The organism is Amycolatopsis sp. NPDC051758 (assembly GCF_044453095.1).
Classification (GTDB): domain Bacteria; phylum Actinomycetota; class Actinomycetes; order Mycobacteriales; family Pseudonocardiaceae; genus Amycolatopsis.
Map to the genome: position 1 here is coordinate 283,407 of NZ_JBITCJ010000011.1, position 56,792 is coordinate 340,198.

General features: G+C 71.4%; 49 protein-coding genes and 1 pseudogene (1 of these 50 only partly in view). 27 read left to right on the top strand and 23 right to left on the bottom strand.

Annotation, left to right across the window (positions count from 1 at the left end; genetic code table 11):
- The 3 genes from ACIA5G_RS41315 to ACIA5G_RS41325 form a co-directional block, all read left to right on the top strand.
- Positions 1–224, top strand: partial view of an AraC family transcriptional regulator gene (locus ACIA5G_RS41315; protein WP_395933556.1) — the final stretch only. The gene continues 664 nt to the left of window position 1, outside the view; 224 of the gene's 888 nt are visible here — the last part of the coding sequence; its start codon lies beyond the left edge, outside the window; its stop codon occupies positions 222–224.
- A gap of 78 nt (positions 225–302) precedes the next feature.
- The gene (locus ACIA5G_RS41320; protein WP_395933560.1) at positions 303–1,142 is read left to right on the top strand and encodes a carbohydrate-binding protein; all 840 of its coding nucleotides are present in this window, start codon (positions 303–305) and stop codon (positions 1,140–1,142) included.
- A 104-nt stretch (positions 1,143–1,246) separates the two neighbouring features.
- Positions 1,247–2,002 (top strand): thioesterase II family protein, encoded by a 756-nt coding sequence (locus tag ACIA5G_RS41325; protein ID WP_395933562.1) that lies wholly within the window; start codon positions 1,247–1,249, stop codon positions 2,000–2,002.
- A gap of 51 nt (positions 2,003–2,053) precedes the next feature.
- On the opposite strand, the gene ACIA5G_RS41330 is transcribed toward ACIA5G_RS41325, so the two are convergent.
- The 3 genes from ACIA5G_RS41330 to ACIA5G_RS41340 all read right to left on the bottom strand — a co-directional run bounded on the left by ACIA5G_RS41330 (position 2,054) and on the right by ACIA5G_RS41340 (position 4,165).
- Positions 2,054–3,073 (bottom strand): chitinase, encoded by a 1,020-nt coding sequence (locus ACIA5G_RS41330; RefSeq protein ID WP_395933813.1) that lies wholly within the window; start codon positions 3,071–3,073, stop codon positions 2,054–2,056.
- 229 nt (positions 3,074–3,302) lie between these two features.
- Positions 3,303–3,944, bottom strand: a complete 642-nt coding sequence (locus ACIA5G_RS41335) for a methyltransferase domain-containing protein (RefSeq protein ID WP_395933564.1) — start codon at positions 3,942–3,944, stop codon at positions 3,303–3,305.
- Positions 3,945–3,988: 44 nt separating this feature from the next.
- The gene (locus tag ACIA5G_RS41340) at positions 3,989–4,165 is read right to left on the bottom strand and encodes a zf-HC2 domain-containing protein (RefSeq protein WP_395933566.1); all 177 of its coding nucleotides are present in this window, start codon (positions 4,163–4,165) and stop codon (positions 3,989–3,991) included.
- Positions 4,166–4,480: 315 nt separating this feature from the next.
- Between ACIA5G_RS41340 and ACIA5G_RS41345 the strand changes: the two genes are divergently transcribed.
- Positions 4,481–4,726 (top strand): hypothetical protein, encoded by a 246-nt coding sequence (locus ACIA5G_RS41345; protein ID WP_395933568.1) that lies wholly within the window; start codon positions 4,481–4,483, stop codon positions 4,724–4,726.
- A gap of 4 nt (positions 4,727–4,730) precedes the next feature.
- On the opposite strand, the gene ACIA5G_RS41350 is transcribed toward ACIA5G_RS41345, so the two are convergent.
- Positions 4,731–5,678 carry an Lrp/AsnC family transcriptional regulator gene (locus tag ACIA5G_RS41350; protein ID WP_395933570.1) on the bottom strand — a complete coding sequence of 316 codons (948 nt, stop codon included), beginning with the start codon at positions 5,676–5,678 and terminating at the stop codon, positions 4,731–4,733.
- A gap of 109 nt (positions 5,679–5,787) precedes the next feature.
- On the opposite strand from ACIA5G_RS41350, the gene ACIA5G_RS41355 reads away from it, so the two are divergent.
- The gene (locus ACIA5G_RS41355; RefSeq protein ID WP_395933572.1) at positions 5,788–7,113 is read left to right on the top strand and encodes an MFS transporter; all 1,326 of its coding nucleotides are present in this window, start codon (positions 5,788–5,790) and stop codon (positions 7,111–7,113) included.
- Here ACIA5G_RS41355 and ACIA5G_RS41360 read toward each other — a convergent pair.
- Genes ACIA5G_RS41360 through ACIA5G_RS41370 form a run of 3 tightly spaced genes read right to left on the bottom strand, consistent with a single transcriptional unit; the run spans position 7,091 to position 9,643 of the window.
- Positions 7,091–7,498: a hypothetical protein gene (locus ACIA5G_RS41360; RefSeq protein WP_395933574.1), complete on the bottom strand. Its 408-nt coding sequence runs from the start codon at positions 7,496–7,498 to the stop codon at positions 7,091–7,093. The two genes, ACIA5G_RS41355 and ACIA5G_RS41360, sit on opposite strands and share 23 nt — an antisense overlap.
- A 44-nt stretch (positions 7,499–7,542) precedes the next feature.
- Positions 7,543–8,412, bottom strand: coding sequence for an oxidoreductase (locus tag ACIA5G_RS41365; RefSeq protein WP_395933576.1), 870 nt, complete (start codon positions 8,410–8,412; stop codon positions 7,543–7,545).
- Positions 8,413–8,458: 46 nt separating this feature from the next.
- Positions 8,459–9,643, bottom strand: a complete 1,185-nt coding sequence (locus ACIA5G_RS41370) for a glycoside hydrolase family 3 N-terminal domain-containing protein (RefSeq protein ID WP_395933578.1) — start codon at positions 9,641–9,643, stop codon at positions 8,459–8,461.
- Positions 9,644–9,792: 149 nt separating this feature from the next.
- Here ACIA5G_RS41370 and ACIA5G_RS41375 point away from each other — a divergent pair, with 149 nt between their 5' ends.
- The 5 genes from ACIA5G_RS41375 to ACIA5G_RS41395 are packed head-to-tail and all read left to right on the top strand — an operon-like array spanning position 9,793 to position 14,743.
- On the top strand, positions 9,793–10,371 hold the full coding sequence (locus ACIA5G_RS41375) for a response regulator transcription factor (RefSeq protein ID WP_395933580.1): 579 nt from the start codon (positions 9,793–9,795) through the stop codon (positions 10,369–10,371).
- Between the two features lie 15 nt (positions 10,372–10,386).
- A complete protein-coding gene (locus ACIA5G_RS41380; protein ID WP_395933582.1) occupies positions 10,387–11,643 on the top strand; it encodes an extracellular solute-binding protein in 1,257 nt (418 codons plus the stop codon).
- Positions 11,644–11,649: 6 nt separating this feature from the next.
- Positions 11,650–12,555 (top strand): carbohydrate ABC transporter permease, encoded by a 906-nt coding sequence (locus ACIA5G_RS41385; protein ID WP_395933584.1) that lies wholly within the window; start codon positions 11,650–11,652, stop codon positions 12,553–12,555.
- The gene (locus ACIA5G_RS41390) at positions 12,552–13,376 is read left to right on the top strand and encodes a carbohydrate ABC transporter permease (RefSeq protein WP_395933587.1); all 825 of its coding nucleotides are present in this window, start codon (positions 12,552–12,554) and stop codon (positions 13,374–13,376) included. Before ACIA5G_RS41385 ends, ACIA5G_RS41390 begins: the two co-directional genes overlap by 4 nt.
- The gene (locus ACIA5G_RS41395) at positions 13,373–14,743 is read left to right on the top strand and encodes a GH1 family beta-glucosidase (protein WP_395933589.1); all 1,371 of its coding nucleotides are present in this window, start codon (positions 13,373–13,375) and stop codon (positions 14,741–14,743) included. Before ACIA5G_RS41390 ends, ACIA5G_RS41395 begins: the two co-directional genes overlap by 4 nt.
- A gap of 162 nt (positions 14,744–14,905) precedes the next feature.
- On the opposite strand, the gene ACIA5G_RS41400 is transcribed toward ACIA5G_RS41395, so the two are convergent.
- Positions 14,906–18,535 carry a BTAD domain-containing putative transcriptional regulator gene (locus ACIA5G_RS41400; RefSeq protein ID WP_395933591.1) on the bottom strand — a complete coding sequence of 1,210 codons (3,630 nt, stop codon included), beginning with the start codon at positions 18,533–18,535 and terminating at the stop codon, positions 14,906–14,908.
- Positions 18,536–18,735: 200 nt separating this feature from the next.
- Entirely contained in the window at positions 18,736–22,008 is a 3,273-nt protein-coding gene (locus ACIA5G_RS41405) for a BTAD domain-containing putative transcriptional regulator (RefSeq protein ID WP_395933593.1), read from the bottom strand.
- A 179-nt stretch (positions 22,009–22,187) separates the two neighbouring features.
- Here ACIA5G_RS41405 and ACIA5G_RS41410 point away from each other — a divergent pair, with 179 nt between their 5' ends.
- The 4 genes from ACIA5G_RS41410 to ACIA5G_RS41425 all read left to right on the top strand — a co-directional run bounded on the left by ACIA5G_RS41410 (position 22,188) and on the right by ACIA5G_RS41425 (position 24,750).
- Complete coding sequence (locus ACIA5G_RS41410; protein ID WP_395933595.1) at positions 22,188–22,445, top strand: WXG100 family type VII secretion target; 258 nt, start codon at positions 22,188–22,190, stop codon at positions 22,443–22,445.
- On the top strand, positions 22,394–22,720 hold the full coding sequence (locus ACIA5G_RS41415; protein ID WP_395933597.1) for a hypothetical protein: 327 nt from the start codon (positions 22,394–22,396) through the stop codon (positions 22,718–22,720). Before ACIA5G_RS41410 ends, ACIA5G_RS41415 begins: the two co-directional genes overlap by 52 nt.
- 63 nt (positions 22,721–22,783) lie before the next feature.
- Positions 22,784–23,386 carry a LuxR C-terminal-related transcriptional regulator gene (locus ACIA5G_RS41420; RefSeq protein WP_395933599.1) on the top strand — a complete coding sequence of 201 codons (603 nt, stop codon included), beginning with the start codon at positions 22,784–22,786 and terminating at the stop codon, positions 23,384–23,386.
- A gap of 38 nt (positions 23,387–23,424) precedes the next feature.
- A complete protein-coding gene (locus ACIA5G_RS41425) occupies positions 23,425–24,750 on the top strand; it encodes an amidase family protein (RefSeq protein ID WP_395933601.1) in 1,326 nt (441 codons plus the stop codon).
- Positions 24,751–24,947: 197 nt separating this feature from the next.
- Here the strand turns inward: ACIA5G_RS41425 and ACIA5G_RS41430 are convergent, their stop codons facing one another.
- From ACIA5G_RS41430 to ACIA5G_RS41445, 4 genes are all read right to left on the bottom strand, one after another.
- A complete protein-coding gene (locus tag ACIA5G_RS41430; protein ID WP_395933603.1) occupies positions 24,948–26,111 on the bottom strand; it encodes a cell division protein DivIVA in 1,164 nt (387 codons plus the stop codon).
- Positions 26,112–26,227: 116 nt separating this feature from the next.
- Positions 26,228–28,222: an SDR family oxidoreductase gene (locus ACIA5G_RS41435; protein WP_395933605.1), complete on the bottom strand. Its 1,995-nt coding sequence runs from the start codon at positions 28,220–28,222 to the stop codon at positions 26,228–26,230.
- Between the two features lie 101 nt (positions 28,223–28,323).
- Positions 28,324–28,998 carry a class F sortase gene (locus tag ACIA5G_RS41440; RefSeq protein ID WP_395933815.1) on the bottom strand — a complete coding sequence of 225 codons (675 nt, stop codon included), beginning with the start codon at positions 28,996–28,998 and terminating at the stop codon, positions 28,324–28,326.
- A 288-nt stretch (positions 28,999–29,286) separates the two neighbouring features.
- A complete protein-coding gene (locus ACIA5G_RS41445; protein WP_395933607.1) occupies positions 29,287–30,738 on the bottom strand; it encodes a collagen binding domain-containing protein in 1,452 nt (483 codons plus the stop codon).
- Positions 30,739–31,057: 319 nt separating this feature from the next.
- Here ACIA5G_RS41445 and ACIA5G_RS41450 point away from each other — a divergent pair, with 319 nt between their 5' ends.
- From ACIA5G_RS41450 to ACIA5G_RS41470, 5 genes and pseudogenes are all read left to right on the top strand, one after another.
- Positions 31,058–31,891, top strand: a complete 834-nt coding sequence (locus tag ACIA5G_RS41450; protein WP_395933609.1) for a Bax inhibitor-1/YccA family protein — start codon at positions 31,058–31,060, stop codon at positions 31,889–31,891.
- 204 nt (positions 31,892–32,095) lie between these two features.
- The gene (locus ACIA5G_RS41455; protein ID WP_395933817.1) at positions 32,096–32,779 is read left to right on the top strand and encodes a hypothetical protein; all 684 of its coding nucleotides are present in this window, start codon (positions 32,096–32,098) and stop codon (positions 32,777–32,779) included.
- Positions 32,780–32,946: 167 nt separating this feature from the next.
- Positions 32,947–34,215: a YeeE/YedE family protein gene (locus ACIA5G_RS41460; protein WP_395933611.1), complete on the top strand. Its 1,269-nt coding sequence runs from the start codon at positions 32,947–32,949 to the stop codon at positions 34,213–34,215.
- 78 nt (positions 34,216–34,293) lie between these two features.
- The gene (locus ACIA5G_RS41465) at positions 34,294–35,826 is read left to right on the top strand and encodes a DHA2 family efflux MFS transporter permease subunit (RefSeq protein ID WP_395933613.1); all 1,533 of its coding nucleotides are present in this window, start codon (positions 34,294–34,296) and stop codon (positions 35,824–35,826) included.
- A 478-nt stretch (positions 35,827–36,304) separates the two neighbouring features.
- Positions 36,305–36,868 (top strand): annotated as a pseudogene (locus tag ACIA5G_RS41470) (transposase family protein).
- 101 nt (positions 36,869–36,969) lie between these two features.
- Here ACIA5G_RS41470 and ACIA5G_RS41475 read toward each other — a convergent pair.
- Entirely contained in the window at positions 36,970–38,190 is a 1,221-nt protein-coding gene (locus ACIA5G_RS41475) for an acetyl-CoA C-acetyltransferase (RefSeq protein ID WP_395933615.1), read from the bottom strand.
- Positions 38,191–38,307: 117 nt separating this feature from the next.
- Here ACIA5G_RS41475 and ACIA5G_RS41480 point away from each other — a divergent pair, with 117 nt between their 5' ends.
- The 6 genes from ACIA5G_RS41480 to ACIA5G_RS41505 all read left to right on the top strand — a co-directional run bounded on the left by ACIA5G_RS41480 (position 38,308) and on the right by ACIA5G_RS41505 (position 45,124).
- Entirely contained in the window at positions 38,308–39,255 is a 948-nt protein-coding gene (locus tag ACIA5G_RS41480) for a pentapeptide repeat-containing protein (protein ID WP_395933617.1), read from the top strand.
- A gap of 342 nt (positions 39,256–39,597) precedes the next feature.
- Positions 39,598–40,968: a cystathionine beta-synthase gene (locus ACIA5G_RS41485; protein ID WP_395933619.1), complete on the top strand. Its 1,371-nt coding sequence runs from the start codon at positions 39,598–39,600 to the stop codon at positions 40,966–40,968.
- Positions 40,969–41,096: 128 nt separating this feature from the next.
- Positions 41,097–42,656: a hypothetical protein gene (locus ACIA5G_RS41490; protein ID WP_395933621.1), complete on the top strand. Its 1,560-nt coding sequence runs from the start codon at positions 41,097–41,099 to the stop codon at positions 42,654–42,656.
- A 406-nt stretch (positions 42,657–43,062) separates the two neighbouring features.
- Entirely contained in the window at positions 43,063–43,455 is a 393-nt protein-coding gene (locus ACIA5G_RS41495; protein WP_395933623.1) for a hypothetical protein, read from the top strand.
- A gap of 21 nt (positions 43,456–43,476) precedes the next feature.
- Complete coding sequence (locus ACIA5G_RS41500; protein WP_395933625.1) at positions 43,477–43,932, top strand: hypothetical protein; 456 nt, start codon at positions 43,477–43,479, stop codon at positions 43,930–43,932.
- Between the two features lie 34 nt (positions 43,933–43,966).
- On the top strand, positions 43,967–45,124 hold the full coding sequence (locus tag ACIA5G_RS41505; RefSeq protein ID WP_395933627.1) for a cystathionine gamma-synthase: 1,158 nt from the start codon (positions 43,967–43,969) through the stop codon (positions 45,122–45,124).
- A 59-nt stretch (positions 45,125–45,183) separates the two neighbouring features.
- On the opposite strand, the gene ACIA5G_RS41510 is transcribed toward ACIA5G_RS41505, so the two are convergent.
- Positions 45,184–45,456, bottom strand: coding sequence for a hypothetical protein (locus ACIA5G_RS41510; RefSeq protein ID WP_395933629.1), 273 nt, complete (start codon positions 45,454–45,456; stop codon positions 45,184–45,186).
- Between the two features lie 95 nt (positions 45,457–45,551).
- Here ACIA5G_RS41510 and ilvA point away from each other — a divergent pair, with 95 nt between their 5' ends.
- Positions 45,552–46,754, top strand: coding sequence for a threonine ammonia-lyase (gene ilvA / locus ACIA5G_RS41515; protein ID WP_395933631.1), 1,203 nt, complete (start codon positions 45,552–45,554; stop codon positions 46,752–46,754).
- Here ilvA and ACIA5G_RS41520 read toward each other — a convergent pair.
- The 6 genes from ACIA5G_RS41520 to hppD all read right to left on the bottom strand — a co-directional run bounded on the left by ACIA5G_RS41520 (position 46,739) and on the right by hppD (position 54,743).
- A complete protein-coding gene (locus ACIA5G_RS41520; protein ID WP_395933633.1) occupies positions 46,739–47,584 on the bottom strand; it encodes a ferredoxin in 846 nt (281 codons plus the stop codon). The genes ilvA and ACIA5G_RS41520 overlap by 16 nt on opposite strands.
- A 13-nt stretch (positions 47,585–47,597) precedes the next feature.
- A complete protein-coding gene (locus ACIA5G_RS41525) occupies positions 47,598–48,458 on the bottom strand; it encodes an immunity 49 family protein (protein WP_395933635.1) in 861 nt (286 codons plus the stop codon).
- Between the two features lie 6 nt (positions 48,459–48,464).
- Positions 48,465–52,544 carry a hypothetical protein gene (locus ACIA5G_RS41530; RefSeq protein ID WP_395933637.1) on the bottom strand — a complete coding sequence of 1,360 codons (4,080 nt, stop codon included), beginning with the start codon at positions 52,542–52,544 and terminating at the stop codon, positions 48,465–48,467.
- Entirely contained in the window at positions 52,544–52,852 is a 309-nt protein-coding gene (locus ACIA5G_RS41535) for a type VII secretion target (RefSeq protein ID WP_395933639.1), read from the bottom strand. The genes ACIA5G_RS41530 and ACIA5G_RS41535 overlap by 1 nt, the downstream gene beginning before the upstream one ends.
- Before the next feature lie 11 nt (positions 52,853–52,863).
- Positions 52,864–53,421: a YbaB/EbfC family nucleoid-associated protein gene (locus ACIA5G_RS41540; protein WP_395933642.1), complete on the bottom strand. Its 558-nt coding sequence runs from the start codon at positions 53,419–53,421 to the stop codon at positions 52,864–52,866.
- Positions 53,422–53,543: 122 nt separating this feature from the next.
- Positions 53,544–54,743 (bottom strand): 4-hydroxyphenylpyruvate dioxygenase, encoded by a 1,200-nt coding sequence (hppD, locus tag ACIA5G_RS41545; RefSeq protein WP_395933644.1) that lies wholly within the window; start codon positions 54,741–54,743, stop codon positions 53,544–53,546.
- Between the two features lie 122 nt (positions 54,744–54,865).
- Between hppD and ACIA5G_RS41550 the strand changes: the two genes are divergently transcribed.
- Complete coding sequence (locus ACIA5G_RS41550; protein WP_395933646.1) at positions 54,866–55,342, top strand: Lrp/AsnC family transcriptional regulator; 477 nt, start codon at positions 54,866–54,868, stop codon at positions 55,340–55,342.
- Position 55,343: 1 nt separating this feature from the next.
- Here ACIA5G_RS41550 and ACIA5G_RS41555 read toward each other — a convergent pair whose 3' ends face one another.
- Positions 55,344–56,156 (bottom strand): MBL fold metallo-hydrolase, encoded by an 813-nt coding sequence (locus ACIA5G_RS41555; RefSeq protein WP_395933648.1) that lies wholly within the window; start codon positions 56,154–56,156, stop codon positions 55,344–55,346.
- A gap of 49 nt (positions 56,157–56,205) precedes the next feature.
- Positions 56,206–56,709 carry a transcription elongation factor GreA gene (gene greA, locus ACIA5G_RS41560; protein WP_395933650.1) on the bottom strand — a complete coding sequence of 168 codons (504 nt, stop codon included), beginning with the start codon at positions 56,707–56,709 and terminating at the stop codon, positions 56,206–56,208.
- Positions 56,710–56,792 lie beyond the last annotated feature (83 nt).

Below are 56,792 nucleotides of genomic sequence, written 5' to 3' on the forward strand. Positions count from 1 at the left end.
CCGAGGCGGTCAAGGCCGCGACCGGCCGCACCGCCGCGCAGCTGCTGCGCGAGGCGCGGACGCGGGAAGCGCAGCGGTTCCTGCTCCGGACGGACCTCACGGTGCGGCAGGTCGCGAGCCGCGTCGGGTTCGCGGACCCGGCCTACTTCTGCCGCTTCTTCCGCCGGGAAACCGGGCTGAGCCCCGGCGACTTCCGGCGCGGCGGGGAGAAGCACCACGACTGACCGGTCCAGTCCATCGTCGCCCGCCCGGTCCGCTGCCTACGTTCGAGGGGATTCCCGACGCCCCCACGAGGAGCAGGCATGGACGAAGAGAGCAAGCTCAGCCGCAAGACGGTGCTGAAGGCCGCGCTCGCCGCGGGCGTCGCCGCGCCGGTCGCGCTGATCGGCGGCCCGGCGCTCGCCCGCACCACCGTCGCCGGCGGCCAGGTCCCGGAACTGACCCCGGCGTGCCAGGACGACGACGATCCGACACCGGCGCAGACCGAGGGCCCGTACTTCAAGCCCAACTCGCCGGAACGGACCAACCTCGTCACACCCGGCACGCAGGGCACCCGGCTGACCGTGACCGGGTACGTCTTCGGGCTCGCCTGCCTGCCGGTGAACCGCGCGCTGCTGGACTTCTGGCAGGCGGACGTCAACGGCGCGTACGACAACGCCGGGTACACCTTCCGCGGCCACCAGTACACCAACGCCCAGGGCGCGTTCACGCTGTCCACGATCGTGCCGGGGCTCTACCCGGGCCGCACCCGGCACATCCACGTCAAGGTGCAGGCGCCCGGCCGGCCGATCCTGACCACGCAGCTCTACTTCCCCAACGAGCCGCGCAACAACACCGACACGATCTTCGACGCGCGGCTGCTGATGACCGTGCGGGACAACGGCTCCGCCAAGGAAGCCGCCTTCGACTTCGTGCTGAACGTGCCGCAGACGCCCACGTCGGCACCGCCGACGTCCACGACCGCCCCCACCACCTCCACTACCTCCACGCCGCCGGGCGGCACCTCGTGGGCGGTAGGCACCGCTTACGCGGCCGGCGCCCGGGTCACCTACGGCGGCCAGGGTTACGTGTGCCTGCAGGGGCACACCGCCCAGCCGGGCTGGGAACCCCCGGCCGTCCCCGCGTTGTGGCGGGCCGGGTGACCGCCTGAACGGGCGGGTCCCGGTCTGCACGCCGGGGCCCGCCCACCCGGGTTTCCGGGCGATAGGGGTCGACGTGCGCGCCGCGGCCTGCCAGATTCGGCTCCATGACTGTTTCCCTCGAAGCCTCGGCGTGGATCCGGCGCTTCCACCCGGCGCCGTCGGCGACGGCCCGGCTCGTGTGCTTCCCGCACGCCGGGGGATCGGCGAGCTACTTCCACCCCGTTTCGGCGGCGCTGTCACCTTCGGTGGCGGTACTGGCGGTGCAGTACCCGGGCCGCCAGGACCGGTACACCGAACCGCCGGTGGACGACCTGTTCGTGCTCGCGGACCAGCTGGTGGCGGTGCTCGCCGCGGAGACCGCCGAGACCTCGGGGCCGGTCGGGTTCTTCGGCCACAGCATGGGCGCCAGCCTGGCCTTCGAAGTCGCGCGACGGCTCGAGGCGCGGGGCACCCGGTTGGCACACCTGTTCGTCTCCGGCCGGCGCGCGCCGTCGACGTCCCGCGACGAGCGGATCCACGAGCTGGACGACGCCGGGCTGCTCGCCGAGGTCGGCAAGCAGGGCGGCACCGCCGCGCAGGTGCTGGCGGACGACGAGCTGGTCCGCCTGGTGCTGCCCGCGCTGCGCAGCGACTACAAGGCGGCCGAGCTCTACCACTACCGCCCGGGCCCCGACGTCAGCTGCCCGGTCGTCGCGCTGCTCGGCGACAGCGACCCGAAGGTCACCGAAGCCGAAGCGCGCCAGTGGGCAAGCCACACGTCCGGCGGCTTCGAACTCAAGACGTACCCGGGCGGGCACTTCTACCTCAACGACCACCACGCGGCGGTGAACCGGCTGATCGGCGAACGGCTCGCCCGCTGAGCAAGCGGGTGGGGTGCGCCGCGATCCGGCGCACCCCACCCGCGTCAGGAATCAGCAGTAGAGGTTCGCGCCGGGGTCGACGCCGAGGACCGAGCTGATCTGGCGGTACTTCGCGACGCGGCTCTCGACCTGCGCCGGGTTGCCGCCGTTGCACTCGATCGAGCCGTTGATGCTGCGGATCGTCTCGCCGAAGCCGCGGCTGTTGACCATCGCGTTGTGCGGGGTCATCGTGCCGGGGCCGCTCTGGGTGTTCCAGTACCAGAGGCCGGTCTTCCACGCGACGGCCGAGTTCTGCTCGACCTGCCACGGGTTGCCGAGCAGGTCGATGCCGAGCGCGTCACCCGCGGCCTTGTAGTTGAAGTTCCAGCTCAGCTGGATCGGGCCGCGGCCGTAGTAGGCGGACTGGCCGGCCGGGCAGCCGTAGGACTGGCCCCAGTCGCAGTAGTGCGGGTAGTTGGCCGTGTTCTGCTCGACGATGTAGACCAGCCCGCCGGTCTCGTGGTTGACGTTCGCGAGGAACGCCGCGGCTTCCTGCTTCTTCACCGTGTCGCTGCCGGTGTTCGCGAAGCCGGGGTACGCCGAGAGCGCCGCGGTCAGGCCGCTGTAGGAGTAGAAGGAGTTGCGGCCCGGGAAGATCTGGTTGAACTGGGCTTCGCTGACCACGAACGAGCCGGGGTTGCCGGGGTTCGTGCCGCCGCCGCAGTCGTAGGGCTCCCAGTACCAGGTGCTGATGATCGGGTCGTAACCCGGATTCGCGTTCTTGGCGCGGTAGTAACCACCGTTGGTGTACTTGACGACCGCGCCGACGTCGTACCACTGCCCGGCGACCCAGTTCGGCGCGTTGCACGTGGTGCCGCCGCCCCCGCCGTCACAGCTGTAGGGCTCCCAGTACCAGGTGCTGATGATCGGGTCGTAACCCGGATTGGCGTTCTTGGCGCGGTAGTAGCTGCCGTTGGTGTATTTGACGACCGCGCCGACGTCGTACCACTGGCCGGCCACCCAGTTCGGCCCGCTGCACGCGGCGGCGGCCGCCTGCGGGGCCTGGTCGGAGAACGCCGGAACACCGAGCACCAGTGCGGCAGCGGCCGCGAACGCGGAAAGGACCGCGACAAGACGTCTTCTCAAGACTCGCTCACTCCTTCGGCCACGACGGAGTCCGGACGGGGGAGCGTCCGGTGTCGGGGATGTGTGCTCATCCGGCCGGGACGAACGTGACAGGGGTCACTAGAGCAGATTGGTCTAGTCCAGTCAAGAATTCGGGTGATCCGGGCACCTTGTCTGCGCGAACGGCCATGCGGGATCAGGCCGGTTTCCGCGCCAGCACACGCCCTTGCGGCACCCGCGCGGCCGGGTCCCGGAGGACCTGCGTCAGGACTTCGAACCCCGCGCCGGACACCAGGTCGCAGACCCGCTGCACCGGCAGCCAGTAGATGTCCAGCGAAAGCCCCTCGTGCCCGTAACCCTCGGTCCTGTGGTGCCGCCGGTCGCCGACGTGGAAGCCGAGCTGCAGGTGGCCGCCCGGGCGCAGGACGCGGAACAGCTCCGCGCACACGCGCGGCAGCAGCTCGGGCGGGGTGTGGATGATCGAATACCACGCCAGCGCGCCGGCCAGGCCGCCGTCCGGCAGCTCGAGCTCCAGCAGGGAACCGTGGGAAAACCGCAGGCCGGGGTGGTCGCGGCGGGCGACCGCGAGCATCTCGGGGGACAGGTCGATCCCGGAGACGTCGAGGCCCGCCGAAGCCAGGAACGCCGTCACGCGGCCGGTGCCGCAGCCGAGGTCGGCCACCGGCCCGCCGCCGCCGGCGCGGACGAGGTCGGCGAACGCCGTGAGCAGCGCGCGGTCTTCGATGTCTTCCTGCACGGGTGGCACGACCCGGGCGTAGCTCTCGGCGACGATCGCGTAGGTCGCCCGGGTGGTGGTCAGGAACTGGTCGTCGGTCACGGGCGCACGGTAGCGGCGGGCACCGACAAGATCCGCGATGAGTCCTAAGTGGACTTGGGTACGGCCAGGTGGTCGAGCATCGAGCGGACGCCTTCGAACTCCCGGACCTCCTGGCGGCAGTCCGGGCACGCGGCCAGGTGCCGCTCCACCCGCGCCGTCTCGGCGGCGTCGAGCAACCCCAGGCTGTACGCCCCGAGGTCGGTCCGGTCGTACCGGCCCATGGATCGTGTCTCCGTTTCCGCGTTCCCCGAGGGAACACCCGCACTACCGGACGTCTCCAGCGTCCTGTCCCGTACGCGCCATCGGCGATCTTCTGCCGTTTTCCACCCGATCGGCCGACAACTTCGGGCGGCGAACAGCCCATGTGAGTGACAGGACGTCGTCACGGATTTCACCGGGTCGAACACGGAAAGCTTTCTTGGCACGAACTTCGCCCGTTCCGCGTCATGGCTCGGGGGCTCGCTCGTCCGACCTGCGTCGGGCCGGGATTTTCCGACCTCGACCAGGGCAGAAGGCGATCCGAAACGAGGAGAGCGATGACAGTGCGGAGCCACCGGGCGGACGTCGTCGACGAGGTCGGGGTGTGGCTGGCCGGGGAGTTCGCGGGGCGGCTCCCGGCCTCCGAGATCGACCGCGTCGTCCGGGTGACGCGGATCGACCTCGAAGAGAGCATCGCGCCGGAGGAGCTCGGCGAGATGCTCCACCGGCTGGGCCGGGCGCGGCTGCAGCGGATCGTGCAGGTCGTGCCGCCCACGAGGGTGCGGATCCCGCAGGCGCGGTGACGTCTCAGCGCGAGGCGGCGGCCTTGATCGTCCGCAGCACCGGCGCCGTCTCGAGCGTGCGGATCGCCTCGAGCGCGCCGAGGCGGTGCGTCAGGTAGTGGTGCAGCGCGGCCGCGTCGGCGCAGAGCGCGTGCGCGACCAGGTTGGCCGGGCCGGTCGTCGCCGCGACGACCGCCAGCTCCGGGTGCTTCGCCAGCGCCCGCGCGACGCGGTCGAGGTGCGCCGGGGCGACCGACATCCAGAGCAGCGCGTGGGTCGTGGCGCCCAGCTTGGCCGTGTCGACCTCCAGGTCGAAGAACACCGTGCCACCGGCCTGGAGATCGGCCAGCCGCCGCGCGACGGTCGCCGCCGACCAGCCGGTGGCCGCGGCCAGCTCGGCGAGGCTCGCGCGGCCGTCCCGCTGCAGTGCGGCCAGCAACGCGTCGTCGTCACTGGTCAGGGGCTTGCCTTCGCCGGAGAAGACCGGCGTCAGCGCCGAGACCTGCGACGCGTCCAGCGAGTTCGCCCGGCCGAGCCACGCCTGCGGGCCGCCGAAGTAGCGGTGCAGCAGCTGGTGCGCCGACACCGCCGTGACGCTCGCGGTGCGCGGGATGTCGCGCAGCAGCAGTGAATGATCACTCGCGGCCGGCGTGTGCACGTTCACGCAGATCTCGGTGCCGCCGGACATGAGCTTGATCCACGCGGTGTCCGCGCGGCGCGCGAGTGCCTGGGCGAGGTCCTGCGCGGTGTGCGGTGTCGCGGTGAGCCGGACCATCCACTCGGCCTGCCCCGCGCGTTGCGGATCGGGCAGGCCGACGACGCGAAGCGACGCTTCGGCGCGAAGACGGCGATAGCGCCGCGCCACCGTCTGCGTCGAGACGCCGAGGACGTCACCGATCTTCGTGAACGGCGCCCGCCCGTCGACCTGAAGCGCGTGGATCAGTGCGCGATCGATGTCGTCAAGAGCGGTCATATTCCTCATTGAAGCGCACAACGTGGAAGAAATCAGCCAGCATCCCCCGAAAACTGGAACCGGCCGCCAAGCGTCCGGCACCGTCGGTGCCGACGAAAGGGGGCACCTCTTGCCGACCACCACGCTCCACCGGCACCGCTGGGCCGCACTGGCCGTGCTGCTCACCGCGGAAGCGATGAACCTCCTCGACGCGACGATCGTGCAGGTCGCGGGGCCGGTCATGCACACCGCCCTGCCCGGCCCGGCCGCGGACATCCCGTGGTTCAGCGCGGCCTACACACTGCCGTTCGCGGTCCTCCTCATCACCGGCGGCCGGCTCGGGGACATCTTCGGCCGGGCCAAGGTGTTCAAGGTCGGCGTCGCGGGCTTCGTGCTCGCTTCGCTGGTCTGCGCGGCCGCACCGGCCGCCGGCCTGCTGATCGGGGCACGCGCGGTGCAGGGCGCGGCGGCCGCGTTGATCATCCCGCAGACCATCGGGCTCATCCGCGCGCTCTTCGACGGGGACGAACTCGCGAAGGCGCTGGGCAGCATCGGCCCGGTGATGGGCCTGTCCGCGGTCACCGGGCCGTTGCTCGGCGGGCTGCTGACGCAGGCCGTGTCGTGGCGCGCGGTGTTCCTGGTGAACGTCCCGCTCGGGCTCGCGGTGCTGCTCGCCGCGCGGCTGCTGCGCGAGGACAAGGCCGCGACCCGGCCGCGGCTCGACCCCGTCGGCACCGCGCTCGTTGTCGCCGGAACGGGCCTGCTCGTCTACCCGCTCATCGATCCCGCGGGCAAGGACTGGGTTCTGCTCGCGGCCGGCGCCGCACTGCTCGTGGTGTTCGGCTTTCACCAGCGCCGCGCGGCCGCGCCGCTGGTCGAGCCGAGCCTGTTCGCCCACCGCGGGTTCCCGGCGGCGCTCGCCGGGTCGCTGCTGTTCTTCGCGGTGATGACCGGGCTGATGCAGGTGGTGCCGATGCAGCTCCAGCTCGGGCTCGGCCTCGACGTCCGTGACGCGGCCCTGACGCTGCTGCCGCTCTCGGCCGGGCTCGCGCTCTCGTCGTGGTTCGCCGGGACCCGCCTGGTGCCTAAGTTCGGTGCACGCGTGATGTTCGCCGGGCTCGCGGTGCTGCTGGCCGGGATCGCCGCCGCCATCGCGGTCCACGTTGCCGGGCCACTGCTGCTGGGCGCGCTCGCGCTGTGCGGGCTCGGGATGGGGACGTTCACGGTGCCGTTCTTCGCCGCGGCGCTGCACCGGGTCCGGCCGCACGAGACCGGCTCGGCGGCCGGGCTGCTCAACGCCGTGCAGCAGCTCGGCGGCACCGTCGGGGTGGCGCTCCTCGGCGGGCTCTACCTCAGCAACGGCACGGCCACCGCGTCACTCGGCCTCGCGGCCGGGTTGACGGTGGCCGCTGCCATCGCTGTCGTGCCGATGCTCAATAGTCGTCGCGACCGGTGAACTGCTGCTCCAGCAGCTCGGCCGCGCCGGCCACGAGCTCGAGGGGGTCGATGAACTCGTTGATGTCGAGGTTGATCAGCGGCAGCGAATGGCGGAGCACCACGTGGTCGCCCATCACCGCGAGCCCGCCCACGACGGTCGAGTTGCCGACCTCGGTCAGCACCTCCAGGAGGTCGACCTCCTCGTGCCGGGCGAACGGCGTGGCGATCTGCACCCAGTCCTCACGCTGGTCGAGGATCTCGCGGGCGATCACGACGATCTGGGCGCGCTGCTCGGTGTCGGGGTCGTCGCCGTAGACGAGCCGGATGCGGATCTCGTCGGGGTCGTCCCGCACCACCCGGTACGACTCCCTGATGTAAGCGACCAGATCGCCCCACTCCGCCACGCTTTTCTCCGTCCTCGTGCCTGTTTGCGCGCTCAGCGTAGCGATCAGCTCGCGCCGATCCGGTCGAGATCGGCCAGAACGTCGGCCGGGAGTTCGAGCGACGCGGCGGCGAGGTTCTCGCGCAGGTGCTCCGGCGACGACGTGCCGGGGATGAGCAGCATCGACGGCGATCGTTGCAGCAGCCAGGCCAGCGCGACCTGCATCGGCGTCGCGCCGACTCGCGCGGCGCAGTCGTCGAGCGACCCGGACTGCAGCGGGCTGAACCCGCCGAGCGGGAAGTACGGCACGAAGGCGATCCCCTCGGCGGCGCACTTGTCGACCAGGTCGTCGTTTTCGCGGTGCGCCAGGTTGTACTGGTTCTGGACGCCGACGACGGGCGCGATCGCCTTCGCTTCGTCGAGCTGCTCGGCGGTGACGTGACTGACGCCGAGGTGCCGGATCAGCCCCTGCTGCCGGAGCTCGGCGAGCACCCCGAACGGTTCGGCGAGCGACATCGGGACGGGGTAGTCACCGGCGTTGTTGCTCAGCCGCAGGTTGACGACGTCGAGCGTGTCGACGCCGAGGTTCCGCAGGTTGTCGTGCACGGCCTGGGTGAGGTCTTCGGCCGACAGCGCGGGCGGCCAGCCCTTGTCCTCGCTGCGCCGCGCGCCGACCTTCGTGACGATCGTCAGCGACTCCGGGTACGGGTGGAGCGCCTCCTTGATCACGGCGTTCACGGTGTGCGGGCCGTAGTAGTCGCTGGTGTCGATGTGGGTGACACCGCTTTCGACGGCCTCGCGCAGCACGGCGACGGCGGTGCCGTGGTCGCGCGGCGGCCCCCACACACCGGGCCCCGCCAGCTGCATGGCGCCGTAACCCATGCGGGTCACGGAAAGTTCGCCGCCGAGGGGATAGGTGCCGCCCAGGTTCGCCATGCCACTCCTCACGTAGGTGCTGTTCCGCGGGGAAGTCTAGGCAGGCTCAGCCGCAGACGCCCTTTCCGCGCAGCACGCGCGTCACCGACTCCTGCACGCGGTTCTTCGGCAGCTCCCCGGACGCCACGGCCTTCACCAGCCGGTTCAGCACCTCGTCGACGCGGCCGCCGGAGGACCACAGCGCTTCGTCCGCGCCGGCCTGCAGCGCCTTCAGCACCGCTTCGGGCAGCGGGTACTGCGCCGTGATCGCCTTCATCGCCCCGAGGTCGTCGGTCAGGACCGGCCCGGTGAAGCCGAATTCGCCGCGCAGCAACTGGTACGCGGGCGGCGAAAGTGACGCCGGGACGCCGTTCGTCAAGTCCGGCACGTCGAGGTGGCCGACCATCACCGCGACCGGGCCGTAGCCGGCGAGGTTCCGGTACGGCACCAGGTCGAGCGCACGCAGCTTCGCCAGCGGCGGCGTGACGACCGTGCCCTTGTGGGAGTCACCCGATCCGTGGCCGTGGCCGGGGAAGTGCTTCAGCACCGGCTGGATCCCCGCGTCGCGCAGGCCCTCCGCGAACGCCGTCGCGTACGTCTTCACCGTGACCGGGTCGGGGCTGAAGGACCGGTCGCCGATCACGTCGTCGTCCGGGGCGTTCGTGACGTCGGTGTCCGGCGCGAAGTCCACGGTGACCCCGCGGGCGCGCAGCTGCCGGCCGCGGTCGGCGGCCAGCTTGCGGACTTCGGCGGGGGACTTCGTCGCCGCCATCTCACGTGCCGAGGGGATGTCGCCGTCGAGGTCGTCGATGCGCTGGACCCGGCCGCCCTCTTCGTCCACCGACACCGCCACCGGCACGCGCGCCGCGGCCTGGACCGCGTCCAGGGACCGGTCTTTCAACAACGCTGTTGCGTTACCGCCGATGAAGATCCCGCCGACCTGGTTGTCGCGCACCATGGCCACCGTCGCGCCCGGGTTGTCGCCGGTAACCCCCACGACGACCAGCTGCGCGACCTGCGCGCGGACGTCGAGGCCGTTGACCAGCGACGCGCAGTCGCCGGGCCGGGACAAGCTCGACGTCGGAGCGGATGAAGGCGGCGGAGGCGCGGCCGACGATGAAGGAGCGGAAAGCACTGAAGGCCGGGGTACGGCCAAACCGGACACGGTCCGCGGTTGCAGGCCTGCGACCAGCAGGCACCCGGTCACGATGCACAACGCCACCCCCAGGGCGGCCAGACGTCGGCGGTTCATCGGTCCCTTCACTCGTCGTGTGTCCCCCGACGGTAGTCGACAGCCAAACTTCACGGCGTGAAGAATGGCGCGAGGGCCACTAGAGAATTCATGAAGCCGTCCTCAGCAGACTGGCGTCACCAGAACACGGACAGTGGCAGGAGGGTTCGATGGACCAGGTGCGAGTGGCGGCGTGGGCGTCGGATCCGATCGCGCTCACCGGGCTGATCAACCACCTGAAGTCCCGCCCGGAGCTGATCGTCGTGCCACGGGCCCGCCGCGGTGAAGCGGCCGTGCTCGTGTTCGCCGTCGGACAGGTCGACCGCGAGGCCGTCGCCGCACTGCGGGCCGCCGCCGCCGAGTCGCCCGCCGCGATCGTGCTGGTCGCCGGGCACGTCGACCCTTCGCACCTGAGCCTGCTCGCCGACTGCCACGTTTCCGCCGTGCTGCCGCGCACCGCGCTCGACCGGCTCACCGACAGCGTCCTCGCCGCGGCGAGGGGCCGCACGGCGTCGTTGCGCGACCAGGTCGAGGCGCTCGCTCACGAAGGCGCCGGCGCTTCGTTGACGCCGCGCGAGGTGGATGTGCTTCGCCTGATGGCCGAAGGCTGGGACACTGCCGAGATCGCGGGGAAGCTCTGTTACTCGGAGCGCACCGTGAAGAACGTCATCTACGCCATGACCAACCGGCTCAACCTGCGCAACCGGCCCCACGCGGTCGCGTACGCCGTGCGAGCCGGTGTGATCTGAGGGAAGCTCACGCCTGTGCGAACGATCACCCGGGCGGCCACCACGGCCGCCGCGCTGGTCCTGCTCGCCGCCTGCAGCCCGAGTGACGCCGGTGGCAAGACGAAGCTCACCATCGCGACCTTCGGCGAATTCGGCTACGCGCCGCTGATCGCCGAGTACGAGAAACTGCACCCGGACGTCACCGTGCAGAACCGGGTCACCGACTTCGACACCCACCACAAGGGACTCGCGACGCAGCTCGCGACCGGCCACGGCGCCGCCGACGTCGTCGCGATCGAAGAGCAGTACATCCCGCAGTACCGCAAGGCGAAGGACAAGTTCGTCGACCTCGCCTCCTACGGCGCGCGGGACCTCGAAAAGCAGTGGGCGCCCTGGAAGTGGGCGCAGGGCACCGACGGCGGCTTCGTCGTCGGCCTCGGCACCGACATGGGCAGCCTCGCCCTCTGCTACCGCCGTGACCTCTTCCAGGCCGCGGGCCTGCCGACCGGCCGCGACGAGGTCGCGAAGCTCATGCCCGACTGGAACGCCTACGCCGCCACCGCCGAGAAGTTCACGCGGCAGACACCGGACGTCAAGTTCGCCGACTCCGCGGGCACCGTCTACACGGCGATGCTCAACCAGTCGCCCGAGAACTACTTCGCGCAGCGGGACGACTCCTTCATCGGCGACCGCAATCCGAGCGTGCGCAACGCCTTCTTCCTCTCCGGCGACATCGCGCTGAAGGGGCAGACCGCGGGGGCGACCACCTTCACCCAGGCCTGGAACGTGGCGATCAAGCAGGGCTCCTTCGCCACCGTCGCGTGTCCCGCGTGGATGCTCAGCCAGATCAAGGAAGCCGGCGGTGACGCCAACAAGGGCAAGTGGGACGTCACGACCGTGCCCGGCAGCAGCGGCAACCAGGGCGGCTCGTTCCTGACCGTGCCGAAGCAGGGTGAGCACCCGAAGGAGGCGTACGAGCTCGCGCGCTGGCTGACCGCGCCGGAGCAGCAGAAGAAGCTCTTCCTCTCCGACGGCATCCTGCCCAGCGAGCCGGCCGTGTACGAGGACCCGCAGGTCATCGCGCACACCGACCCGTACTTCGGGGACGCGCCGATCGGGCGGATCTTCGCCGCGTCGGCCGACAAGCTGCGGCCCAACTACCGCGGCCTGCACGACGCCGACGTCCGGCCGGAGTTCGGCCGCGCGCTCGGGCGGATCGAGGACAAGACCGACCAGAGCGTCGACCAGGCCTGGGCGGAAGCCGTCCAGCAGGCGCAAGCGGCCCTGAAGTAGCCGCGCGTGCAGCACCGGCTCGGCCGTTTCGACCGCAAGATCACGCCGCTGCTGCTCGTCGCGCCCTTCTTCGCCCTGTTCATCGTCTTCGGCGCCTTCCCGCTGCTGTACACGATCTGGGTTTCGCTGCACGACTGGAACCTCCTCGACGGCGACCAGGGCTGGCTCGGCCTGGCGAATTACGGCGACCTGCTCGCCGACCCGCGGTTCTACAACGCGCTCGTCAACACCGTCGGCATCTTCCTGCTCGCCGCCGTCCCGGAGTTCCTGCTGGCGCTGGGCATCGCGGCGCTGCTCGACCGGCCGCTGCGGGCCGCGACCTGGTGGCGCACCGGGATCCTGCTGCCGAACGTGGTGTCCGTCGTCGCGATCGGCCTGGTGTTCGGGCAGCTGTTCAGCAAGGACTACGGCGTGGTCAACGAGGTCCTCGGCTGGTTCGGCGTCGCGCCGGTCAACTGGCAGGCGACCACCTGGTCGTCCCACCTCGCGGTGGCGTCGATGGTGCTCTGGCGCTGGACCGGCTACAACGCGCTGATCTACCTGGCCGCGATGCAGGCGGTGCCGGGCGACCTGTACGAGGCGGCCGCTTTGGACGGCGCCTCGCGCTGGCGGACGTTCTGGTCGATCACCGTGCCCGGCATCCGGCCCGCGCTGGCCTTCACCGCCATCGCCGGCACGGTCAACGGCCTGCAGCTGTTCGCCGAGCCGCAGTTGTTCGACGCCGGCGGGTCGGGCGGGACCGGCGGCAACGACCGCCAGTTCCAGACGCTGGTGATGTACCTGTACGAGAAGGGTTTCACGCACTTCGACGCCGGTTACGCGGCCGCGCTGACCTGGGTGATGTTCGTGATCTGCGCGCTGTTCGCGCTGGTCAACTACCGGCTGGTGCGCCGGTTCGTGAGGTCGGCATGAGGGCCCGGCGCCGGCCCGGCGGCTGGGTGTACGCCGTGCTGACCGGGGTGCTCGGCGCGTCGATCTTCCCGCTGTACTGGTCGTTCGTGGTGTCCACAAGGGACAACACGGCGATCGGCGAGACGTCGCCGCTGCTGCTGCCGGGCGGGCACCTGGCCGAGAACGTGCGGCGCGTCTTCGACACCGTCGACTTCTGGCTCGCCATCGGGAACTCGCTGATCGTCGCGGGCACGGTGATGGTGTCCAACGTCGTGCTGGCCAGCCTGGCCGGGTTCGCGTTCGCGCGGCTGCGGTTCCCCGGGCGCAACACGCTGTTCCTGCTGGTCGTCGGCTCGGCGATGGTGCCGGCGCAGCTCGGTGTCATCCCGCTCTACCTGGTCGTCGGTGACCTCGGCTGGTACGGGCGGCTCGAAGCGGTGATCGTGCCGGCGCTCGTCAGCGCGTTCAGCGTGTTCTGGATGCGGCAGGCCTGCGAGAACGCGATCAGCGCCGACCTCGTCGACGCCGCGACCGTCGACGGCTGCGGGATCCTGCGCACCTTCTGGCACGTCGCCGTGCCCGCGTTGCGCCCGCACGCCGCGGTGCTCGCGATGCTCACGTTCATGGCCACGTGGAACGACTACTTCTGGCCGCTGGTGGTACTCGACCCGAACGAGACGCCGACCGTGCAGGTTGCGCTGTCCCAGCTGGCCAGCGGTTACTACACCGACTACGCGCTCATGCTGACCGGCGCGACGGTGGGCGTCCTGCCCGTCATCGTGCTCTTCCTGCTGCTGGGTCGCTACATCGTCCGGGGGATCCTGAAAGGGGCACCAGTATGACCGAGTTTCCGGCGGGTTTCCTGTGGGGCGCGGCGACCGCGTCGTACCAGGTCGAAGGTGCCGTGCGAGAAGGCGGCAGAGGACCGTCCATCTGGGACACGTTTTCGGCGACCGAGGGCAAGGTGCTCGAGGGTGCGTCCGGCGAGGTCGCCTGCGACCACTACCACCGCTACCCCGAGGACATCGGCCTGCTGGCGGACCTGGGCCTCGGCGCGTACCGGTTCTCGGTGGCGTGGCCGCGGGTGATGCCGGACGGGCGGACGACGTCGTCCGCCGGCCTGGCTTTTTACGACCGGCTGGTCGACGAGCTGCTGAGCCGCGACGTCGTCCCGGTGCTGACGCTGTACCACTGGGACCTGCCGCAGGCGCTGGAGGACGCAGGCGGCTGGCCGTCGCGCGACACGGCGTCCCGGTTCGCGGACTACGCGGCGGTGGTGCACGACGCGCTGGGTGACCGCGTCAACCAGTGGACCACGGTCAACGAGCCGTTCTGCGCGGCGTTCCTGGGGTACGGCAGCGGGGTGCACGCGCCGGGCGTCCAGGACCACGACACGGCGCTGGTCGCGGCGCACCACCTCCTGCTGGGCCACGGCCTGGCGACCCGCGCGCTGACCGAGCAGGCGCGGCCGGGCCACGAGTTCTCCCTGGCGCTGAACTTCGCCCCGGCCATCGCGGACGGCTCGTCACCATCGCACGCCGAGGCGGCGCGGAAGTTCGACGGGATCCACAACCGGTTCTTCCTGGACCCGGTGCTGGGTCGCGGCTACCCGGACGACGTCATGGCGGACGTTCGCCATCACGGAGGCCGGTTCGCGGCCGCGGTCCGCGACGGTGACACGGACATCATCGCGGCGGCGATCGACTGGCTGGGCGTCAACTACTACGCGCCCGCCCGGGTGACACCGTTGGCGGATCCGCTGGGACCGAGCAACTGCCCGCTGCCGGGGTTGCGTGGTCTCGACGTGCTGCCCGCGGTGGGGCCGGTGACGGCGTTCGGCTGGGAGCAGGCGCCGGCGGTGCTCACTTCGCTGCTGGAGTGGATTTCGTCGCGATCCGGCGGGTTGCCGCTGGTGGTGGCGGAGAACGGCGCGTCCTTTGTGGACGAGGTGGTCGACGGCCGGGTGGTGGACACCGACCGGGTCCGGTACTTCGACACGCACGTTCGCGCGGTGCACGACGCGATTCGCGCGGGTGTGGATGTGCGCGGGTACCTCGCGTGGTCGCTGCTGGACAACTTCGAGTGGGCGATGGGGTATTCCCAGCGGTTCGGCCTGGTGCACGTGGACTTCGAGACGCAGGTGCGGACGGTCAAGGACTCGGGCCGGTTCCTGGGCCGGATCGCGAAGGCCAACGCCCTGCCGAAGTAAGCCGTGTCGTCCACCTGAGTACGCGTGTCGTCCGTCCCGGTCCGCGAGTTCGCCGTACCCGGACGGTCGGCTCGCGTGCCTGGAGGGTCGGTTCGTGTACCTGGAGGGTCGGTTCGCGTACTTAGGCGGACGACTCGCGTGCCTGGACGGACGACACGGGGGTCAGGAGCGCTGGCGGAAGGCGTCGGCGACACCCGAGCGGGACGGGGTCTCCAGCTTGCCCAGCAACCGCGCGACGTGGGCCTGGACCGTCCGCCGCGGCAGGGACAGCTCGGCCGCGATGTCCGGGTTCGACCGTCCTTCGGCGACCAGGCTGGCGATCCGGACCTCGATCGGGGTCAGCGACTCCCAGCCGTGACCGGGGCGGATCGGCGAGAACAGCGCGCCCCGGCGGACTCCGAGCCGGCGCAGGCGGGTCTCCGCCCGGCGCAGGTCCCAGCGTGCCGACAGCGCCGTGTACAGCTCCGCCGCCTCCTCGAACGCCGCCTGGGCCGCGTCGAGCCGGCCCGCCCGGGCGAGCAGCTCGGCCGCGTCCTCCAGGGCCGTCGCCAGTTCCGGGCGGCGGCCGACCGTGCGGAAGTGCTCGGCCGTCGCGAGGACCGCGGCCGGGTCGTCCTCGATCAGGCCGCGGCACCACGACACCGCCGCGTGTGCCCGCGCCGGACGGCGTTCCTTCGCCGCCTCCTCCTCACAGACGTCGAGCGCGCGGCGAGCGCGTTCGACGTCGTTCTGCTCCATCGCCAGCCGGACGAACGTCGGCAGCCACTGGTGCCGCAGCATCATCTGCGCGTACGTCGGGTTCAGGATCGGTTCCAGCACGGCCATCGCGCGGGCCTGGTCGCCGCGCTGTTCCGCGGCCAGGGCGTCGGCCACCAGCAGGAAGTCGAAGCTCTCCCGCTCGGCGCCGGTCGCCGGGGCGTACTCCTCCGCCGCGTCGAGGTGGGCCGCCGCCTGGGCGCGGTCGTCCCGGCGGCCCGCGATCAGGGCCGCGACGCCGTGCAGCAGCAGCGCCGCCGGGCCCGGCTCGCGCAGGCCGTAGAACGTGATGGCCGGGCCGTCCTCGGTGACGGTGTCCAGCTCGACCAGCGCCTCGTCCCAGCGCCCTTCCCAGTACCGGTGCACCGCGACGGAAACCTGCAGGCCCACCGGCATCGCGTGCCGCGCCGCGACTTCACCCGCCATCCGGAGTGATTCGCCCGCCTCGGCCAGGCGGTCGAGGTTCTGCAGTGTGAAGACGCGGTTGTCGAGCAGGTCGAGGTGCAGGTCGGCCAGCTCGTGCTCGTCACCGACGGCCTCGATCGCCGCGTCGACGTGGGTGAGCGCGCTGTCGTGCTCGCGCCGCACGGAGTCGACCAGCCACAACGTCTGCAACGCGTGCGCGGTCAGGTACCGGTCGCCGCCCGCCTGCGCCTTCGTCTCCCGCGCTGCCTTCTCCGCCGTGTCCAAATCGGACAGATCGCCGCGGCGGAAGTTGGCCAGCAGCTGCCGGTGCCGCACTCGCCACAGCTCCGGGACGGCGGGGTCGTCGGCCGACGCGCCGAGCGTCGCGACCGCGCCTTCGGTGTCCCCACGCCGGTGCTGCAACGCCGCGAGCACGTGCCGCATCTCCTCGACGGCGTCCGGTTCGGTGGCGACCTCGAGTGCTTGCTGTGTCAGGACTTCGGGGTTGCGCTCCAGCCGGAACAGCACCTTCACCAGCGCGACGAGCAGGACCTCCCGCCGCGGGTCGGTGCTCGCCCCCGCGGCCAGCGCCCGTTCCAGCAGCTCGACGGCGATCAGCGGCGCGCGGTTCGACACCGCCGCGTGGTGCACCGTCAGCCAGTCCAGCACCCATTCGTCCACTGTGGCCGGTGCCGCCACGAGCTGTTCGGCGACACGCTTCACCGGCGCGCCGATCCGGGCGAGCGCCTCGGCCGCCTGGCGGTGCAGCGCCGCCCGCGTCCCGGCCAGCAGCCGGTCGTAAAGCGCTTGGCGCAGCAGGGGATGGCGGAAGGCGAGCTGTGTCCCGGTGTCGATCAGGACGTTCGCCGCGACGGCTTCTTCCAGCGGCTCCAGCAGGTCCGACGGCCGGGTGCCGAGCACCGCGGCGATGTCGCCGACGGCGAATTCCATGCCCAGCAGCGCACCCCAGCGCAGCACTTCCTGCGTCTCGGCGGGGAGGAAGTCGAGCCGCCGGTCGACCGCGGCGACCAGCGATCGCGGCGCTTCGAACTCCTCGGGATCGTCGACGTCGGCCTCGCCGCCGCTCACTTCGACCGCGCCGGCGCGCAGCAGGACGTCGACCATTTCCTTGACGTACAACGGGTTTCCCGCGCCACGGGCAGCCAGCTCCCGCAGCCCGGGCCCGGGTGGCGAGCCGATCTGGTCCTCGATCAGCCGGCCGACGTCCTCGCCGGTCAGCGGGGTGAGGTCGAGGATCACGCCGTCCCGCGCGTGGACACCGCGGCGCAGCTGGGCGAGCTCGGCGCGGTCCGGAGCCGGGCGGGTCGCGGCCACCAGCAGCAGCGGCAGCTGCCGGGTCGCCGCGCAGAGCCGGTGCCAAACCAGCACGGACGCCTCGTCCGCCCACTGCAGGTCGTCGATCACCAGCACCTGCGGCGAGTGCGCGCACAGGTCGTCGACCAGGGCCAGGAGCCGGTCGACGGCGCCGAGCACCGGGTCGGCCGGCCCCCAGCTGCGCCGCACCGGGCCCTCGCCGGCGAGCTCCTTCGCCAGCCGCGCGCGCCGCGGGTCGGGCGAATGCACGTCGATCTCCAAGCACTCCAGCATCACCTGCAGCGGGAAGCGCGTGCTCAGCTCGTCCGCGGCCGCCCAGAGCCGCTGGAACCCGGGGCCGTCCGGCAGTGAGCTGCTGAGCAGCTCGGACTTGCCGATCCCGGCGTCCCCCTCGATCCACACGGCCCGGCCGCGCCCGGCCCGGACGTCGGTGACGAGCTCGGCGAGCTGCGTCGTCTCGGCTTCCCGCCCGAAGAGCCGGTGCCCGGTGACGACGACCGGCGCCGTGGGCGCGTCGAGGGCCGGGTCCTGGGCGAGGATCTGCTGCTGCAGCCGTTGCAGCGCCGGGCCGGGCTCCACCCCGAGCTCGTTGATGAGCGTGGTGCGGGCGTCGCGGAAGACGTCGAGGGCGTCGGCGTGCCGTCCGCTGCGGTAGAGGGCGAGCATCAGCGACTCGCGCAACGACTCCCGCAGCGGGTGCTCACCGGCCAGCACCGCCAGCTCGGGCGCGAGGTCGAGGTGGCCGCCGAGGGCGAGCAGCGCTTCGGCCCGCCGTTCGAGGGTGTTCAGCCGCAGCTCGGCGAGGTATTCGCGGTGCCGCTCGGCGAACCCGCCCGGCACCCCGGAAAGCGCTTCACCTTGCCAAAGCGCGAGGGCGGCGTCCAGCTCGGTGACGGCGGCCCGCGGATCACCGCCGTCGAGGTGGCGTTGCGCGCTTTCGCGGCGCCGCTCGAACACGGCGGCGTCGAGGGCGTCTTCGCCGAGCAGCAGGGAGTAGCCCGCGGGATCCGAGACCAGGACGCTCGCGGCCGACCACCGCGACCGGTCCGGTTCGAGCGCGCGCCGCAGCCCCGAAACGTAGGTGTGGACGCTGCCTTCGACACTCGCGGGCGCGGAGTCGCCCCAGACCCCGGCGATCAGCTCGGCCCGCGGCACCGGGCGGCCGGAGTTGACCGCGAGCACGGCGAAGATCGCGCGCTGACGCGCGGGGCCCAGGCCGATTTCGGCCGTCCCGCGCCAGGCCCGCAGCGGGCCGAGCACGCCCACCCGCAGACCGGTGTCCGCATCCCCTGGCATGTCGTTCCGTTCCTTCTGGGGCGCGTGCCCCAGATCCCCGCCGGGGGCGGGCCCCCAGGACCCCGGCGGACATCTCTCGGTGCCGACTTCTCCGGCGAGCTTACTGACCTGGCAAGGGGTACCTGAAGTGCGGGGAATGCGGTTCTTCGCGCACCGGGGGACGCTGGTTTCGACCGTCCGACCGGTATGACCTCGCGGGCCTACTCGCCGGCGGCGGCGCGGGAGCGGACGGGGTTGGCCCGGCGGATGCCGAACGGCTGCATGCGGGCCTCCGCGCGTCGTACGTCCCAGACCGCGCCCATGCCGGTGTACCCGGTCAACGCCGTCCGGAACGCCGTCCGCGCCTCCGTCAGCCGGCCGGACTCGGCGAGCAGGATCGCCGCGTCCTCCGTCGCCTTCGCTTGCTTCAGCAGCCGCCCGGCCACCCGGTAGTGCCCGGCCGCGGTCAGGACCGGCTCCGGATCACCGGTGGCCAGACCCCGGCAGTGCGCGGCCGCCGCCGCGTGGGCCGGCGGCACGTCACCTTCGGGCTCCAGCAGCCGCAACGCCTGGTGCACCCGCTGCTGATCACCCAGCACCCCGGCGAGCCGGACCAGGTCGGGCAGCCACTGGTGGCGCGCGGCCGGCGGGTAGTTCTCCTCCAGCAGCGGCAGCAACGCCGCCAGCGCCGCCTCGGGCCGGCCGTCCTGCTCGGCCAGCAACGCCTGGGCCGCCAGCAGGAAGTCGCCGCCGTCGGGCTCGAGGCCCTGGGGCCACTGCTGCCGGCCGGCCGCGTCGAGGTGCGTCCGGGCCAGGCCCGGCTCACCGCGGTGGCCGGCGATCAGCGCGCCGACGCCGTGCACGAGCAGCGCCGACCCCGGGCTGCGCAGGACGTAGGAAGCGGTTTCCGCACCGTCGCGGATCACCGCGTCCAGCTCGGCCAGCGCCTGGCGCCAGCGGCCCAGCCAGTAGTAGTGCACCGCGCCGGCCAGGTGCATCTCGCCCGGCACCGCGCGGGTCGCGGCGATCCGGCGGGCGGCGTCGAGCGGCTCGGCGGCCTCGTCCAGGCTGTCGAGGTTCGGCACGGACAGCGCCGCGTCGTCCAGCGGGTGCAGCCCGGCCGGCACCAGGACCGCGCCGGTGTCCTCGCCGAGCCGCTCCAGCGTGGCCAGCAGGGATTCGTGCCGCCCGCGCCACATCTCCGGGACGTCGGCGTCGGCGAGGGTCCGCTTCAGCTCGGCCGTCGCCTCGGCGAAGTCGCCGCGGCGGTAGTAGATGTAGGCGAGGATCCAGCGCATCTCGGCCGCGCGCCTGCTGTCGGACGTCCGCGCGACAACCGAGCGCGCCTCGGCCTCCGGCTCCCGGCCGAGCCAGAACAGCAGCCGGGCCAGCGTCGCCGTCAGCGTCTCCCGCGCGTCCGGCGGCAGCGTGCCCTGGGTGACGGCGTGGCGCAGCAGCTCGACCGCGACGCGCGGGGTTTCGGTGGCGACCGTCCCGATGTTCTCCAGCAGCCACGTGATGACCCACGGGTCGACCTGCGCGGGCGCGGCGGCGAGCTGCTCGGCGACGCGGTCGGCGGTCGCGCCCGAAGCGGCGAAGGCCTCGGCCAGCTGCCGGTGCAGCGCGACGCGCATCGCCGCGGGGGTCTTTTCGTAGAGCACGCGCCGCACCAACGGGTGCCGGAACGCCAGCCGGTCACCCGACTCGACGAGCACCCCGGCCGTGAGCGCCTCGTCGACCGCGCCGACCAGCGCCGTCGGCGGCCGTTCGGTGGCGACGGCGACGTCCGACAGCGAGAATTCGCGGCCCAGCAAGGCGGCCCAGCGCAGGGTGTCGCGGGTTCCGCTGGACAGGAAGCTCAGGTACAGCGTGATCCGCGACCCCAGCGGCGACGGGATGGTCTGGCACGAGTTGCCGTCCAGGTGCGCGTGGACGCCGTCGAGCACGATCATCCCCTGCGCCAGCAGGGTTTCGACGATTTCCCGGACGTAGCGCGGGTTCCCGGACGCGTAGGACACCAGCACCTGGAGCCCGGGCCCGGGCGGCGCGCCGACCAGCTCGGTGGCGAGGTCCCGCGCTTCGACGTCGGCCAGCGGGGCCAGCGTGAGCACGGTGGTGCCGTCGGCGTCGAGCTCGGCACGCAGGTCGTCGAGCGCGGCCTGGCGCGGTACCGGGCGGCACGCGCCGACGAGCAGCAGCGGCAGCTCCCGGGTCTCCCGGCTCAGGTGCCGCCAGACCCGCATCGTGGTGTCGTCGGCCCACTGCAGGTCGTCGACCGCCAGCACCAGCGGCGCCTCGGCGCACAGCTCGCGGACCAGCCCGAGCAGGCCGTCGACCGGGTCTTCCCCGGGCCGCTCGGCCAGCCGGACGGCCAGGTCGGCGCGGCGCCCGTCGGTGGCCCGCGGGTGCACGCCCAGCGCGTCGAGCAACGGCCGCAGCGCGAACCGCTGGTCCAGCGCGTCCGCGCTGGCGAAGGCGGGCTTCAGCTCGGCGTCCTGCGCCACGGCGAGGGCTTCGGCCAGCAGCGCCGTCCGGCCGCTGCCCGGCTCGCCCTCGAGCCACAACGACCGCCCGGTGCCCGCCGCGAGATCGGCGACGGCTTCGCGCAGCCGGGTCAGTTCCGTTTCGCGGCCGACGAAGATGTCCGCCCGTTCCGGCAGCGCCGCGACCGGGAACCGCGGCAGCCGCGCCGGGGGTGACGGCGCCGGCTGCGGTGGCGCGGCGGGCTTTTCCAGCAGCTGCTCGTACAACCGCCGCAGCGCCGGGCCCGGCTCGGTGCCCGACGACTCGACGAGCCGATCGCGGACGTCGGTGTACACCGCGATCGCCTCGGTCCGCCGGTCCGACCGGGCGAGCGCTCGCATGAGCAGCCCGCGCAACGTTTCGCGGAACGGCTGTTCGCGGGTCAGCGCCGTCAGCTCGGCCACCAGCTCGGCGTGCCCGCCCAGCTCCAGCACGATTTCCGCGCGCCGCTCGATGGTCGCGAGGCGAACCTCCTCGAGGCGGGCGCGCTGGGCGGCGGCGAACGGCCCGGGCAGGCCCGACAGCGGGATGCCGTGCCAGAGGCCGAGGGCTTCGTCGAGGGTTTCGCGCGCGCCGCGCAGGTCGCCCGCCGACTGCGTGCGCTGGGCCAGCTCCCGCAGGAGCTCGAACCGGTGGACGTCGATCGATTCGGCGTCGAGCCGCAGTGAATACCCGGACCCGATCGATGCGAGCAGCTGCGGGCCCTCACCCTTGACCCGGCCGGGCTCGAGCGCGCGCCGCAGGCCGGAAACGTAGGTGTAGATGGAACCCTGCGCGCTCTGCGGCGGCGATTCGCCCCAGACGGCGTCGATCAGCTCCTCGCGCGAGACCGTGCGGTTCGGGCTCATCGCCAGTACGGCGAGAACCGTCCGACGGTGCGCGGAGCCGAGGTCGAGCTCCTCATCGCCTATCCAAGCCTTTACCGGGCCCAGAAGGTGGAGTCTCGGTGCGGAGCCGTCCGCAGCCGACATCGGTCTCCCTTCGTGCGCTGACGGATCGTCACGCGCCGGATGCCTGAGGTGAGCATACGCGGCCGTCGTGAACCGGCAGGCAAGGATGGCGGACATTCGGGCAACGGCGGGCGGTCGGGGTTTCGCCCGGCCACGGCGTCCGCCACGCTCGGGGAGCCGAACCCGTGTGAGGAGTCCGAATGTCCGCAACCGCGCCGACGGAGGACATGAAGCGTGCCGCCGCTCGCTTCGCGTGCGCCATCGAGGCGGCCCACGCCCGGCTCCGCGGGGTCAACAGCGAGATGGCGACCGTCCAGGCGTCGTGGCGCGGCGAGGCCGCGGTCCGGTTCGGGCAGGCGATGAGCGACTGGGAGCAGGAGTTCGACGTGATCCTCTCGCGGCTGGCGTGGCTGCACGAAACCACCGGCGGCCGGGTGCCGCGGCCGCGGCGGCCGTGACCCGGCACGAGCTCGACTTCACCTTCACCGACCTGGTGCTCGACCGGATGGGGTCGGTCACCGGCGAGCTCGGTGAGCTGCTCGCCGAGCTGGAGGCGAGCGTGGAGCCGGAGCTGGCCGGCTGGACCGGCGAGGCGAAGGAGCAGTACCTGCTGGCCAAGCGCGACTGGGCGCGGGCGGCCGAGCGGATGCCGGAGTGCCTGGACCGGGCGCGGGAGGCGTTCGGCGAGCTGGCCCGCGGGGACGACGGCCGGGGCGCACCCGGCCGCTGGTGACGTCTTCACGCGCGTGAAGACGGAATAGGGAAGGCGTGAAGACGCGCCGTCCACACTGCTTCCATGAAGCCCGTCGAAGTGACCGTCCTCGCCTCGGACCCGATCACGCACGCCGGCGCGGTGAGCCTCCTGGAGTCCCATCCGGACCTGCGGATCACCGACCTGGTGCCCGACGTGCTGCTGGTGATGGAGGAGCACGTCACCGAGGCGGTGCTGGGCGAGATCCGCGCGGCCAAGGCGTCGCACGTCGTGCTGGTCGTCGAGCACTTCCGCGAGAGCGACCTGATGTCGGTGCTGGAAAGCGGCGTCGTGGCGATCCTGCCGCGCCGCGAGACGGGCGGCGCCGAGCTGGTGACGGCGGTGCTCGCCGCGGGTGACGGCACCGCGAACCTGCCACCGCGGCTGCAGGGGGCGCTGCTTTCGCAGGTCCAGCGGATGCGCCGGGACGTGCTGGAGCCGAACGGGCTGACGCTGTCCGGGCTCGCCGCCCGCGAGTGCGACGTGCTGCGGCTGGTCGCCGAGGGGTTCGGGACCGAGGAGATCGCGGCGAAGCTGTGTTACTCCGAGCGGACCGTGAAGAACGTCCTCTACGGACTGATGACGCGCTGCGGGCTCAACAACCGCGCCCACGCCGTCGCCTACGCGCTGCGGGCGGGCGCGATCTGACCCGGTTTTGCCGCCCTCTTGTGGGCTAGGGTCCGATCATGGTGTTGACGGCAGCAGAGATCGCGGCGTCCGTCCGGGCCGGGACCCTCGACCCGGTGCAGGTGACCAAGGAGGCGCTCGACCGGATCGCCGCGGCGGACGGCGTGGTCGGCGCCTTCCGCCGGGTGCGCACCGCCGAGGCGCTCGCGGAAGCCGCCGAGGTCGCCGCGCGGCCGGATCTTGCGTCGCTGCCGCTGGCCGGGGTGCCCGTCGCGGTCAAGGACGTCACGGAGATCGCGGGTGAGTTCGCTTCGCACGGTTCGCTGGCGGGGTCGTCCGCGCCCGCGGCCGAGGACGGCGTGATCGCGACGCGGCTGCGAGCGGCCGGCGCGGTGCTCGTCGGCCTGACACGCGTGCCGGAGCTGTGCATCTGGCCGATGAGCGACACCCCGGACGGCATCGCGCGGAACCCGTGGGACCCGACGTACGCCTCGGGCGGCTCGTCCGGCGGCAGCGCGGCGGCGGTCGCGGCCGGCCTGGTGCCGGTGGCGCACGGCACCGACGGCATGGGCTCGGTCCGGCTGCCCGCGGCGATGTGCGGGCTGGTCGGGCTCAAGCCGGGCGCGGACCTGCTGGCCGAAGGCGGCTGGTTCGGCATGTCGGCGCACGGCCCGCTGACCACGACGGTCGCCGACGCGGCGGTGCTGCTCTCGGTGCTGGCGGACAAGCCTTCGCTGGCTTCGGTGCCCACGCCGTCCGCGGTGCGCATCGCGACGTCCACCACGGTGCCGCTGCTCCACACCCCGGTGCCCCGCGAGCTGGTGGCGGCGGTTTCGCAGGCCGCGGGCTTCCTGACGGCGGTCGGCCACGACGTCTCACCGGGAGCCCCGCGCTACCCGGCGACGATGGTGCTCGGCATGACGGCCCGCTGGCTCGCCGGCCCGGCCCGCCAGGCGCACGACTTCGACGCCCGGCGGTTCCAGAAGCGGACGCGCATGCACGTCCGCCTGGGCAACCTGCTGGAGCGCACGGGCCTGATCCGCGAGCGCACACGGGAGAACTGGCTGTCGCGGGCGGAAGAGTTCTTCGAGTCGCACGACGTCCTGATGACACCGACGCTGTCGCACTGGCCGGTGAAGGCCGGCCGCTGGCACGAGCGGCGGTGGCTGTCGAACGTCCTGCCGTCGACGCGCCTGGCCGGCTTCACGGGACAGTGGAACCTGGCGGGCTACCCGGCGATCACCGTTCCGGTGGGACGTTCCACGGTGTCCGGTTTGCCGACTTCGGTCCAGCTGGTGGCCCGCCCGGGCGGGGAGTCGTTGCTGCTGGGCCTGGCGGCCCAGCTGGAGTCCGCGAACCCCTGGCCCCGGACCGCCCGCAACTGAAGCGCCCCAAGGCCACATTGGGTGCGTCTGACGCACCGAAGGCCGCCTTGGGGCGCTTGACCGGCCCTGTGGACAAGTCGCGCGCGGGCGCCGGAACTGTCGGTGCTCACCGGTAGCGTGGAATTCGGGGGCTGCTCAGGCCCGGAACGCCGCGAAGGCCGCCCCGATCACTCGGGACGGCCTTCGGCGGAAGTACGTCAGGAACCCGGCTTGCTCGCCGTCGGGGACAGCGGCTTCGCGCCGTTGCCGTTGGCCGGCTTGGTCGCCGGGCCGTTCTGCTTCGCGGGCGCGTTCCCCGGCTTCGCCTGCGGAGCCGCCTTCGCGGTCTGGACCGGCTTGGGCGCAGCCTTGACCGAGGCCGGGATCGACGGCTGGACCACCGGCACGACCGGTGCCGAAGGGGTCGTCGGGGAGTCCGGCGCGGAGTCGCCACCCACCAGCTTGGACGCCTGGGGGATCACCGCTTCCTCCGGCAGCGTCGCCAGCTGGGTCTCGCTGCGGTTGAGGATGTCCTCCGCCGCGGCCAGGCTCTTGCGGGCCTGCTCGCGGATCTCCGCCAGCCGCTCGACCTTGCGGTTCGCCGCCGTCGTGCGCTGGGCCGCCTGGGTCGTCGCCTCGTCGAGCCGGCGCTTGGCTTCCGCCGTGGCCTCGTCGAGACGGCGCTTCGCCTCGGCCGTCGCCTCCGCGAGCCGGCGCTCGGCCTGGTTCTTGCTCGCCGTGCGCTGGTCGGCAACGTGCTTCTCCAGCGCCGCCTTCTGGGCCGCCTGGGACGCTTCGAACTCGCGCTCGAGCTTCCGCCGTTTCCGCTCCGCCTCGTTGTCGAGCAGCTCGCGCCGCTGCGCCGCCTCGACGGTGAGCCGCTGCACCTCCGCGCGCGTCTCGGAAAGCGCGTTCTCGTGCTCGGAGTGCAGCAGGTCGGCCTGCTTGTCCAGCTCGGTGACCAGTCGCGTGTAGCGCTCACGCAGCTTCGTCGACGCCTCGGTCGAGCCCGCCCACGTCTTCTCCGCGGCCGCCTCGGCGCGCTTGATGATCTCGTCCGCGCGGGCCTGCGCGAGGGTGACCGTGCGCTGCATCCGCTCGTCGAGGTCCTCGAGCCGCTCCGGCGGTTTCTTGAGCTCCTCGACGCGCGCTTCCAGCGAAGCCACCTGCTGCCGGACCGACTCGACCTCGCGGGTCGCGGCGGCGGCCTGCGCCACGGCGGCGTCGCGGTCGCTGATCACCCGGCGCAGCTGCGCCTCGACGTGGTCGAGGTACTGACGCACCTCGTTGCGGTCGAAGCCGTGCCAGGCCTGGGTGTATTCACGACGGAGGGGAAGGAGGCCGTTGAGGGCGCTCGCGGCGTGGTCGCGCTCAGGAACCATGCGCCCGACCGTACCCGGGCACCGTCCGCATCCGCCGTCCGGCTTAACAAATCACCAACACGTGTCGCGGTTCAGGCGGCGCGTCGCCGGAATGGCGGCACCCGGAAAACGCAGAGTCACCAGTGGAAGCCGCGGGAAAGCCGGGCGAGCGCCATCGCCGCGCGGGAAAGGTGTTTCTCACCACGTCCGATCTTGAGACCGCCCGAACCGCCCGCCGCGGCCGAATCCGGGAAGATCCGGAAACCCTGGTACGCGACGGCGTCGGTGAGGCCCGGCGTGAGCGTGTACGCCAGCCCGATCGCCTGCCCGGCGGGCGTCCCGATGTGCTTGGGCCGCTCGACCAGTGCCTTCATCACCATGTCCGCCGCCTGCTCCGGCGACTTCGTCGGGAACGCGTCGTAGATCTTCGTCGGCCGGATCATCGGCGTGCGCACCAGCGGCATGTGGATGGTGGTGAACGTGATCCCGTCGCCGTGCGTCTCGGTCGCCGCGATTCGCGAGAAGTAGTCCAGCGCCGCCTTCGACGCCGCGTATGCCGAGAATCGCGGCGCGATGCCCTGGACGCCGATCGACGACACGTTCACGATGTGCCCGAACTTCCGTTCCGACATGTGCGGCAGCACGGCGAGGATCAGCCGGACCGCGCCGAAGTAGTTGATCGCCATCGCGCGCTCGTAGTCGTGCATCCGGTCGTACGACAGCTTGATCGACCGGCGGATCGACCGGCCGGCGTTGTTGACCAGCATGTCGATCCGGCCGTGCTCGGCCAGCATCGCGTCGACGGCCTTGTGCACCGAGTCTTCGTCGGTCAGGTCGGCCGGGTACACCGACGCCGTGCCGCCGGCCGCGATGATCTCGTCGCGGACCTCTTCGAGCTCGTGCTGCCGGCGCGCGACCAGCAGCGGGACGCCACCGGCCGCCGCGACCTTCAGCGCCGTCGCCCGGCCGATGCCCGACGACGCGCCGGTGATGATCACGCGGCGGCCGTCCAGCTCACCGCGCGGGCCGTGCTTGCGCGCGCGGAACGGGTCGAGGTGCTCACGCCAGTAGCGCCACAGCGTCGGCGCGTAGTCCTCCAGCCGCGGCACCTCCACGTTGCCGGCCAGCGCCTTGCGCGTCTCGGCCGAGGAGAACACCGACGGGAACGCCATCGTCTCCAGCAGCACCGGCGGGATGCCGAACCGCTCCATCACGGCGTCACGGGCGATGGTGACGCCGGGGATGTGCTCGGTCAGCTTGACGAGCCCGACGATCCGCTTCGAGAGGCCTTCGCCGAACTGCGCGGTGATCGTCGGCGCGCCCGCGGCCTTCGCGAAGGCGTTGTACACCGAGACGACCGGCTGCGGCTCCGGGTTGACCAGGTGGAAGGCGTGGCCGTCGAGGCCGGGCTTGACCACCAGCTCCAGCAGCGCCTTGGCGACGTAGTCGACCGGCACGATGTTGGTGTCGCCGAGGTCGGGGCCGACGATCGGCAGCACGTCCGGCAGCGCGGCGAGCCGGTTGATCGCGGGGAACAGGTAGTACGGCCCGTCGACCTTGTCCATCTCGCCGGTCTCGGAGTGCCCGACGACGACGGCCGGCCGGTACACCCGCCACGGCACCCGGTCCTGCTCGCGGACGATCTTCTCGGCCTCGAACTTCGTCCGGTGGTACGGCGTGACCAGCCGCTGGCCGGCGTCGAACATCTCCTCGGTGAAGACGCCTTCATGGTCACCCGCGACGGCCACCGACGAGACGTGGTGCAGGCAGCTGGCGCGCAGGTCGGCGGCGAGATCGACGACGGCGCGCGTGCCGTCCACATTGGCCTTGATGCTGGCTTCGTCGTCGGCGGTGAGGTCGTAGAGCGCGGCCAGGTGCACCACGTGGTCGACGTGCCCGCGCAGCTCTTCGCGGTCCGCCTCGGACACGCCGAGCAGCGGCTCGCCGAGGTCGCCGGTGACCAGCGTGACGCGGTCGGAGTGCGGCCACTGGTCGACCAGCGCGGCCAGCTTGGCCTTGCTCGACGCGCGGACCAGCAGCGCGACGCGGTCGTCTTCGGGGCGGGAGAGCAGCAGCCGGGTGAACTGGCGCCCGATCAGTCCGGTCGCGCCGGTCACCAAGAACGTCGCCATCGTCTTCTCACCTCTCGCTGCCTTCGCCTGACCTTGGGCATTCTGCTGCATCAGGGCGTCACTGACCACCGTGGCACGACGTGAAGTTACTCACGGGTAACTTATGCGGGGTCCGCGATGACGACGCGGTTCTCCTCGTAGCCGTCCGAGCCTCCCACCCAGCGGCCGCCACAGGTCACCAGGACCACTCGGTGCGGGCCGGACTGGCCGAACAGGTCCTCGGCCCGCGCGGGCAGGTCGTTCTTGTGCACCGTGACCAGCTGGGAGATCCGGTACCGCCACGGCTTCCCCGCACCGTCCACAATGGTCACTTCACCGCCGATCCGGGCGGTCCACAGCTCGGCGAAGGGGCCGGTGGCGCCGCGCCAGTTCACGTGCCCGGCGAAGACGCTCGCCCCACCGGCGGCGTCGAGCTCGGCGCCCCACCAGGTCGCCTGGCCGAGGTCCGCGGGGATCGGCAGCTCACCGCCGGGGCCGAGGTCCTGGCGCACGAGCGCGGCCGTGCCGCCGGCGGGCAGCCGGACGGTGCCCGGTTTCTGCACCGGGGGCGGCGGCGGTGTGGACGTCTGGGCGGCCGGGGCCGCGGGAGCGGCGCTCGTGGTGGTCGTCGGCGACGGCGGTGGTGCGGGCGTGCTCGGGCGCGCGGCCGGAGCGGCGGCACCCGCGGCCGGCAGCGCGGTCCCGGCCACCACGGCAACGGGCGGTGAGGTGAGCACGGACGAGCCGAACTGCACCGCGAGCACGGTCGCGGCGCCGAGCACGAAGCCGACGAGCAGCCGCCCACGGCGCTTCGGCGCGGGCCAGTCGCCGTCCTTGCCGCCTGCCGGCCAGTCGTCGTTCACTCCGGTCCAGGCGTCGCCGCTTGCCGGCCACTCGCCGCCCGGGTTCGTTCCGGGCCGGTTCCGCTGCCGGACGTCCGCGGCTTGCGAGCCGGTGCCGCGTTGCCAGTCGGTGCCCCGCCGGTTGCCGCCGGCCTGCCCGTCGTCGCCGGCCTGCCACTCGCCGCGGTGCCATTCGTCGACGAACCAGCTGTCGTCCTGCCCGTTGTCGCCTGCCATTCCGCACTACCTGCGCGAAGCCCGCCGCGCGGCGAAGCCGGCCAGCCCGGCGCCGAGCAGCACCAGCAGGCCGAGCCCGGCCAGGCCCGGCGCCGAATAGCTCGTCTCGACCACGCCGTGCGCCTGGGCCACCGGCTGGTCGCCGGCCGGGATCGCGCGGGGCACCTCGTTCGGCTTGTTCGTCACGGTCAGCGCGAGGGTCTCGTCCGGCTTCACGGTGCCGCACGCCGAAGGCGGGTTCTGCGGGTCGTACGCGTTCGTGTAGCCCGGCGGCGGGCTGGCCTCCACGATGCAGATCTCCTGCGGCGCACGGAGGTTCTCGACCGTCACCCCACCGGTCGCGCCGTCCGTGGTGACCACGGCGGGCTTGCCGTCGGCGCCGGTGAGCGGCTTGCCGTCCTGGCCGAGCGCGGCCGTCGTCTTGTCCTTGCCGGTGATCCGCAGGACCGCGCCGCCGACCCCCTTGCCGGTGTTCGCGTCGGTCTTCGTCACCTGCACCTTGCCGGGCTTGGCGACGTTCACGACGCCCTGGGCCGTCAGTTCCTTCTCCCCGCCGGTGGAGACGACGCGCTGCTTCGCGGTGTCGACCGGCGCCCGCACGTACGGCCGGTCGGCCGGCGCGGACAGCGACGCCACGAGCTTCGGCTGATCACCGGTCGGCGTCAGCTTCACCTGCACGGTGCCGTCGGCGCCGGTCTTGAGCGTGACGTCCTTCGCCGCGGCCTGCGGGCTCGCGTTCCCAGCGGTGACAGCAGCGTCTTCGCCGAGCGTCGCGGCGGTCGCGGTCAGCTTCACCGGGACGTCGGAAACGCCCTTGCCCTTGGCGTTCTTCACGGTGACCGTCCACGCGGCGGGCTCGCCGAGGTGCTGGTCGCCGTCCGGTTTTGTCACCGACGCCGTCCACGGGCCGCGGTTGGTCTCGGCCTCGGTCTTCAGCCGGTCCACGGCGGCCCGGGCGCCCGCCGGCAGGCCGGCCAGGTGGAACGGCGCGTCGTAGGCGATCTTCGCGGCGGGCAGGGACGCGTCGAGGTCGGCGGGTGTGCGCGGCGCCGAGGTCCAGGAGTGCAGCAGGTGCGCGAGCGCCGCGGCCTCGTCCGGCTTCTTCGTGTCGCCGTAGCGCAGCAGCAGGTACGAGATGTTCGCCGCCTGGTCGGCGGGGAGCTTGGTGCCCCACTTCGTGAGCAGCTCGTCGCCGGGTTTGTAGACCTCGTCGGTGTCCGGCGCCTTCAGCTGGAAGCTCACGCAGAACACCTGCTGCCCGCCGACGACGTACGACCCCAGCCAGTTCCGGCTGCCGGTGCCGTCCTGGCCCGGCTTCACCTCGTGGCCGACGCCTTCCTGCGTGGCCGCGGCGGCCACGGGGGCGCCGGCGGTGGCGGAGAGCGTGGCGAGCAGGGCCGCGGCGACCAGTCCGGTGAGCGCGCGGGCACCCGCGCGCGGGCGTGTTGACCACCTCATGGTGTGTAGGCTCCTTCGTCGGACGCGCGGGGACGCCGGTGCGTCTCCGCAGGTCACACGATTGATCAACTCCCCGACGCGCGTTCGGTGAACGTCCGAGCACGCCAGGTGAGCGTCGCGCCGACGGGGCTGGACTGTCTACCGCTCTTCAGGTGACTGTCGGCGAACGGTCGTGATCTCGGTCGCATACCGTGTCCACCGTGGCCACGGGCCTGCCGTCGAGTAAAGTTGTCTTTACTCGACGGGAACCGCACGTACCCGGCGGTCGTTGAACCCGATGCAGCGTCGATCCACAAAGCAGCAGATCCAGGAGGATCAGGTGCGTTCCAGTAGCAATCCGGCGTTCCGCAACCTGCCCCGCGGCGGAACCCAGACTCACGGGCAGTACGGCCCCCCGGTGGGCTTCAACCAGACCCAGGGCGGCGTGCCCGGATACGGCCCCGGGCAGGTCACCTCCGGCGAGGGCGACCGGCCGATGACCGTCGACGACGTCGTCATCAAGACCGGCATGAGCCTCGGCGTCGCGCTGCTCGTCGGGATCGTCACCGCGATCTGGGCCCAGAGCGAGCTGACCACGACCGGCAGCCTCCCCGGCGCCCTGATCGGCGCGATGATCGGCGGCCTCGTCGTCGGCCTCGTCATCTCGCTGGTGATCATCTTCCGCCAGAAGCCGAGCGGCCCGCTGACGCTGATCTACTCGGCTGCCGAAGGGGTTTTCCTCGGCGCGCTGAGCGGCGTGTTCGAGGTGATCTACCCGGGCATCGCGCTGCAGGCGATCATCGGCACCGTCGGTGTCTTCATCGGCATGCTGGTGGTCTACAAGACCGGCGCGGTCAAGGTGACGCCGAAGCTGACCAAGTGGATCGTCGGGGCCGTCGTCGGTGTCGCGATCCTGATGCTGTTCAACCTGATCAGCTCGCTGGCCTTCGGCTTCAACCCGCTGCGCGACGGCAGCCCGCTCGCCATCGCCTTCAGCATCCTCTGCATCGGCATCGCGGCATTCAGTTTCCTGCTCGACTTCGACCAGGCGGACCGGATGATCCGCGAGGGCATGCCGTCGAAGTGGGCCTGGTACACCGCGTTCGGCCTGATGACGACGCTGGTCTGGCTGTACCTGGAGATCCTGCGGCTGCTGTCGTACCTCCGCGAGTAACCTGGCTCTCAGTTTCCGACCGGCTACACAGTGAAGGCGCTCCGTAATCAACGGGGCGCCTTTTCTGTGGGTAAATACCTTATCGGGGGACCCCCGTTCGGGCTGTGCTCACCCTGCGTGTTTGATGTCCCGGGTCCGTTCAATTTCACATGTGTGAGGTTCACAGTGAGCGTTCCCCCTCCGGCCCCCGGGGGCCAGCAGCCGGTGGGTCAGCCCGATCCCTACGGGCCGCCTCCCGGCGGCCAGCCGCAGCAGCAGTTCGGCCAGCAGCAGTACGGCACGCCGCCGCAGGGCCAGCCCGGCCAGTACGGCCCGCCGCCCGGCCAGTTCCCGCCCGGCCAGCCCGGTTTCCCGCCCGCACCGCCGAAGAAGTCGAAGACCGGCGCCTTCATCAAGGCCGGTGTCCTCGCCGTCGTCGTGATCGCGGCCGTGGTCATCGGGATCGTCTCCTTCTCGAACTCGCCGGCCAGCTCCAACGCCGGTGACTGCCTGACGATCACCGAGTTCACCCAGGGCGGCGACGACCCGGCGAAGGCCGACTGCAACGACCCGAAGGCCAACGTCAAGATCGGCGAGAAGCTGGAAAGCGCCAGTGACGAGTGCACCGGCGGCACCGAATCCGGTTACGACACCTACTCGGTCAGCGGCCGCAGCTCCTACAAGCTGTGCCTGATGATCAACGCCAAGCAGGGTGACTGCCTGGCGAACTTCACCTCGAAGACCAAGGGTTACCAGAAGGTCCCCTGCACCGACCCGACCAAGGACGGCGAGCTCGTCAAGGTCGTCGAAGGCCAGGCCGACAAGAACCTGTGCGAGGGCACCGAGGCGAACTACGCGGTGGCTTACCCGAAGCCCGCCACCACGATGTGCGTCAAGGGCAACGCCTAGCCGAACACTCCGAAGGCCCTCTCGCCGAGCCGGTGAGGGGGCCTTCGTGGCGTTCAGGGGCACCCGGATTGCTCCGTTCGTCCCACACTGTGCGACGAGCTGCGACGAACCGGTCACCGGACCTAACTTTGATCGTCCTGCTCCGCCCACCCAAGCCTGGAGTACTGGTGGCGACGACCGAATCACCGGCCGGTGACAAGAAGTTCCTCGAATTCCCCACCTCCTGCGCCGCGCCCGCGCCGCGGCCGGAAGACCCCGTCCGCGTTGTCCCGCTGGCCGTCGCCGGCGTGCTCGCGGCCGGCCTGACCTGGTACGTCTGGGCGGGCTACGGCGCCAAGTTCGGCGTCCTCCTGCTGCTCGGCCTGGGCCTCGGGCTCGCGCTGTTCCACTCGCGGTTCGGCTTCACCTCGGCGTGGCGGCAGCTGATCGCCGTCGGCAACGGCCTGGGCCTGCGCGCCCACACCCTCCTGCTCGGCACCGCCGCGACGCTGATCGCGCTGATCGCCGGCACCGGCGCCGGGCTGTTCGGCAGCAAACCGGCGCCGACGGCGAGCCCGCTCGGGCTCGCCCTGTTCGTCGGCGCGACGCTCTTCGCGATCGGCATGCAGCTCGGCGGCGCGTGCGCGTCCGGCACGCTGTTCGCGGTCGGCTCTGGCCAGTCGACGATCGTGCTGACGCTCGGCGGGTTCATCACCGGGTCGGTGCTCTACACCTGGGCCTACCCGGCGCTGAGCGGCTGGCCGGAGTTCAAGGGTGTGCTGCTCTCCGAGCACGTCGGCTGGTTCGGCTCGTGGGCGATCACGATCGCCGTGCTCGCCGCGATCGTCCTGGTCACCCGCGGGGTGCAGCGCCGCCGCACCCCGCCGCCGGTGGACGTCGTGCCGACCGCACACGGCTTCGCGCGGATCTTCCGCGGCTCGTGGCCGATGCTCGTCGGCGCGCTCGTGCTGGGCGTGCTCGCCGGCGCGGTGTTCCTGGTCTCCGGCGGGATCTGGGGCGTCACCAGCGCGTTCTCGTTGTGGGGAGCCAAGATCCTGCAGGTGTTCGGGCTGCACCCGGAGACGTGGGAGTTCTGGCAGCAGAAGTCCAACGCGACGTCGCTGGCCAACCCGATCTGGAAGGACAAGAACAGCCTCACCGACATCGGGATCATGATCGGCGCGGCGGTGGCCGCCGCGGCCGCGGGCGCGTGGAAGATCCACAGCTCGATCCCGTGGCGCACGGCCGTCGCGGCGATCCTCGGCGGGATCATGATGGGTGTCGGCGCGCGCATGGCGGGCGGCTGCAACATCGGCGCGTACCTCGGCGGCATCTCCACCGGCAGCCTGCACGGCTGGCTGTGGGGCGTGTTCGCGCTCGGCGGCACCTGGATCGGGCTGAAGCTGCGGCCGCTGTTCGGGCTCGCGAACCCGGTGCCGACCGACAGCATCTGCTGACCGCGAAACCCGGCGGAAATTGTCGGTGTCCCCCAGTACCCTCTCGGACGAAACCACTAACTGGGGGACTTCTTCCTGATGTCAACGGAAAGTACGGCTGCCGCGCCGAAGGGTGACGCGCTCGACGCGGGAGTGCTGAAGGTCGCGTCCGTGGTGGTGCTGGGGGCCATCATGGCGATCCTCGACACCACCGTCGTCAACGTCGCGCTGCAGAAGCTGACGCTCGAGTTCTCGACGTCGTTCGACGTCATCCAATGGGTCGCGACGGGGTACCTGCTCGCGCTCGCCACGGTGATCCCGATCACGGGCTGGGCGTCGGACCGGTTCGGCACCAAGCGGCTCTACATGGTCGCGATCGTGCTGTTCCTGGCCGGTTCGATGCTCGCGGGCTCGGCGTGGAACATCGAAACACTGATCCTGTTCCGCGTCCTGCAGGGCTTCGGCGGCGGCATGCTGATGCCGTGCGGCATGACGATCCTGACCCGCACGGCGGGCCCGCAGCGGCTCGGCCGGGTGATGGCGGTGCTGGGCGTGCCGATGCTGCTCGGCCCGATCGGCGGCCCGATCCTCGGCGGCTGGCTGGTCGACGCGGTGAGCTGGCGCTGGATCTTCTTCATCAACGTGCCGATCGGCGTCATCACGCTGCTGCTGGCGTGGCGGCTGCTGCCGAAGGACGAGCCGGAAGCGGCTTCTCGCTTCGACTTCGTGGGCATGCTGATGGTGTCGCCGGGGCTCGCGGCGCTGATCTTCGGCGTGTCCAAGATCCCGTCCGCGGGCGGGGTCGGCGCCGTCGAGGTGTGGCTGCCGGCGCTCGGCGGGCTGGCGCTGCTGGTCGCGTTCGTGGTGCGCGCGCTCCGGGTGTCGAACCCGTTGGTGGACCTCCGGTTGTTCAAGAACCGGTCGTTCACCGTGGCGATGGTGACGATGTCGCTGTTCTTCGTCGCGTTCCTCGGCGGGATGATGCTGCTGCCGACGTACTTCCTGCTGGTGCGCGGCGAAACGACGCTGAACGCCGGGCTCCTGCTGGCCCCGCAGGGCTTCGGCGCGATGATCATGATGCCGATCACCGGCCGCCTGGTCGACAAGATCGGCGCGCGCCGCATCGTGCTGCCGGGCATGGTGCTGCTGGTCGGCTCGATGGCGATGCTGACCCAGGTCACCGCGACCACGCCGTACTGGGTCCTGCTGTCGGCGCTGTTCGTGATGGGTCTGGGCATGGGCTGCACGATGATGCCGATCACGACGTCCGCGCTGCAGACGTTGCAGCCGAAGGACATGGCCCGCGCCTCCACGGCGACCAACATCGTCCAGCAGACCGCGGGCGCGATCGGTTCGGCGGTGATGGCAACGATCCTGGCGGCCCTGCTGGCCGGCAAGTTCGGCGTCCCGACGGCCCAAGGCCAACTGGCGGCAACGGCGGCGATCCTGAACCCCGAGTCGCACGCCGCGGCAACGGGCTTGGCGGCGGACGCCTTCTCGACGACGTTCGTGTGGTCCCTGGTGCTGGTGGCGCTGTGCGTGATCCCGGCGCTGTTCCTGCCGAAGTCCCGCCCAGCGGTCCCGGCCTCGGCGGACGGCGACGAGGTCACCCCGCCGATGATGGTCCACTAGCCGAAGCGCCCAAATGGGGTTGCTTCATCGTGGTTGTGGCTGGTCAGGGCATCGGCGGTGGGCTGGTTGGGTGTGGTGGCAGGAAGGTGCTGCCGGGACCGGCGTGGTGACCTGGGCATAAGTGAAGCCCTCGGCAAGATCGAGATGTGAGTCAACAACCCGCCGAGGGCTTCGACCCCATTTCCTACCAGGTCACCTGCCGCTGTCCCGGCAGACCCTGCTGGTGGTCGCCGAGCTAATCCGTACCCGACGTCGGCAGATGCGGTCCCGCTGGCGCAAAGCCAACCCCGCAGGACAGGCGCTGGTGGTGCTGGCCGTGCTGCGTCACGACCCGCGCCTGGCCGACGTCGGCGGTGGTCAGGGGGTGTCGGCTTCCACGGTGCGGCGCTGGGTGCTGGAAGTCATCGCTCTGCTCGCTGCCCGAGCCGCCCGGTTGGGGCGGGTTCTGCGGAAGCTGGCTGCCCGGGGCGCGGCGGTGGTGCTGGTGGACGGGACTTTGATCCGGACCCGCCGCCGCACCGGGAAGTCCAACCGGGCCAATTACAGCGGCAAACACAAACACCACGGCCTGGTGATGCTCGGGCTGACCGACGAGAACGGCCGGTTGTTGTGGATCTCGGCGGCGCTGCCCGGCAAGACCGCCGACATCACCGCGACTCGCCGGCTCGGCATCCGTGACCGGCTCCACGCCCGCGGTCTGACCCCGGCCGGTGACAAGGGTTTCCATGGCTGGCATGCCGATGTCCGTGGCGTCCGGGGCTGCGGGACTTGTGGTGGGGTGTGTGAGCAGATTGTGCTCACGCCGTAAATGGCTGAGGCTCGTCGGCCGTTGACGAAGGGGCAGCGGCGGGCGAATGCGGTGTTTTCGGCGATGCGGTGCGCGGTGGAGGGCGGCTTCGCCGCCCTGAAAGCCTGGCGGGTGCTGGACAAACTCCGCCTCGACCCGCGTCACGCGACCATGTTGGTGCGGGCTCTGCTCGTGTTGACCAGCACGAGCCGACCGTCCGCGACACAGCCCGGCAGGCCACGACCTGACCGTTAGCATGCCTGGTCAACCCGGTCTGACCAGCGCAAACCACGATGAAGCAACCCCAATGTGGCGTTGGTTGCGTCCAACGCCACATTGGGGCGCATGGGTCCGGGTCAGGAAAGGCGCTCCAGGATCATCGCCATGCCCTGGCCACCGCCGACGCACATCGTCTCGAGGCCGAACTGCTTGTCGTGGTGCTGCAGCGAGTTGATCAGCGTGGACGTGATGCGCGCGCCCGTCATGCCGAACGGGTGGCCGACCGCGATCGCGCCGCCGTTGACGTTGAGGCGGTCCAGTTCGATGCCGAGGTCGCGGTAGGACGGGATCACCTGCGCCGCGAAGGCTTCGTTGATCTCGACCAGGTCGATGTCGCCGATCGACAGCCCCGCGCGTGAAAGCGCCTGCTTGGACGCCTCGACCGGGCCGTAACCCATGATCTCCGGCGAGAGGCCGGTGACGCCGGTCGAGACGATCCGGGCCAGCGGTGTCAGGCCCAGCTCGCGCGCCTTGACGTCCGACATGACGACCAGCGCCGCCGCGCCGTCGTTGAGCGCGCAGCAGTTGCCCGCCGTGACGCGGCCGTCGGGGCGGAACACCGGCTTGAGCCCGGCCACGCCCTCCAGCGTCACGCCCGCGCGGGGCCCGTCGTCCTTCGAGACGACCGTGCCGTCCGCCAGCGTGACCGGCGTGATGTCCTTGGCCCAGAAGCCGTCCGCGATGGCCTTCTCGGCCAGGTTCTGCGAGCGGACGCCGAACTCGTCCATCTCCTCGCGCGTGACGCCCTTCTGCCGCGCCAGGTTCTCCGCGGTCTGGCCCATCGCGATGTAGACGTCGGGGACGTCCCCGGAAGTACGCGGGTCGGTCCAGCTGTCGGTGCCCGACTCGGCGGTCGCCGCGGTGCGCTTCTCGGCGTCGGCGAACAGCGGGTTGTGCGTGTCGGGCCAGGAGTCCGAGCTGCCCTTCGCGAACCGTGAGACGGTCTCGACGCCGGCCGAGATGAACACGTCACCCTCGCCGGCCTTGATCGCGTGGAAGGCCATCCGGGTGGTCTGCAAGCTGGACGAGCAGTAACGCGTGATGGTGCAGCCGGGCAGGTGGTCGTAACCGAGCTCGACGGCGACCGCGCGGCCCATGTTGAACCCGGACTCGCCGCCCGGCAGGCCGCAGCCCAGCATCAGGTCGTCGATGTCGGTGGGGTCCAGCTGCGGCACCTTGGCCAGTGCCGCCTGGATCATCTGCACGGTCAGGTCGTCGGGCCGCATGCTGACCAGCGAGCCCTTCCCGGCGCGGCCGATCGGCGAGCGAGCGGTGGAGACGATGACGGCTTCAGGCATGACGTGACACATCCTCGTATCGCGAGCTAAGCGGTTGCTCACATAGTGCCGTCTCGCGGGCCCGGGAGAAAGCCGAAGGCGGTGTGAGCTTCTCCGGAGGCTGGCAGGATCACCCCGGTGGGGAACCGGCTGGAGCGAGTGCTGCGGACCAGGACCATCCTGCTGTGGGGCGCCGGGCTGCTGGTCGTGGCCGGGGTTGCCGCCACGCTGCTGCTGACTCTTCTGGGTGGCGGACGGCCGCAGGACGTCGCCCGGCTGGACGCGCTGCGGACGGCCGCCAACATCGTCGTCGGCACCGGGGGCGCCGCCGCGCTGCTGCTCGCCGCGCGCCGGCAGCGGTCGGCCGAGCTGGACCTCGCGCAGAAGGACCACGACGCCACCGAACGCCGGATCACCGAGATCTACGGCAAGGCCGCCGACCAGCTGGGCAGCGACAAGGCCCCGGTCCGCCTCGCCGGGCTGTACTCCCTCGAGCGGCTGGCCGGCGGGTACCCCGAGCACCGGCAGACCATCGTCAACGTCCTCTGCGCCTACCTGCGGATGCCCTTCAAGCACAATGCGAAGAACGCCGAGGAGCTGCAGGTCCGCAAGACCGCGCAGCGCATCCTGATGCTGCACCTGCGCCCCGGCCCCGCGGACCGGCCGAGCGGGGACTTCTGGCCGGACGTCGACCTCGACTTCTCCGGGGCGACGCTCGTCGGGCTGAACCTCACCCACTGTTCGATCCGGTCGATCGTGTGCTTCGAAACCCGGTTTCTCGAACTCGCTTCCTTCCGCGGCACCGAATTCCGCACCAAAGCGGATTTCAACCAAGCGCACTTCGCCGACCGCGTCGATTTCCGCGGAACTGTTTTCGGTGGTGATCGCGACAGCTTCAACGGCGCCGTTTTCGCAGGTCCGGCCGATTTCGGTACGAAGTCCGCCGCCCGGCTCGCCGGTGCCGAGGCGCAAGACGGCTTCCGGCGGACCTGGCCGCAAGACTGGGAAGAACGCCCGGTCGCCGACCGGGCGGGGCGATCACAATTGACACGAAAGGCCGATCCGGGGCAACCGGAAGGCCGATAGGATCGTCGCAGCAATACAAGGTCGCCATTCCTGACGCAGGAGGTGAACTGGCGATGGTCATCGGACGGCACGCTTGTGCGCCTCCCTCTTCTCCTCGGATGGGCTGCCCTGCCGCGATCGGCGCCGGGCGGACCCTCCGGGACGGGATGACGGCTCAGCGCACCGCGGCCCTCGGGCCGGATCCGGCGTAGACGAGCGGCTTGGTGGCCGCCGGCGGTCTCCTCCGGGCGGTCCGACCTCGCGAACGCTGCCCGGCGTCACCGACGCGCACCCGGAGGCCCCCCGGAAGCCGGCCGGCCACGAGTGGACAAGGCCACCGGTCGGCCGTTTAGGCTGGCGGGCGTGGAGTACGCAGAGCACATCGCAGACCTCGTGGGCAACACCCCGCTGGTCAAGCTGAACTCGTTGACCAAGGGGCTCAAGCCGCTCGTGCTGGCCAAGGTCGAGTACCTGAACCCGGGTGGCTCGGTCAAGGACCGGATCGCGCTGCGCATGATCGAGGCGGCCGAACGCTCCGGTGAGCTGCGCCCCGGCGGCACGATCGTGGAGCCGACGTCCGGCAACACCGGCGTCGGGCTGGCCATGGTCGCCCAGCGCAAGGGCTACCAGTGCGTCTTCGTCTGCCCGGACAAAGTGAGCGAAGACAAGCGCAACGTGCTGAAGGCGTACGGCGCCCGCGTCGTGGTGTGCCCGACCGCGGTCGCGCCCGAGCACCCGGACTCCTACTACAACGTCTCCGACCGCCTGGTCCGCGAGATCGAGGGCGCCTGGAAGCCCAACCAGTACGCCAACGAGCAGAACCCCGAGAGCCACTACCTCTCCACCGGCCCCGAGTTGTGGAAGCAGACGGACGGGAAGATCACCCACTTCGTCGCCGGCGTGGGCACCGGCGGCACCATCTCCGGCACCGGCAAGTACCTCAAGGAGGTCAGCGACGGCGCCGTGCAGGTGGTCGGCGCCGACCCGGAGGGCTCGGTCTACTCCGGCGGCAGCGGCCGCCCGTACCTGGTCGAGGGCGTCGGCGAGGACTTCTGGCCGGACACCTACGACCGGAACATCGCCGACGAGATCATCCCGGTCTCCGACGCCGACTCGTTCCAGGTCACCCGCCGGCTCGCGCTCGAGGAGGGCCTGCTGGTCGGCGGCTCCTGCGGGATGGCCGTCGCGGCCGCGCTGAAGCTCGCCGAGCGGCTCACCGAGGACGACGTCGTGGTCGTGCTGCTGCCGGACGGCGGCCGCGGTTACCTGACGAAGGTGTTCAACGACACCTGGATGTCCTCCTACGGCTTCCTGCCGCCCGACTCCTCCGGCGCGACGGTCGCCGACGTGCTCACGAAGAAGAGCGGCTCGCTGCCCAACCTCGTGCACTCGCACCCCAACGAGACGGTCGCCGAGGCCATCGCGATCCTGGCCGAGTTCGGCGTCAGCCAGATGCCCGTGGTCAGCGCGGAGCCGCCGGTGATGGCGGCCGAGGTCGTCGGCGCGGTCAACGAGCGTGACCTCCTCGAAGCGCTGTTCACCGGCAAGGCGCAGCTCGCCGACCGGCTCGACCGGCACATGTCGCCGCCGCTGCCGACGATCGGTGGTGGTGAGCAGGTGAGCGCCGCGATGACGGCGCTCGAGGGCGCCGACGGCGCGCTGGTGCTGGTCGACGGCAAGCCGGCCGGCGTGGTCACCCGGCACGACCTCCTGGGCTTCCTGGCCGGCCGCTGAACAGCAGCTGAGAAAGGTCTTAATCGGCTCACCCGGCAGGGGCGTTACGAGCGCCCTGCCGGGTGATCCGATAGCGTGGGCGCAAATAGAACACTTTCGCGTCCTCGTCAAGGGGGTTCAAGACCCACATGAGTGCACCGCAGCCACCGAACCAGCCGTGGGGTGGCGGCCAGCCACCTCAGGGCCCACCGAGTGGCGCCCAGCCGCAGCAGGACCCGTTCGGCAGCCCGGAGCCGACCCAGGTCGTCCAGCCACAGGGCGGTTCCCCGTTCGGGGAGACGCCGGAGCCGACCCAGGTCGTCCAGCCCGTCCAGCCGGGCGAGGGCGGGGCGGGCGCGACCCAGGCGATGCCGTACGACGCGAACGCGACCCAGATGGTGAACCCGGCCGGCGGCGGCGACGCCCCGGTCGCGGACTCCACCCAGCTGGTCCCGCCGGGTTCCCAGCCGCCGGCCATCCCGTACACCCCGCCGCCGAGCGCGGCCGACAACCCGGCCGCGGCGTTCGGCCAGCAGCCGGGCGGCTTCGGCCAGCAGCAGGGCGGGTTCGGTCAGCAGCAGGGCGGGTTCGGTCAGCCGGGCCAGCCCGGTCAGCCGGGCGGGTTCGGCCAACAGCCGGGCCAGCCGGGTGGCTTCGGCCAGCCGCCGCAGGGCTTCGGCGGTCCCGGGTTCGGTGGCCCCCAGCAGCCCGGTTTCGGGGGCCAGCCGCCGCAGTTCGGCGGGGCGCCGGGCGGCGGCAACGGCATGTTCGGCTACATCGCCGGCGGCATCGTCGCGGTGCTCGGGCTGATCGCGCTGATCATCTCGTTCGGCTACATGGGCGACGCGAGCGACTACTCGAAGATCTTCGACCTGGCCCCGAGCCAGGAGGCGATCGACAAGGCGCTCGACGACGCCGGGATCATCGGCCCGGGCGCGGTCTGGTTCTACGTGATCATGATCCTGGTGGCCTCGCTGATCTCCCTCGCCGGCGGTGTCGGCCTGGCGTTCGCGAGCAAGCTGGGCGGGATCAAGAAGTTCGTCCCGATCGTGGTCGTCGCGGGTGGTGCGCTGCTCACGCTCTTCGCGCTGCTGCTCAAGATCGGGTTGACGCCGAACGCCGACACGCTCGCCCAGGCCTCCGCGTCGCAGAAGGACACGTTCGGTATCGGTCTGCCGCCGCTGATCCTGGGTGTGCTCATCCTCATCGTCGGTGTCCTCGGGTTCGTCCCGGCCACCCAGCAGTTCGTCGGCCTCGGTGGCGGCGGCGCCGCGCCGGGCGGGCCGCAGGGCTTCGGTGGACCGCCGAACCAGGGCGGTTTTGGTGGCCCGCAGCAGTCGGGCGGCTTCGGCCAGCCGGGGCAGCCCGGTCAGCCGGGCCAGCCGGGCGGGTTCGGGCAGCAGCCGGGTGGTTACGGCCAGCCGGGGCAGCCGCCGCAGGGTTACGGCCCGCCTCCGGGTTACGGCCAGCCGGGCGGGCCCAACCCGTCCAGCGGCGGGTTCCCGCAGCCGTCGAGCGGGGGCTTCCCGCAGCCGGGTCAGCCGCAGCAGCCGGGTGGTTACGGCCAGCCGGGCCAGCCGCCGCAGGGTTACCCGCAGCAGCCGGGTCAGCCGCCGCAGGGCTGGGGCCAGCCGCCGCAGCAGCCGGGCGGCTACGGCCAGCCGGGCCAGCCTGGTCAGCCCGGTCAGCCGCCGCAGCAGCAGTGGTGAACTAGTACACCTTTCTCTCGTGCCCCGGAGTCGATTCGACTCCGGGGCACGCTGCGTTTACGGCCGAATACACAATTGTCCATTTCGGACAATTGATGGGCCGTTCGGTCGCCGGAACGCGCGACACGAATTCTGGCGCTACCGCACACAAATGATCTTGGGTTCCGCTGTTCGGCCGAATTCGGTTCCGTTTCCGGACTGCTTCCCCCCTTTCGGGTTAGGGTGAACGGGTTCGTCCTGTGCTCTTGATGGGGGAGTTGTGACCGGTCCGCAGGGATACCCGGTAACTTATTCGCATTCGTATTCGCCGGCTCGGCCATCCGGAGTAACGGCACTTCTCGCCGGTGTGCTCGGACTCCCGGCCGCGGCCGCCGCGGGATATGTGCCGGTCAGGATCTTTCTCGACATGCCCGCCGAATTCAGCCTCGGCGCACTGCCCGGTCTGGTGCTGGCGGACCTCGCCGCATACCTCGTCGCCGGGCTCGTCCTGCTCCTCGGTTCCTTGGCGACGTTCTTCCGCGCGACCGCGGGCGCAGTGCTCCTCGGCGTCGGCGCGTTGCTGGCCATCGGCGCGCTGCTGACCGAGCCGCTGTCCGTGGGCGTCCCGCTGGCCCGCTTCGCCGACGCGATGTTCACCCACGGCGGGGTCGCGATGATCGACCGCGTCGGCCTCGCCGCCCTCTCGGTGCTGGTCCTGGTGCTGGCGTTCGTGCCGCCGACGTTCCGCTACCTGCGCTATCGCACCCCGTTGCTGCCCGCGCTGTCCGGTCAGGGCGCGTACCCGTCCCGGGGCTGGTGAGCGCACCCCTATCCTCGGCCGGTGCCTCCCTTCACCACGTCCACCGAAGGCCGCACGGCCCTCGCCACCGCGGTGCTCGCGCTGCTCGGCGGACTGCTGTACCTGGCCGGGCTCGTCCTGGACGTCGTCACGCTGGTCCGCTTCCCGGACGACGCCGGCCGCGCGGGTGTCCACGCGGCCGTCAACGCGGTGCTCGCGTCGACGCTGCTGCCGGGTGGTGTCCTGCTGCTGCGCCGGCAGCCGGCCGGCCGGATCGGCTGCATCGCCGGGAGTGCGGCGGCGCTGCTGGCGACGGTGACGTCCTTGGTCCTCGCGGCCACCGGCCTCGCCTTCGTGGACCTCGGCGGCCCCGGCGACCTGGCTGCGGGCGGGCTGGCCGCGCTGGCTGTCGTGCTGCCTCCGGCCGTGGTCACGCTGGTGCTGGCCGTGTCGACGCCCGCCGCGCGGTGGTGCGTTTCTGAGATCCATCCCACTTGACGGGAATTCAAGCGGCGGGCCGTACGCTGAAGCAATGGTGGACGACTACTCAGCACTGGGTTTCGAGACTCGCGCGATCCACGTGGGTCAGAAGCCCGACCCCCGCACCGGCGCGGTGACCGTGCCGATCTACCAGACTTCCACCTACGCGCAGGACGGCGTGGGCGGCACCCGCGAGGGCGACTACGAGTACTCGCGCACCGCGAACCCGACCCGCACGGCGCTGGAGGAGGCGCTGGCCTCCGTCGAAGGCGGCCGGCACGCGCTCGCCTTCGCGTCCGGCATGGCGGCGTCCGACGTGGTGCTGCGCAGCACCCTGCGCCCGGGTGACCACCTCGTGCTCGGCAACGACGCGTACGGCGGCACGTTCCGCCTGATCGACAAGGTGCTCAGCCTGTGGGGCGTCGAGCACACCGTCGCCGACCTCGGGAACCTCGACGAGGTGCGCGCCGCGATCCGGCCGGAGACGAAGCTGATCTGGTGCGAGTCGCCGACCAACCCGATGCTCGGCATCGCCGACCTCGCCGCGCTGGCCGGTCTCGCGCACAACGCCGGCGCCCGCCTGGTGGTCGACAACACCTTCGCGACGCCGTACCTGCAGAACCCGCTCTCGCTGGGCGCGGACATCGTGCTGCACTCGACGAGCAAGTACCTCGGCGGCCACGCGGACGTCGTCGGCGGCGCGGTCGTCACCAACGAGGACGAGCTTCGCGAGCAGCTGTTCTACCTGCGCAACGCCGCGGGCGCGGTGCCCGGGCCGTTCGACGCCTGGCTGACCCTGCGCGGCCTCAAGACGCTCGCCCTGCGCATGGAGCGGCACAGCGACAACGCCGAGCTCATCGTGCAGGCGCTGGTCAAGCACCCCAAGGTGGCGAAGGTCTACTACCCGGGCCTGCCGGAGCACCCCGGGCACGAGATCGCGGCGAAGCAGATGCGCCGCTTCGGCGGGATGGTCTCGTTCAGCCACGCGGACGGCGAGCAGGCGGCGCTCGAGGTCGTGTCCCGCACGAAGCTGTTCATCCTCGCCGAGTCGCTCGGCGGTGTCGAGTCGCTGCTGGAGCACCCGGGCCGGATGACCCACCTGAGCACGGCGGGCTCGACGCTGCAGGTTCCGGCGGACTTGATCCGTCTCTCGGCGGGCATCGAAGACGGCCGCGACCTGGTCGAGGACCTGCTGCAGGCCCTGGGCTGAGCCCCGGACAAAGCAAAACGGCGCCGGAACTGCTCCGGCGCCGTTTTTTGTGCTCGGGATCAGGGGTTGTAGTTGCCGTGCACCGCGCCGCCGGTCTTCGGGGTGCCCGCGGCCGGCAGGTTCGCGCCGTCGACGCAGCCGCCGACCAGCTCGACGTGGCTGTCGTGGCGGATGTACTGGGCCGGGGCGCCGCAGCTCGCGCTGTCCACGGTGATGAACGCCGCGCCGGTGAGCGCGGCGGCGGAAGCCAGGCCGATCACCAGGGGGAGCAGGCCGGCCGACCGGGTGGCGCGCGCCCGCCGGGCGGTGTTCGCGTCGTTCCCCCGTGCCATGGTTGCTCCCTGTTTACCGCGTGTTGACACGGCCCAGGGTACCCGGCTCCCGGTCCGATCAACCTGTGGATCTCCTGAGTGGCATCATCCGGGCCATGGAACTCGTCACCATCGAGCGGATCCAGGCCGCCCGCGAACTCCTCAAAGGAGTCACGCGGGTGACGCCGATGGAGCACGCGCGCGACCTGCGCCGGCTCCACGGCGGCCCGGTGCACCTGAAGTGCGAAAACCTGCAGCGCACCGGCTCGTTCAAGATCCGCGGCGCCTACACCCGGATCCACGGCCTCAGTGCCGCCGAACGCGAGCGCGGGGTCGTCGCGGCCAGTGCCGGCAACCACGCGCAGGGGGTCGCGCTGGCGTCGTCGCTGCTCGGCGCCAAGTCCACCGTCTTCATGCCGCTGCGGGCTCCGCTGCCGAAGCTGGCCGCGACGCGCGGTTACGGCGCCGACGTCCACCTCCACGGCGCGCTGCTCGAGGAGACCCTCGCCGCGGCGATCGAGTTCGGCGAGCGGACCGGCGCGGTGTTCATCCACCCCTTCGACCACCCGGACGTCATCGCCGGCCAGGGCACGGTCGGCCTCGAGATCCTGGAGCAGCTGCCGGGCGTGAAGACCATCCTGGTCGCCACCGGCGGCGGCGGGCTGGCCGGCGGGCTCGCGTCCGCGGTGAAGGCCCTGCGCCCGGACGTCCGCGTGGTCGGCGTCCAGGCCGAGGAGGCCGCGGCGTACCCGCCGTCGCTGGCCGCGGGCGCGCCGGTGCGGCTGAGCTCGACCTCGACGATGGCCGACGGGATCGCCGTCGGCGAGCCGGGCCTGGTGAGCTTCGCCCACGTCGAAGCGCTGGTCGACGACGTCGTGACGGTGTCCGAGCAGTCCCTCTCGCGGGCCGTGCTGCTCTGCCTGGAGCGCCGGAAGCTGGTGGTCGAGCCGGCCGGCGCGGCGGCGGTCGCGGCACTCATGCAGTACCCCGGCTACTTCGAACCGCCGGTGGTGGCGGTGCTGTCCGGCGGCAACGTCGACCCGGTGCTGCTCCTGCAGATCATCCAGCACGGCATGACCGCGGGCGGCCGCTACCTGCGGCTCCACCTGCGCGTCCCGGACCGCCCGGGCTCGCTGGTGGGTGTGCTGTCGTGCGTCAGCGGGCTCGGCGCGAACGTCCTCGACGTCGAGCATTCGCGGATCTCGGGCAGCCTCGACCTCGGTGAGGCCGACGTGGTGCTGGCGCTGGAAACCCGCGGCCCCGAGCACTGCAAAGAGGTCGAGTCCGCATTGACCGACGCGGGTTACACGGTCGTCTGAGGCCGTTCACCGGTGATGGCCGCGAGCGCCTGGTCCGTGGCCTCTTCGGTGACTTCCGACGGCGCGGTGAAGCGCCGGGCGCGGATGTGGGCGACCAGGTCCGGGTCCGGCGGCACGCCGTGTTCGCGCAGGTAGTACGCGACCGCGCCGGGCCAGGCCCAGGCGCCGTCCGTGCGGAAGTTCATCGGCACCGCGTCGTCGCGATCGGGCGCAAACGCGTCCGGGCCGTAACTGCGCGACGCCAGGATCACCGGCGCCGCGTCCAGGTACGCGAGCACCCGCTCGGCCTCGGCCGGGACGAGCGGCTGGCGCCGGATGAGCGGCTTGCCCGCCGCGTCCAGGCCGTCGTAGATCCGCGGGGTGCGCACCTCGCCGTCGGAGACGGGCGGGGTGAGCCCGGCCTTTTCCCGCAGCCAGGCCGGGATCTGCTCGTCGGCGCGCGGGAAGAACCGCAGCTCGTCCTGGAACCCCAGCGCCGGCGGCTGCTGCCGGAACGGCGGTTCGAGGTCCGGCCGCACGAAGTCGACGTCGGGTGGCTGCGCAGGGTCGAACACGCAGATCATGCCCAGCCAGGTGCCCCGGCCGGGCTGGTACATGCCCGACCGCAGCACGCCGAGCAGGCGCACCGCCTCCGGGTGCGGCTGCGCCGGCCGCGGCAGGCCGTCCGGCCCGGTCACCAGCAGGTCGGCCTCGACGTGCCGGCCGGCGGCGCGGTATTCGATCCGCAGCTGCCGCCAGCCCGGCGGCGCCTGCGAAGCGAGCGCGAGGCCGATCTGCCGGACGATCTCCTGCTGCTGGTCCGGGCGCAGCGGCCCCGGTGGCTGGCTCATGTCGCTCCCGAGGTCAGATGGTGATCTCGCCGACGCGGGAGCCCGCGAGCAGGTGGTGGGGCAGGTAGTCGGACTCGACGTCGAACGTCATCCCGGCGTCGCGGGCGAGGCAGGCGATGGCGAGCGGGGCCAGCGCGACGATGCTCGCGGGGTCCCGGGGCCGTTCGGGATCGGCCGTCCAGTACCGCCGGTGCAGCTCCAGCGCGGTGACGAGCGCGTCGCCGAACTTTCCGTCCTCCCGCTGCGTGAAGTGGTAGAACAACTCGATCGGCGGGAAGGACAGCTGGAGCACTGCCTCGGGGACGGACGCCTGCAGCGCTTCCGGCTCGGTGCCGCGCATGGCCGCCAGCACGGCCTCGATCAGGCCGTCCTCGCCCCGGACGTGGATCTGCAGCGCTCGCACCCAGTCGAAGACGAACTCGTCGTACTGCGGGCCCGACTCGCGCAGCAGGTCGACCGGCACGGCCGCCAGCAGCTCGAGCCGCGGCCGATCGCGCGCGATGATCGCCAGGTACGTCGCCTTGAGCCAGTTCAGTGCGTCGCTGTCGCGCGTCGGACCGGTGGCCGGCCGCCGGATCACGTCCTCGCCGAAGCGGAACTCGACCTCTTCGCCCTCAGGCCGGTTCGCGGTCACGAACAAGGCGCTTCCGCTCTGCACGGCCCGCGCGAACGCCAGCCACGTCTCGTTCTCGGCCGCCCGCGGATCGGCGCCGCACCGGTAGGCGAACTCGTCGTACGACCGTTCCAGCGCAAAACTGGGGCCGAGCTTGTCGGTTTCGATGTCTTCGCGTGCCTCGTGCCGGCGCGCGAAGAGCCGTTTCACCGCGCGTTCGGCATTCGGCGCGTCGAAGTCGTGCCGGTCGACTGTGGGCACTTTTCGTCACTCCCCACGATTCTTCGGTGGCCGGTCCGTCAGATCGAACTGTTTCAGGTTGTAGCCACCGTACACCGGATGTTTCTTGAACCCGCCGGGGTTGTCGGGGTCCGGGACCCGGTTGCCCGACGGGTCGAGTTCGAACTCGTCGCGCACTCGCGCCTTGGCGACGTAATAGTCGACATCGCCCTTCTTCATGGCCCGGCGGAGGTCTTCGGCGAGATTCTGTTCCGCTTCCGTCCCGTTCCGCGCCATGTTCTGGATGATGCTTTCCACGTACTTCGGATGACCCTGCTCGTAGCGCAGCTGGTCGCCGGCCGGACCCTGCCGGGTGCCGAGACCGGCATTCGGCCCCTTCGCCTCGACGACGACGATCTTGGGCTTCCCGTCCGGCCCGGTGACCTCGTAGATCTGGTCGAACCGCCCGGATCCCGGCTTGTCGCCGAGCCGGGTGTTGTCACCGTGGATGTCCGGGTCGGGCAGTTCCTTGATCTCGTGGGGCGGAGACGGGAACTGGTCCGCGACGGCGTCGCGCGCGGCGTGCTCACCGAGCTCTTCGCCGAGATCGGTCCGGTCGCGGTGCGCCTCGGAGCGCTCGCGCTCGATCTCGTTGGTGAGCGTGCCCTTTTCCTTGGCGTCCTGGTAGTCGCCCTCGGCTTCCCGCGCGCGCTGGTTCGCTTCGTGGCGCCGGTCGATCAGGTCCTGGGCTTCGTCCTTCTGGTGCTGGGTCGCGGGCTGCTCGACCTCGTTCTGCTTGTGGTAGGTCGCTTCTTCGAAGTCGTCGGACTTCGGTTCGATCCGCTGCCCCTCCGGCTTGGCCGGGTCTTCCTTGATCTTCGGGATGCGCTCGTCGGCGGCGTCGACCTGGTCGGCGTTCTTCCGCGAGTACTCGCCGTTCTTGTTCGGGCCGTCGTAGTACTTTTCGCGGTAGTCGGGGTCGTTGATCTTTTCCTTCATCGACGCCTTCGGCTCCCGGTCCGGGTGCTCGATGTCGACGGGCTCTTCGTCGATGTAGCGCTCGCCGCGGTGCTGCGCGCTGTCGGCGTCGACGTCGTGCGGGTCGCCGTGGTGGGTGTCCGGCGCGAAGCCGTCGTCGCCCGCGCGGTGCGTCGAACCGTCGGGGTGGTGGGTGTTCCACTCGCCGTCCGGCGGGATACGGGGGCGCATCTTCCCGTCCGGGCCGATTTCGTAGTCGGACGAGAAGACACGGCCGTGCGAGTCCGTCCACGCGGGCTTCGTCGGGGCCATCACCTCGGTGTCGAGCTCGCGCGACAGCCGGTGCGCGAAGTCGTTCGAGCTCGCGTCGCAGCCGATCAGGCGGACCGGCCGGCCGTCGTAGTCGGCGTTGCGGCGCAGGATGTCCGCGAACTCCTCGGGGGTGTAGAGGCGGTCGCCGATGCGGGCGTGGCCGTCCGGGGTGACGTGCACGTCGACGGTGTAGCGCCCGTCCGGGTCGGGCTGCACGCGGTGCGGCAGGTCGCCCATGTCCGGGTCGTTCGCGTGGTACGAACTGCCGGACGGCGTGCTTTCCGAGTGCCGCGCGTTGACCTCGTCCGGGGTCAGCGGCTCGTCGTGGTGGGGCGGGCCGCCGTCCGGGTCGTGGTGGCCGGGGCCGTTCTCGTGCGGGCCGTGCCCGTCGGGACCGTGCGGGCCGCCGGGGCCGGTGTGCCCGGGACCGCCCGGCCGGGTGCCGGGGGTGTGGCCGCCGGGCCGGGTGTCCGGGCCGTGCGTGCCGGGGCCGAAGCCGCGGGCGGCCGGCGCGGGGGCGTCCGGCGTGCGCGGCCGCGGGGTGTCCCCACCCGGGCGCGGCCGTCCTTCGGGCAGGTCACCGCCGGTGCGCGGGCGGCCGGGTGCGTCGACGTGCGGGGTGTGCGCCCCGGGACTGCCCGGGGTGCCGGTCCAGCCGGGACCGCCGCCGGTGCGCGGGGAACCGCCACCGAGCCCGCCACCACCGGGTGCCCCGCCGGGCGGCATGCCGCCCCCCATCGGCGCGCCACCCTGCGGCGGAACGCCGGACGCGGCGGCGCCGTCCCCGCCCCGCGGCGACGGGAACTGGGTGCCCGGGTCACCGGTGCGCGGCGCGGCCGGCGCGGTGCCGCTGGCAGAGGTGGTCCCATCGGCCCGCGGCGGCGCGGCACTGCTCGGCGAGTCCGAGCCGGCGTGCGAGCTGGGAGCATCGGACCGCGCGGCGGGCGACGAGCCGGAGTGCGTGGGCGAGGGGCTGGTGTCGCCGCCGCGAGTAGGGGAAGGGCTGCTGTCACCCGCGTGCGACGGCGAGTTGTCGCCTGCTCGGGTCGGCGTGCTGTCGCCTGTGTGCGAGGGAGTGCTGTCTCCGCCGCGGGTGGGCGAGGGGCTGTTGTCGCTGGCGTGGGAGGGCGAGTTGTCGCCCGCGCGGGTGGGGGAAGGACTGCTGTCGCCTGCATGGGAAGGCGAGTTGTCCCCAGCGCGGGTAGGCGAGGGGCTGCTGTCACCGGCGTGCGAAGGCGAGTTGTCGCCCGCACGGGTGGGGGAAGGACTGCTGTCGCCTGCATGGGAAGGCGAGTTGTCGCCTGCGCGGGTGGGAGAAGGACTGCCGTCGCCTGCATGGGAAGGCGAGTTGTCGCCCGCGCGGGTGGGCGAGGGGCTGTTGTCACCGGCGTGCGAGGGCGAGCTGTCGCCCGCGCGGGTTGGAGTGCTGTCTCCGCCGTGAGTGGGCGACGGGCTGCTGTCGCCCGCGTGCGACGGCGAGTTGTCCCCGGCGCGTGTCGGCGAAGGGCTCGAGTCGCCGGCGTGCGACGGCGAGCGAGTCGAAGACGGGCTGGAATCCCCGGCGTGCGAAGGAGAACTGTCGCCCGCGTGCGAGGGCGAGCCGTCTCCGGAGCGAGGCGTGCTGCCGTCGCCCGACCGCGCCGTCGAGGGACTGCCGTCGCCCGAGCGGGCCGTCGACGGGCTGCCGTCCCCGCCGGGCGAGCTGTCCCCGTCGCCCGAGTGCGCGGGTGAACCGTCCCCGTCCGGCGACCCGGACCCGTCCCGGCTCGAACTCCGGCGGGATCCGCCGTCGGGTGAGGAATCCGTGTTCATCGGGTCGGAACTGGGCGAGTCCGAGCCGGAATCCCCGCGGCCGCTCCCGGAATCACCCGAGTCGCCGGAAGAACCGCTGTCACCGCCGGAAGAACCGTCACCGTCCGGCGAACTGTCCCCGTCTCCGCCGCCGTGACCGCGGGCGTGGACACCACCGCCCTCACCCTTGGGGATCTTGCGGACGAAGCCGCCTTCCTTGACCTTCAGCCCGTCCAGGCCGCTGACCTTGCCCAGCACCTTGCCGAAAACCTTGGCGATCTTGCCGAACAGGTCCACGAGCTTGCCCAGCAGCGGCGACACCTTGCGGATGGTGTCGGTCAGCTTCTTGAGCAGCTCCCCGATCTTCTTGCCCCACTTGGCGATCGCGGCCATCGCCTGCGCCACCACGACCGGCGTGCCGAAGCCGAGGGAGAAAACCTCCTCCATCACCCACGCGATCAGCTTGCCGACCAGGTCCGCGATCAGCTGCCGCACGGTCTCGCGCACGAACGACACGACCTGGCCCATGATCATCGTGACCGTGCTGATCGCGCCGGCCACCGTCGCCGCGCCGGACAACGCGTCGCTGTGCTCGGCGGCGAACTTCCGGTACGCGTCGGCGCCCTGGCCGGTCCAGCCGGCGGTGCCGTTCTTGACCGCGTTGTCGAAGTCGGTCTTGCGCTCGCCCAGCGCCTTCGAGACGTTGCCCCACGTGTCGGCATAGGACTGGATCACCGGCGGGTTGCCCGCGACGGAGTCCAGCATGTCCTTCAACGGCTGGATGTGCTCCATCAGGAACGACGCCACCGACGACATCAGGTACCCGAACGGGTCGATCGCGGCGCCCGCGACCTCGCCGGCCAGGCTGAGCACGCCCAAGCCGCCGGAAACCCAGTCGCCGTCCTTGATCCCGTTGAACGCGTCCATCGACGACTCGGCGATGCCGATGCCGCCGGCCCAGCCGTAGTCGCCGTTGCCGGCGGTGAACGCACCCGGGCCGTCGGGGTCCTGCTTGGCGTCCGCGACGAGCGGATTCCCCTCCGGCATCACGCACCGCCCGCGGACTTGTTGAGATCGTCGGCGACGCCGGATTCGTACTTGTGGTAGGCCGCCGCGGCCTCGCGCACCTTGCCCGAGACGGCGGTCATCGCCTGCACGGCGTCCTTCAGCGCGTCGATCCCGTACTGCTCGACCGGGTCGAGCATCATCCGGAACGGCTGGCAGAGGATGCCGTACGCATCGGTCGGCATGCTGACCTGGTTCGCCGCGTCGACGGCCTGCTGCAGCCCGTCACCGATGGCGTCGAGCTGCTTCGCGTGCGCCGTCAGGTCGGTGCTGAGTTCCACATCCGTCATCGGTTTCCCCCTCAGGAAAGGATCGATCCGCCGAAGTCGTCGTCATCGTCGTTGTCGGCCGGACGGCGGCGCCGGGGCGGTTGCTGCTGCGGAGGCGGCGGCGGGGTGCGCGGCGGCGCGGGCGGCCGTGGCTCTTCGTTGTCCTCCGGCAGGAACCGGCGGACGCGGTCGGGTTCCGGGAACGCGGGCTCCGGCTCCGGCGGCGGCTCCGGGAACGTGCTCTGCGCTTCGCGGACGATCTCCGCCGCGGCCTGGTCGCCGGCGCCGGTGGTCTCGGTCATGGCCTGCTGCAGCAGTTCCGGGATCCGCGCCTGCGCGCGCTGCACCAGCTGCATCACCTGCGCCGACACCTCGGCCATCCGCTTACCCGCCGCGGCCTCGGTGATGACGAGGTTCTTCAGCAGGCCGCGCGAGTCGACGGTCACCTGCACCGAGCCGTCCTTCGACCGCTCGGTGACCGTCTGTCCCTGCATGCGATCGGCCAGCGCCTGGTACCGCGCGGCGTTCTGCTCGAGCCGCTTGGTCCAGTTGTCGATCATCTCGTCGCTGGCGTCGACGCTGTCCGGCATCCCGGCCCCTTCTCTCTGCTTCTCCCCACTGACGGATCCGAGCCGCCGGCGGTTCCCCGAGTACGCCAAAGGCCACCATAGGGGACCCGGAGGTCTCCCACGGTGGCCTTCGCCGAGATGTGTCAGAGGTTGCCGCGGCGCTCCTGCTCACGCTCGATCGCCTCGAACAGGGCCTTGAAGTTGCCCTTTCCGAAGCCCAGCGAGCCGTGCCGCTCGATCAGCTCGTAGAAGACGGTCGGGCGGTCGCCGATCGGCTTCGTGAAGATCTGCAGCAGGTAGCCGTCCTCGTCGCGGTCGACCAGGATGCTGTGCTCCTTGAGCGTCTCGATCGACACGCGGACGTTGCCGATCCGGGCGCGCAGCTCGGGGTCGTCGTAGTAGGAGTCCGGGGTGTCGAGGAACTCGACGCCGGCCGCGCGCATCGCGGTGACCGTGGCGATGATGTCGTTGGTGGCCAGCGCGATGTGCTGGCAGCCGGCGCCGCCGTAGAACTCGAGGTACTCGTCGATCTGCGACTTCTTCTTCGCCACGGCGGGCTCGTTCAGCGGGAACTTGACGCGGTGGTTGCCGTTCGAGACGACCTTGCTCATCAGCGCCGAGTACTCGGTGGCGATGTCGTCGCCGACGAACTCCGCCATGTTCACGAAGCCCATGACGCGGTGGTACCAGTCGACCCAGTAGTCCATCTTGCCGAGCTCGACGTTGCCGACGCAGTGGTCGACGGCCTGGAAGAGCCGCTTCGGCGCGCCTTCGGGCCGCTTGATCGTGCTCTCGCGCGGCTCGTAACCGGGCAGGTAGACACCGGTGTAGCGCGACCGGTCGACCAGCGAGTGGCGGGTTTCGCCGTAGGTCGCGATCGCGGCCATGCGGACGGTGCCGTGCTCGTCGGAGACGTCGTGCGGCTCCTCGAGGACGGTCGCGCCCTGCGCGCGGGCGTGCTCGATGCACTTGTCGACGTCGGTGGTCTCGAGCGCCAGGTCGATGACGCCGTCACCGTGCTTGCGGTGGTGGTCCAGCAGCGGCGAGTCCGGCCGCACGCCGCCGGTGATGACGAACCGGGCCGAGCCGGACTTGAGGACGTAGGACTTGCGCTCGAAGTCGCCGGTCTCGGGTCCCGAGTACGCGACGAGCTGCATCCCGAACGCGATCTGGTAGTACCAGGCGGTCTGGGTGGCGTTGCCGGCGATGAACACCACCGCGTCCATGGCCTTGACCGGGAACGGGTCGGTCGAGGCGTCGTGGTCGACGAGCCCGACGAGCTGACGCAGCTGGTCATAACTGACGTCGTCGAGCGCGCCCTGAGGTTCGGCAGTCTGGGTCATACTCCGAAGGATCCGCCTCGTGAGGCAAGATGTGCAATGGTCTCAGTTTTTGCTGGACAATATGCAAGGTGGCTGCCGGACATCGGCTGTCATCGTGGACAATCTGCGCAGGGAAGAATGTCATGTCGGAGAACCTCGACGCGTTGGACGCGCGCCTGCTGCTGTTGCTGACCGACTCCCCGCGGCTCGGGGTGCTGGAGTGCGCGCGCCGGCTCGGCGTCGCGCGCGGAACGGTCCAGGCGAGGCTGGACCGGCTGACCGAGCGCGGCATCCTCGGCGGCTTCCCGCCGGAGCTCGACCTGGCGGCGATGGGTTACGGCCTGACGGCGTTCGCGGTGATCGAGATCGCCCAGGGCCGCCGTGCTGAGGTGGCCGAGGCCCTGGCGGCGATCGACGAAGTCTGCGAAGTCCACGCGACAACGGGGCAAGGTGACCTGTTCGTCCGGATGGTGGCGCGGGGCAACGACGACCTGCAGCGGGTGATCGACGAGGTGGTCGGTGTCCCGGACGTGCAGCGGACGTCGACGTCGATCGCGTTGTCGACGCCGGTGCCCCCGCGGGTCCGCCCGCTGCTGGAGCGGACCGCGCGGGAGGAGTGACTCAGCCTTCGTCGACGACCTGGGCCAGGTACCGCTTCGCCGACCGCTGCACCACTTCGAAGCCGTCGGTCCGCACGATCGCGTCCCACCAGGCCCCGTAGATCGCCTCGAACCGGTACCCCGCCAGCAACTCCGCCGCCCGCCGGACGATGTGCGGCCGCTCCGGGACCAGGTTCGGGTAGCTGTACATGAACCCGACGTGGGTGCGGTCACCGATCACCTGGACGATGTCGCCGGACAGCAGCGCCCCGCGGCCTTCTTCCCCGTCCGGCCAGTGCAGCACCGTGCCACCGGTGAAGTGCACACCGAGGTTGATGAGCCGCAGGTCGTCCGCGACGTCCAGCGTCGTGCCGGACCACAGCTTCACCGCCGGGTCGGGCCGGCCGATCCACTGCTGGTCACCTTCGTGCAGGTAGATCGGGACGTCGAACGCGTGCGCCCACTCGACCATCGTCGTGTAGTAGTGCGGGTGGCTGATCGCGATGCCGGTGATCCCGCCCAGGTCGCGGACCTGCGCCACCAGCGCGTCGTCGAGGTAGGCCGCGCAGTCCCAGAGGAAGTTGCCGCTGCGCGCCTGCACCAGCAGCGCGCGTTCGCCGATCGCGAAGCCGGGGTTCGAGCCGACGCCGATGATGCCGCGGCCCTGCTCTTCGACGCGCGGGGTGTACGTGCCGCTCGCGCGGAGAGCGGAAAGGTTCGTCCACTGCTGCCCGGACTGCGGGACGTACTGGCGTTCGTCCTCGCAGACCGGGCAGTCGTCACGGGCCGCGGCGTACTGCATACCGCAGGCCTGGCAGATCGGTTCGGTGCTCACGGCGAATTCCTCCCAGAATGTGAATCCTGGGAGGACACGCTAGCCCGGATTACTTGCTGTCGGCGTAGGGAACGGCCTTCACGAGGGTGACCTTCTGGAGTTTGCCGTTCGGCAGCTCGTACTCGCGCGACTCGCCCTCCTTGGCGCCGAGCAGGGCCTTGCCCAGCGGCGACTCCGGGGAGTACACGTCGAGGTCGCCTTCGGCGCCTTCCTCACGGGTGGCGAGCAGGAACTTCTCGTCCTCGTCGTCACCTTCGTACCGGACGGTGAGCACCTTGCCCGGGCCGGCGGTGCCGTCGTTCGCGGGCGCCTCGCCGACCTTGGCCGAGCGCAGCAGCTCCTGCAGGTGCCGGATGCGCGCCTCGGCCTGGCCCTGTTCTTCACGGGCGGCGTGGTAGCCGCCGTTCTCCTTGAGGTCGCCTTCTTCGCGGCTGTCGTTGATGCGCGCGGCGATGACCGGACGATTCTCGATCATTTCGTCGAGCTCGTGCTTCAACCGGTCGTAGGCATCCTGGGTGAGCCAGGTCACCTTGGTGTCGCTCACGGTCACCATCTCCTCGTCGGGCCTGCCAGGCTTGCGTGTTCAAGCCGGCCCACGCGGGCGCAGTTGCCCGCGTGGCTGAGATAAAGGAAAAA

Coding starts and splice junctions, on each gene's coding strand:
- ACIA5G_RS41320 (WP_395933560.1), top strand. CDS start 303: ATGGACGAAGAGAGCAAGCTCAGCCGCAAGACGGTGCTGAAGGCCGCG.
- ACIA5G_RS41325 (WP_395933562.1), top strand. CDS start 1,247: ATGACTGTTTCCCTCGAAGCCTCGGCGTGGATCCGGCGCTTCCACCCG.
- ACIA5G_RS41340 (WP_395933566.1), bottom strand. CDS start 4,165: ATGGGCCGGTACGACCGGACCGACCTCGGGGCGTACAGCCTGGGGTTG.
- ACIA5G_RS41345 (WP_395933568.1), top strand. CDS start 4,481: ATGACAGTGCGGAGCCACCGGGCGGACGTCGTCGACGAGGTCGGGGTG.
- ACIA5G_RS41350 (WP_395933570.1), bottom strand. CDS start 5,678: ATGACCGCTCTTGACGACATCGATCGCGCACTGATCCACGCGCTTCAG.
- ACIA5G_RS41365 (WP_395933576.1), bottom strand. CDS start 8,412: ATGGCGAACCTGGGCGGCACCTATCCCCTCGGCGGCGAACTTTCCGTG.
- ACIA5G_RS41370 (WP_395933578.1), bottom strand. CDS start 9,643: ATGAACCGCCGACGTCTGGCCGCCCTGGGGGTGGCGTTGTGCATCGTG.
- ACIA5G_RS41375 (WP_395933580.1), top strand. CDS start 9,793: ATGGACCAGGTGCGAGTGGCGGCGTGGGCGTCGGATCCGATCGCGCTC.
- ACIA5G_RS41390 (WP_395933587.1), top strand. CDS start 12,552: ATGAGGGCCCGGCGCCGGCCCGGCGGCTGGGTGTACGCCGTGCTGACC.
- ACIA5G_RS41395 (WP_395933589.1), top strand. CDS start 13,373: ATGACCGAGTTTCCGGCGGGTTTCCTGTGGGGCGCGGCGACCGCGTCG.
- ACIA5G_RS41400 (WP_395933591.1), bottom strand. CDS start 18,535: ATGCCAGGGGATGCGGACACCGGTCTGCGGGTGGGCGTGCTCGGCCCG.
- ACIA5G_RS41405 (WP_395933593.1), bottom strand. CDS start 22,008: ATGTCGGCTGCGGACGGCTCCGCACCGAGACTCCACCTTCTGGGCCCG.
- ACIA5G_RS41410 (WP_395933595.1), top strand. CDS start 22,188: ATGTCCGCAACCGCGCCGACGGAGGACATGAAGCGTGCCGCCGCTCGC.
- ACIA5G_RS41420 (WP_395933599.1), top strand. CDS start 22,784: ATGAAGCCCGTCGAAGTGACCGTCCTCGCCTCGGACCCGATCACGCAC.
- ACIA5G_RS41425 (WP_395933601.1), top strand. CDS start 23,425: ATGGTGTTGACGGCAGCAGAGATCGCGGCGTCCGTCCGGGCCGGGACC.
- ACIA5G_RS41430 (WP_395933603.1), bottom strand. CDS start 26,111: ATGGTTCCTGAGCGCGACCACGCCGCGAGCGCCCTCAACGGCCTCCTT.
- ACIA5G_RS41435 (WP_395933605.1), bottom strand. CDS start 28,222: ATGGCGACGTTCTTGGTGACCGGCGCGACCGGACTGATCGGGCGCCAG.
- ACIA5G_RS41445 (WP_395933607.1), bottom strand. CDS start 30,738: ATGAGGTGGTCAACACGCCCGCGCGCGGGTGCCCGCGCGCTCACCGGA.
- ACIA5G_RS41465 (WP_395933613.1), top strand. CDS start 34,294: ATGTCAACGGAAAGTACGGCTGCCGCGCCGAAGGGTGACGCGCTCGAC.
- ACIA5G_RS41475 (WP_395933615.1), bottom strand. CDS start 38,190: ATGCCTGAAGCCGTCATCGTCTCCACCGCTCGCTCGCCGATCGGCCGC.
- ACIA5G_RS41490 (WP_395933621.1), top strand. CDS start 41,097: ATGAGTGCACCGCAGCCACCGAACCAGCCGTGGGGTGGCGGCCAGCCA.
- ACIA5G_RS41495 (WP_395933623.1), top strand. CDS start 43,063: ATGCCCGCCGAATTCAGCCTCGGCGCACTGCCCGGTCTGGTGCTGGCG.
- ACIA5G_RS41505 (WP_395933627.1), top strand. CDS start 43,967: ATGGTGGACGACTACTCAGCACTGGGTTTCGAGACTCGCGCGATCCAC.
- ACIA5G_RS41510 (WP_395933629.1), bottom strand. CDS start 45,456: ATGGCACGGGGGAACGACGCGAACACCGCCCGGCGGGCGCGCGCCACC.
- ilvA (WP_395933631.1), top strand. CDS start 45,552: ATGGAACTCGTCACCATCGAGCGGATCCAGGCCGCCCGCGAACTCCTC.
- ACIA5G_RS41520 (WP_395933633.1), bottom strand. CDS start 47,584: ATGAGCCAGCCACCGGGGCCGCTGCGCCCGGACCAGCAGCAGGAGATC.
- ACIA5G_RS41530 (WP_395933637.1), bottom strand. CDS start 52,544: ATGCCGGAGGGGAATCCGCTCGTCGCGGACGCCAAGCAGGACCCCGAC.
- ACIA5G_RS41535 (WP_395933639.1), bottom strand. CDS start 52,852: ATGACGGATGTGGAACTCAGCACCGACCTGACGGCGCACGCGAAGCAG.
- ACIA5G_RS41540 (WP_395933642.1), bottom strand. CDS start 53,421: ATGCCGGACAGCGTCGACGCCAGCGACGAGATGATCGACAACTGGACC.
- hppD (WP_395933644.1), bottom strand. CDS start 54,743: ATGACCCAGACTGCCGAACCTCAGGGCGCGCTCGACGACGTCAGTTAT.
- ACIA5G_RS41550 (WP_395933646.1), top strand. CDS start 54,866: ATGTCGGAGAACCTCGACGCGTTGGACGCGCGCCTGCTGCTGTTGCTG.
- greA (WP_395933650.1), bottom strand. CDS start 56,709: ATGGTGACCGTGAGCGACACCAAGGTGACCTGGCTCACCCAGGATGCC.